Here is a 57,671-nt window from a genome sequence, read left to right on the forward strand (position 1 = left end):
CGGTAGGGCCGGGTGCGCTTGTGGGCGATCCCGGCCGCTGCCAGCGCATCTCGCCAGTCGCGTGAGCGGTAGCAGGAGCCGTTGTCGGTCAGCACCCGCTCGATGGTGATCCCGTACTCGGTGAAGAAGGCGTGGGCCCGTTGCCGGAAGCCGGTGGCGGTCTCCTTCTTCTCGCCGGTGAGGATCTCGCTGTAGGCGAGGCGGGAGTGGTCGTCGACGGCGGTGTGCAGGCAGCTGTAGCCGGCGCCGGATCGGGTCTTGCGGCCTGCGGCCCGGCCGAGGGCCTTGTGGCCGCCGCCGTCGGGGATGTTGCCGAGCTTCTTGATGTCGACATGCACCAGCTCGCCGGGCCTGTCGCGTTCATAGCGGCGTATGACACGGCCGGTGGCCCGGTCCAGGTGGGCGAGGCGGGCCAGGCCGTAACGGGTCAGTACGCGGTGCACGGTCGAGGGCACCAGATGCAGCAGGTGTGCGATGCGGGCCGGTCCCCAGCGGTGCAGGAGCCGGACCTTGATGATCCGGCGTTCGGTGCGGGTCGGGGTCCGGCGCGGGTTTGTGTGCGGGCGGGAGGACCGGTCGCACATCCCGGCCTCGCCGAACTGCCGGTAGCGGTCGGCCCAGCGCTGGGCCGTGGCCGGCGAGACCTGGAAGTGTTCCGCGGCTGCTCTGAGGGGCCAGTTGTCCTCGGCCACGCAGTGGGCCAGACGAAGACGTCCGGTCTCGGTCAGGGGTGCATTACGGTGGGGCACGAGGGCCTTTCTGTTGCTGGTGCAGATGTCGCAATCCACACCAGGCCAGAAGGCCCTCACCCATTTCAAGATCGCTCAGCCGTGAGCCCTGTCACCGTCCACAACCTCCCGAGACAGAACACCTAGCCCGAGATCGCCCCGCCCGCTCGTACTGGCCGGGAGCACGGACCGCCTCCCACTCTCCGCATTGTTTCGAAGACCCCGTTTGGCGCACGTCGGCAACGGGGCCTCCGGCATGCCCGCGCCCCTTCCGGGATACCGCTCATGCCGCGCCTCCACTTCGCCCACCCCGATCTGCAGGCCGCCTACGCCTACCTCTGCCCGGTGGCAGCCGACGGCACGGCCGACACCGCCGAAGCCTTCGCCCCGCGAAGGGCTGAACCTCGCCGCCGTACGGCGGCCCACGGCCCGCTCCTACCCGCCGCGGCACCGCCCGAACACGGAGGCCCGCTGCCGCACGGAGCGATTCGGTGGAGCCCTACGCCATGTCCATGCTCAGCCACCCGTTCGAGGGCGGCCCGATGGACGACCGCGTCCTGCCCGCCAGGCCCCGCACCTGCGGATCGCCCAACCGCGCCCCGGGCTCACGTCGTGTCCTCCGCTTGCGCGGGGGCCCGCCCGGAGTCCAACCTTGACATCAACGTGAAGCCAGATCGCCCCAGGAGGCTGTGGTGAGAATCAAGGAACTGTCCGAGCGCACAGGCGTTTCCACTCGCCTGCTGCGCTACTACGAGGAGCAGGGCCTCCTCAGTCCGAGGAGGGAGGAGAACGGCTACCGCTACTACAACGAGTCCCACGATGCGAGGGTCCGGCAGATTCGCAGCCTGCTGGACGCGGGGCTGACGACCGAGATCATTAGGGCCGTGCTGCCCTGCTTGGCCGAGGCGGCGAGCTCGCAGTACCCGGCCCAGGATTTCGTGGCTCGGATTCGGCAAGAGCGCAACCGCATGGCCGAGCGCCTGGAGTGCCTGACGAGGAACCTTCAGGCCCTGGACGACTACCTGAACGCCATCAGCAAGCAGTGACACCGGGCCGCGGGCCCGTGTCCCGTGAGGGACACCCCATCCACAGCACGTGGCCAGTGAAATCTCGGGTGGGACCACCGGCGGGCGCAGGCAAGGGCCGACTCTCTGCCACGGCACCACTGAACGACAGACGAAGAGCATCGTCGTTGACACTCCGAGCCAGCCCTGCCCATACTGGTCTGACCACCAGATGAGCTGATATGCCTGATCGAGGAGCAACATGTCCGAGCAGACTTCCGCCAAGACCCCCGTGGATTTCTGGTTCGACCCGTTGTGCGCGTGGGCGTGGATGACCTCGCGGTGGGTTCTGGAGGTCGAGAAGGTCAGGGACATCGAGATCCGCTGGCATGTCATGAGCCTGGCTGTGCTGAACGAGTCGAAGATGGACCAGGCACCGGCTACGCTTCGCGAAACGGGCGCCTCGATGTGGTACCCGGTGCGTGTGGTCACTGCGGCCTGGCAGAAGCACGGCTCCGGCGTCCTCGGACCGCTCTACACCGCGCTCGGCACTCGCATCCACAACGAGGGGATGGGGCTGACGAAGAAGGCGATCTCCGGAGCGCTCGATGAAGTCGGCTTGCCTGCCGACCTCATCGACTACGCCGATCAGGAGGACTTCGAGTTCGAGGCCGAGCTGCGCGCCTCGCACAAGGAAGGCATCGACAAGGTCGGCGAGGAGGTGGGCACCCCCGTGATCGCTGTTCCCGGGGCGGACGGTGAGCAGATCGCCTTCTTCGGTCCGGTCGTCACCCCGGCGCCCCTGGGCGAGGAGGCCGCGAAGCTGTGGGACGGCACGCTCCTCGTCGCCTCCCTGCCGGGCTTCTACGAGTTGAAGCGCACTCGCACCAAGGGACCTGACTTCAGCAACTTGTAGGGAGACGAGGGCCGCCGCCTGCAGACCGCCAGCCCGTCGCCACTCCCCGCGTCGGGCTGTTCCCAAGCCGGACTTCGGCACTTTCCCCCCGGAGTGCCGAAGTCCGGCTCTGCCCTGTCTTTGGACCGCTGGCCGAAGGGGCACCCGCAGCTTCACCCAAGGGTGGTCCGCCGAAAGAGGGCGAACGTCACTTGACGTCGCGCGATTTGACCTCTGCCGACCCGGAAGAGGCCCGTCCACACAGCCCCTCCCGGCTGGACCGGCGCCGACTATCGCACGCCGCCGCAGATGAGTCACGCGCTCGGAAGGCCTCGTCGTGCATCCGGTGACTCTTGAGGAACTCGATGAACGGAACCACACGTCGTGGCCCGCATCGACGGCCTGCCGCCAGGTGCCGCGAACCTCGGTTGTCCTGCCATGTCTGTCCAGGAAGTACGACAGGCTCAGGAGAGGCCTTGCCCGCCTCACAGCACAGAAACCAGGTCTGCGACGGTACGGATCCGCATGCCGGCCGTCGTAGGGCAGTCCGCAGGCGCCTATCGCAGCCAGCCTGGTAGAACAAATACGCAATAATCGTGCATATGATGCCTTTCATCCAGGCTTGACCCCTGATGTCGCGCGACCGGAGAGCGTTAGAGATCTTCGGAGAGCGAGATGATCAACCATGAAGCAGCCAACCACAAAGCAGCGCATGAGCGCCGACCAGGTGCCGGGGTCGCCCGCATCCATCTTCGACGAGACGCTCAGTGCACACGTGACCATCGACGAGCACGGCATCGTGACGGGGTGGAATGCGGGGGCCGAGGCATTGCTGGGGTACTCGCCCACACAGATCATGGGACGGCCTGCGGCTGATCTAATGGCTGAGAGGATCGGCAAGGGGGAACTGCGGCACCTCGCCCGGCTGCCCAGGTGGAACGGCCGGATCGCCCTACGGCACCGCAGCGGCCACCGCCTGGAGGTCCGTGTCCTGGCGCACAGGAGGGCGGCGGGCGGCGGGCGGCCCGGCAGTTGGTTCCTGGTCTCCGCCCCGAGGGAACCGCTTCCCCGACCCGATGGTCAGGCTCTTGTGGGACTGCACCATGAGCAGGTCGCGGGTTGCTTCATGGCCTTGTTCGATACCGGGCTGCGCCTGTGCCGGGCCAACGAGGCTTACGGCCGTGCATATGGCCTCCATGAGGACGACATGCGCGGACTGCGGCTTCCGGAGTTCATGGACCATCCGACGGCGGCCGAGGTGGAGCGGTCCATGCTGCGGGTGCTGGAGACCGGCGAGCCGAAGGTCATGGAGGTCTACGGGAGGAGCCTCGGTGAGACCCGCGAGCACGCCTGGTCGATCGTCGTCACTCCGCTGAAGAACGAGGCCGGTACTGTTCTGGGCGTAGGCCTGGCCGCTCATGACATGACCGAGCAGTACTGGGCCCGTAAGCGGCTGATGATGCTCGCGGACGCGAGTACTCGTATCGGCAGCACCCTCGACGTGACACAGACGGCCCAGGAACTGGCGGATGTGGTCATCCCGGAATTCGCCGACTTCGTCAGCGTCGACCTGCTGCCTTCCCTCGGGGTGCACGAGCCGAGTCCGGGGACGGTCTCGCCGCACGGTCCCGTCGTGTTGCGGCGCGTCGCCCACAGGTCAGTGAACCCGGGAACCCCCGAGGCGGTCGTCGCCCCGGGGCAGGTGGACTGCTATCCGGAGGGTTCCCCTCCGGTTGAGAGTCTCAGGTCAGGACGTGCTCTGTTGCATCTCGCGACTGACCCAGCGATCACCGAATGGACGGTCGTGGCTCACTCCCGGGCCGCCCGGGTCCACGACTTCGGCATCCACTCGGCGATCACAGTGCCCCTGACCGCCCGCGGTACCACCTTGGGCGTCGTCGTCTTCGTCCGACACCAGCACCCCGAGGTGTTCCGCGAGGACGACCTGCTGCTGGCCGAGGAACTGGCCGCCAGGGCGGCGGTCTGCATCGACAACGCCCGCCGCTTCACGCGTGAACGCGCCACCGCGGTCACCCTGCAGTGCAGCCTGCTGCCACAGGCCCTGCCCGAACAGGCCGCTGTCGAAGTCGCCTCCCGCTACCTTCCGGCCGGTGCCCGGGCAGGGGTGGGCGGGGACTGGTTCGATGTCATCGCTCTGTCCGGCGCCAGGGTCGGCCTGGTCGTCGGCGATGTCGTGGGCCACGGCATCCACGCCTCCGCCACCATGGGCCGGCTGCGCACCGCCGTGCTCACCCTCGCCGACATCGACCTGCCCCCCGACGAGCTGCTCACTCATCTCGACGACATCGTCGCCCGCCTGACCACTGAAGCGAAAGATACCCAGCCGCCGCGTCTCGAGGCGCAGGTCGGGGCGGAAGCCACCGGAGATATCGGCGCGACCTGCCTGTATGCCGTGTACGACCCGGTGTCCCGTCACTGCACGATCGCCCTCGCCGGACACCCGGCACCAGCCCTGGTCACCCCCGACGGCACCGTGAAACTCCTCGACCTGCCCGTCGGGCCCCCACTGGGTCTGGGTGGACTCCCCTTCGAGGCGACCGACATCGAACTGCCTGCGGGCAGCCTCCTCGCCTTTTACACCGACGGGCTGATCGAATCCCGCGAGCGGGACGTCGACCTCAGCCTGTCCCTGTTCCGCCAGGCCCTTACCCATCCCCCCGCCTCCCTGAACGACCTGTGCGACGCCGTACTGGCCGTCATGCTGCCCGGCCGTCCGGCCGACGACGTCGCTCTGCTCATCGCCCGTACAAAAGCGCTGGACGCCGACAGGGTCGCGACCTGGGATATACCCGCGGACCCGGTCGCCGTCGCCCAAGCCCGAATGGGTGCTGCAGCCCAACTGGACGCCTGGGAACTGAACGACGCCGGCTTCGTCACCGAACTGGTCGTGAGTGAACTCGTCACCAACGCGATCCGATACGGACAGCCCCCCATACAGCTGCGGCTGATCTACGACGGCGACCTCATCTGCGAGGTCTCCGACGCCAGTGGCACCGCCCCTCACATGCGCCGCGCCCACACCTTCGACGAAGGCGGTCGCGGCCTGCTCCTGGTCGCGCAGCTCACAGCAGCCTGGGGCACCCGCCAGACCGATCAGGGCAAAACCATCTGGGCGAAGCAGACCCTTCCCTCTCCGTGAGCCCAGCGGAAACCGGGGACTCGCTCGTGTTCACACCACGCGGACAACGGACGAAACCCGAGCTTTACCTGGGTGCCCGCGCCCCGGCCTTCCAGGGTGTGCCGCAAACGTCTGTCCGGCCCGCGGCGTTCCCCGGGCCCGGCGAGGCGCCGTGCCGGGTAGGCGCCTGCAGGCACAGCGCCTCACCGCGTTGCCTGAATCCCCCGCCCCCCGGGTATGCGGACGGCACTTCACCGTGCGACGTGTCGCGCCGGACGCCGCGGGCCCCGTCTATCGGGAGGCCATCCGCAGGGCGCCGTCCATGCGGATGGTCTCGCCGTTGAGGTAGTCGTGGTCGACGATCGACAGAGCCAGCTGGGCGTACTCCTCGGGACGGGCCAGGCGGCGCGGAAAGGGCACGCCCGCCGCGAGGCGGCCCCTGTACTCGTCCGACACCGTGGCCAGCATCGGCGTCTCCACGATGCCCGGGGCGATCGTGCACACGCGGATGCCGTACTGCGCCAGGTCCCGGGCGGCGGGCAGGGTCAGGCCGACCACGCCGCCCTTGGAGGACGCGTAGGCGGCCTGGCCGACCTGGCCGTCGTACGCCGCGATGGACGCGGTGTTGACGATGACGCCCCGCTGGCCGTGCTCGTCAGCCTCCGTCGCGGCGATGGTCTCGGCAGCGAGCGCGAGTACGTTGAACGTGCCGATCAGGTTGATCTGGACGACCTTGGCGTACAGAGCGAGGTCGTGCACGCCCTTCTTGCCGAAGATCCGCGCGGACGGGCCGATGCCGGCGCAGCTGACGACCGTGCGCAGCGCGGCACCGGAGCCCGCCGCGACGGCGACGGCGGCGCCCACCTGCCCGGGGTCGGTGACGTCGGCGGACACGTAGGTCACGCCGGGCACCTCGGGCGCCTTGTCGATGCCGTCCTCGAGGTCGAGGGCGAAGACCCGGGCGCCGCGCTGCGCGAGCGCCTTCGCGGTGGCCGCGCCGAGGCCGGACGCACCGCCGGTGACGAGGGCTGCGGTGTTGTCGAGCTGCATCATCACTCCTTGCCGAGGACGGTGAACACACCGCCCCCGTCGCGGTCCAGCGCACGGGAGATGATCATGCGTTGGATCTGGTTGGTTCCTTCGAAGATCTGCATGACCTTGGCCTCGCGCACGTAACGCTCCATGGGAAAGTCAGGGGTGTACTCGTACCCCCGAGGACCCGCACGGCGTCCGTGGTCACCTTCATGGCGTTGTCCGTCGCCGTGAGCTTGGCTGTCGGCGCTCAGAACGCGCCGTTCGATCACGAACGACTCCTTGTCCGCAAAGACAATCGCTTCCGATCCGCTCCACTTGTCTGGAGCGGCGAGTCCGGAACGGAAGACGGTACCTCCGGAGCTGACCGGCTGAAGCAATGACGGCAAGGCCGTTCGCAGCGGCCCGGGTCGACCGCATTCGGGCGAAATATCAGATGGTTTCTACCGTAATGTTCATTTCGGCGAGCCCGCGGACGGTGTTGTTCAGATGGCGTGTTGGCTCACCAGCCGGAATGAATCGGGTAACCCGTTCGGCGAGTGACGCCAGGACGGCGTGTGCCTCAAGGCGGGCCAGGCCCTGGCCCGCGCAGCCGTGCAGGCCGTAACCGAACGCAAGGTGATCGGCGGCGTCCCGAGTGATATCGAAGGTGCCGGCAGTATCGCCGTAGTGCCGTTCGTCGCGGTTCGCCGACCCGTACATGACGACGACGCGAGCACCAGCGGGTACCTGTACCCCGTCGAATTCCACCGGCTGCCGGGTGACCCGGGTGAACGACTGGACAGGGCTTTCGAGACGGAGTACCTCGTTGAACGCAGCCGGGATGAGGCTGGCGTCCGCACGAAGCAAGTCCCATTGCTCGGGAAAGCGGGTGAACAACCAGACCGCTGAACCGATGGCGTTGACGGTGGTGTCCATGGCCGCACTGGTGTAAGCCGCCAGCAGGATGGGAGCCGATGCCCGTTCTATCAGTCCGGCGTCAGCTGCCTCGAAGATCGCCCGGCCCATGCTTCCTTCCAGCAGGTCGGTGCCCTGGACGCTGTGCAGCCAACCGAACTGCTCATTGACCAACGGGAACGCGTCGGCCATACGAGCGTTACGCGGGCCCATCGCGTTGAACCACCCGTCCCCCCAGGGCAGCAGGCGGGGCCGCACATCGTGCGGGATGCCGATGAGGTCGGCGACGATCGAAGGTGGGAACACCTGCGCCAGATCACCGACTGCATCGAACGATCCTCTGCGAACGAGGCGATCGACAAGCGCGTCCGCCTGGCTGCGGATGTCGACACTGAGCTTGCGCAGGGCACGGGGGCTCAGCCGCTCGGCGAGAACACCGCGAAGCGTGTCGTGCAACGGCGGGTCGGACGCGAGAACCGTGCCGGCCATTGCCGCGTTCACGTCGTCGTTGAAACCGACGCCCTCTGCAGAGGTGAAGCGTTCCCAATCGCCCAGGATCTCGCGGACCTCGCGATACCGAGGGATGGCCCACACTCCCGTTGTCGGCAGCCACACGGCCGACGCTTCGTCCCGAAGCGATGCGTAGGCGGGGTAGGGGTCGTCCAAGAGGGCGTCGGAGAACAGGTCGATGTCATCGAAGGATCGGGGTGAGACGGACGTCTTCATTGACTGCCTTCTTCCTGGACGGCGGCGCTCTGCGCCGCGAGCTGGTGAAGTCTCGAGACGGGGATGCGATAGTTGACCGCGGCGGCCGCACACGGTCGGCCTTCCTGCCGCCATTGCAGCAGGGCCTTGCCGTCGGCCACCGAGCCCTTGACAGCCTCCGGTTCCCCGATCACCGGCAGCTGCCCGCAGACCTTGACGGCCAAGCCGAACTGTTCGGTCCAGAAGTAGGGCATCGGTCGATGGATGTCACAGTCGTCACCCCTGAGCAGGGCCGACGCGGCTACTCGGGCCTGTTCGACCGCATTGGACCAAAGCGGCGTGCGGCGGACACGATCCCCGAAGGGAAACGCGACCACGTCACCCGCCGCGACGATCTCCGGGGTGACCCGGCAGCGGGAGTCCACCCGCAGCCCTCCTCTGTCGGCGAGCCCCGTCCCGGCGAGCCACTCGGTGTTCGGCAGGCAGCCGACAGCGGTAACCACGAGGTCACCCGCTATCGAACGGCCATCGGAAAGCCGTACCGCCGTCATGCCGTCCCGGTGGACCAGACTGGCGCCGCCCGAGTCAAGAACGATCTTGACTCCGGCGCCTTCGGCCGCAGCCGTGAACATCTGCGACAGGTAGGGGCCGCATTGGGCGAGCATCGGCGGCGCTTGATCGACGACGGTGACGTCCAGACTCATCCGGGCCGCGGCCGAGGCGATCTCCATCCCCATGACCCCGGCGCCCACGATGACCACGGACGGGCGCGAGGCGAACTCGTCCCGGAGCCTGGCGCAATCATCCGCGGTGCGCAGCACTCGTTCGCGAATACGGGAATCATGTACGCCGCCCAGGTCGGCCAGCGTCCGCGCTCGGGCGCCGGTGGTGATCACGAGGCCGTCGTATGGAAGGGTCTCGCCGTCATCCAGACAGATCCGTCGTAGCTCGGTACTCACTGAACGGACCCTTGCGCCCGGCACGAATTCCGCGGCCCCGGCCGCCAGGGCCGGAAGGTCCGCATCGGACAGCGCCGCCTCTCCGCGGAGGATCGCCTTCGACAGTGGCGGGCGGGCGTAGGGTGCCGCCTTCTCGTCTCCCAGCAGAGTGATCTGACCTTCATGACCGAGCCGACGCAGTTCCTCGACCGCCGTCAGACCAGCGATGGAGGCGCCCACGACCACGATCCTCCCCCGTCGGGAGTCCATGTTGGCCGCCACCTTCAGCCGTCGAGCGACAGCGCGGCGACCGGGCAACTACGGACGGCGGCCGTCACCGACTCCGCCAAGTCCGCGGGCACCGTCGGCTGATCGATGACGAGCTCACCGTCATCGTCAAGGTGAAGCAGGGAAGGAGCCTTCGACTCGCAGAACCCGTATCCCTCGCACCGACTGCGGTCCACACTGATTTTCACGGCGACTCCTTCACTGATGACGTTCCGGATACTCAAGATCCGGGCTTGCTACGGGCGTTTCAGACCCCCCAGGGACCGGAAGCCGGAGCGCGCGCTCGGTGTGTCCAGGGAGCCCTGTTGGCGGCCCGTTCGTGCCCCGGACCCGATGGAACTGCTGAGCAGCTCATCGGCGGGCGCCGACTCCACGTCGCCCAGGGCGATCAGGTCCAGCCGTACGCTGGCCGCGTGAACGGATGTGCGGGACGTGAGGTTCCGGACACCTCGCGGCGGTGAGGAAGGTGACGCCACCGTTGTCCACGACAGGCGTCGCGCCCTGTTGCCCTCGTATGAATCGATCACCCGGTCGGAGGGGCCAGCTTCACCCGGGATGCGGTTCATGCCGAGGACGGTAAGGCCGTATACGCTGCGACAAAAGGCGATTATCGTCGATGGCTGTCATCAACGACGTCGATGTTTCCCTGTCAGCGCGTTCATAGGCTCTTGGCAGACGGTCCGCCGCGTCGTGAGACCGGACAGGTGGGGACCCTGCAGCCCCGGGACCTGTCCCCGAGCGGCGGACATCTCTGAGCCCGGCCCCGCGGGGGGGCAGGAGGAAGGATGGCGTGATGGACCGTGAAGAGCTGCATAGGCTCGACCTGAATCTGCTGCTGTCGTTCGACGCGCTGATGGCCGCGCAGAGCGTCACGAAGGCCGCCGAGCGCATGTCCGTCGGACAGCCGGCCATGAGTGCCTCACTCGCTCGGCTACGCAAGTTCTTCAACGACCCACTGCTGGTACGCGAGGGCAGACTCCTCGTCCCGACGGTCCGGGCACTCCAGCTGATCGAGCCGATCCGGGACGCGCTGGACACGATCGAATCCACGGTACGCGCCAGCCGCACGTTCGACCCGCAGACCGATCGCCGGACGTTCACCGTCATGGCCAGCGACTACGTTCTGCTGCTCCTGCTCCGTCGGCTCCTGTCCGAGCTGGAGGGGGAAGCGCCGAACATCCGCTTCGTCGTCCGGCCCATTTCTGCGGATTTCCGCGAGCAGATGAGCCGGTCGCAGCTCGACCTTCTCATCTACCCCGAGGAGCTGGTGCCGGAGGGTTTTCAGGCCAACTCGGCAGGACTGTTCACCGACCGTCTGGTGTGTGCGGTCGACCGCAACCATCCAGAGGTGGGAGAGCGTATGACCGAGGAACAATTCCGCACGCTGCCATACGTGTCCTACGGCGGAGCATCGCTCCGCACGGTCAGCGAACTTCGCTTCCTCGAACTGGGCCTCGACCGCCCGATCGAGATCGGCACCCAGAGTTTCGTCATTCAGCCGCTGATGCTTCCCGGTTCTCGGCTCATGGCGTTGCTCCACGAGCGGCTCGGCCGGTACTTCGCCGACCAGGTGGGCATCCGGCTGCTTGATCCTCCTTTCCCCCTCAGGCCGATGCGCGAGGCAATGTTCTGGTCTCCGGGCGCCGATGCCGACCCGGGGCACCAATGGCTGCGCGCGCGGGTCCTGCGTGCTGCTGAAGTGTTGGAGAACCAGGCTGGCGGTCATCACATCGACGACGCTGATGTATCGCATCGATAGTCATCGCTAACCACTTACGTGTCGGCGCGGTTAACGTCCCATGTCATCGACAGGACCCGCGCCGGGTTCGGAGACGCCAGCGCACCCGCTTGTCCGGCGTGCCCATCGCGGCGGCACGCTCGTGGTCCCTGTCGATGCCACGGATGGCCCATCGAAGTGGGGACCCATGAAACAGGCAGCGAAGTCACCGATCACCCGCGTGCGGCATGTAGCACTCGCCGTTCCCGACTTCAAGAAGACCGCCGAATTCTACCGCACGGCCTGGGGCCTTGAGGTGGCGCACAAGGAGTCGGACGTCGTCTTCTTCGCCACGCCCGGGCACCCTGAGCAGTACATCCTCCGGGTGCGCGAGGACGCCGCCAAGAGGGTGGACCTGATCGCGTTCGCCGCAGAGAACTCCTCGGAAGTCGACGCGCTCGCCCAGCGACTCGGATCGGCAGGAGTGCGGCTGGCGACCGAGCCCGGCAGCATGGCCACACCGGGTGGCGGCTACGGGTTCCGGTTCTTCGACCCGGACGGCCGGCTCATCGAGGTCTCCAGCGATGTCGAACAGCGGGCTTCCCGCGCCCTGGAGCCGCGGGAGTCGATCCCGCAGAAGCTGAGCCACGTCGTGATCAACTCTCCCGACGTCCAGGCCACCAAGCGGTTCTACGAGCAGCACCTCGGCTTCCGGCTCTCCGACTGGCTCGAGGATCGCATGTGCTTCATGCGCGTTCGGGAGGATCACCACATCCTCGCTATCGGTCAGGGGCCGCACACGTCGCTCAACCACGTGTCTTTCGAGATGCGAGGCATCGACGAGTTCATGCGCGGGACCGGACGACTGATCCGCCAGGGCAAGGAACCGGTGTGGGGGCCCGGCCGGCACAGCGCGGGCGACAACACGTTCACCTACTTCACCGACCCGGTGGGCAACGTCGTCGAGTACACCACCGAACTCGAGCGGATCGAGGACGACGAGACCTGGCAGCCGCGCACCTTCTCCACCGAACCGGACGTCGCGGACCAGTGGGGTACCGCTGGGCCGTTCGAACCGATGGTCCCGGCGATGTTCAACTCCCCCGACCAAGGGCTGTGGACCCCCTCCCCTCTCTAGCCGGCCCCGGAAAGGAATCACCGAGATGACAAGAGTTCTGATAGTCGGCGGTGGCATCAGCGGGCTGGCCACCGCCCTGCTCCTGTCGCGGCAGGGAGACGAGGTCGACCTCGTCGAGAGGCAGGAGCGCGTCGAGACCCTCGGTAGCGGCATCACCCTCATCGGCGCCGCACTGCGCGCCCTGGACAAGCTCGGTGTGTACGACGAATGCCTCGCCAACGGCTTCGGGATCTCCGACTTCGACACCTACAAGGCCGACGGCACCCTGGACTCCAGCTTCCCGCTTCCCTCGCCCGTCGGCTCCGACGAGCCCGGCATGATCGGCATGATGCGCCCCACACTGCACCGCATCCTCCTCGACCGTGCGGCGGTGGAAGGCACCACCGTTCGTACCGGGACCTCGCCGGTCCGTGTCGAGCAGGACGCGGACGGCGTGACCGTCGAGTTCAACACCGGCGCGACCGAGGTCTACGACGTGTTGATCGGAGCAGACGGCTTCCGATCCACCGTTCGTGATCTGGTCTTCGGCCACATGACGCCTGAGTTCCAGGGCCAGGGCATCCTGCGGGTGGTACTGCCGCGTCCGGCCGAGGTGGTCTCCGAGATCCAGTTTCACACCGTCGGTGACGTCTTCATCGGGTTTACACCGACTGCGCCCGACCGCATGTACATGTACATCACGTTCCCGGTCGAGGAGGGCTACCGCCCGGATCGCGCCGAGCTGGTGGAGCTGGCCCGCAAGCGGATCGAGCCTTTCGGTGGCATCGCAGCGCTAGTCCGCGAGGACATCCGCGAACCGGAGCAGATCAACTACACCTCCTTCGAGACCATGGTGGTTCCCGCTCCCTGGTACCGCGGTCGGGTCGCCCTCACGGGCGACGCCGCACACTGCCCGACTCCACACCTGGCCGCCGGTGCGGCCATGTGTCTGGAGGACGCGGTCGCGCTCGCCGAGGCGCTGGCCACCGCCCCCACGCTGGACGAGGCCCTGAACGGCTACAGCGACCGCCGGCACCCACGCTGCAAGTTCGTCGTCGAGACCGGCAACCAGCTCAGCTACTGGCAGACCCACCCCGGCACACCCGGCGCCGACCACCAAGGTGTGATCGCTGCGGCCTTCGAGAAGCTCGCCGGACCCTTCTGATGGAAGACACCACCGCCATGGACGTACCCGAGGACGACGACTTCCGGCTGCTGCAGCACTACATCGACATCTGCTCCAACTGGGGTCGCTGGGGCGAGGATGACCAGATCGGCACCCTGAACCTGGTCGGCCACGAACAGGTCCGCGCCGCAGCCCAGTTGGTGCGGCGGGGCAGAACCATCTCGCTCAGCCTGCCCTACGACCAGCGCGGCCCCCAGCCCGGGGGCTTCCGCAACAACCCGCAGCTGTACCTGACCGCAACCGGAACGGACCACGTCACGGGTGCACAGGAAGTGCTGCCTGCCGGCTGGGGCCCCGCCAAGGGGATCGGCTTCTCCGACGATGTGCTGGTAATGCCCACGCAGTGCGGTACTCAGTGGGACTCGCTGTCCCACATCTTCTGGAAAGGGAAGATGTGGAACGGTCGCCCTGCCGACCAGGTCACCAGCAAGGGTGCGCAGACGAACGGGATCGAGAACTACACCGGCCGCATCGTGATGCGGGGCGTGCTGGTGGACCTGCCGGCCCACCGCGGCGTCGAGTCGCTGCAGCCCGGCGAGGCGATCACGGCCACGGACATCACGGAATTCCTCGCGGCTCACGACCTCGACGTGGCGCCCGGCGACGCCCTTCTCGTACGGACCGGCTTCATGGCTGCTCGCCGAGGCAACTGGGGCGATTACGCCGGCGGCCATGCTCCCGGGCTGTCGCTGCACACGGCACCATGGCTGCGCGAGCACGACATCGCCGCAGTGGCCACCGACACCTGGGGACTGGAAGTCCGCCCGAACGAGATCTCCTACTTCCAGCCACTGCACATCGTCTCGCTGGTGCACGGCGGAATCGCCTTCGGTGAGATGTTCGATCTGGACGCACTGGCGGCTGACTGCGCAGAGGACGGCGTCTACGAGTTCATGTTCGTCGCGTCCCCTCTCCCGCTCACGGGCGCCTCGGGCGCACCGGTCAGCGCCCTGGCAATCAAGTAGCGCCACCCGCTCGACGAACACCACAGAGCCACAAGCTTCGCAGAGCAACGAAAGGCTGGGCCCAGCATGTTCGAACCGTTTCCGGACAAATACGTCTGGAACCTCTCCGTCGGAATCGCCCTGGCCGTAGGTGGGCAGATCGGTGAGGTCGATGTGGCCTGCCAGCCCCTCCGTGACCTCCCCGAGGGCCGTGAGGACGAGGCAACCCAGGCATTCTTCCGTTCCTGGTGCTCCGTGGCGGACACCCTGGTCGGGCTTGCTCAGGAGGACGAGAAGCACCAGCGTCGGCGCAGTGCCGGCCAGAAGTACCACCGGGCCGCCGTCTACTACCAGACGGCGGAGCGTATGCAAGCCCACAGCTACGAACCCCGTAAGGCCGTCTACCGCAAAACGCTGGACTGCTTCGCCCGGTACCTGGAACTCACCGACCAGCCCGCCGAGCGGGTCGAGATTCCCTACGAGGACTCGAGTCTGCCCGGCATCCTCACTCTTCCGGAAGGTGCCGGGGAGAAGAGCGGCTCGGTCCCCTGCGTCCTCTTCTTCAACGGACTGGACAGCACCAAAGAGCAGATCTACGGCACCGGGACGCCCGACGAGCTACGTCGTCGCGGCATCGCCACCCTCGTGGTGGACACCCCCGGAGCTGGCGAGGCGCTGCGGCTGCGCCGGCTCACCGCCACCCCCGACACCGAGCGCTGGGCAGCGGCCTGCATCGACTACCTCACCACCAGGTCCGAGGTCGACGAGGACATGGTCGGCATGCTGGCCTGGTCCCTCGGCGGCTACTACGGCCCCAGGGCCACCGCGTTCGAACCGCGCATCCGCTTCGGAGTCGCCTGGGGCTCGAACTACGACTGGGGCCACGTGCAGTTGCAGCGCCTCAAAAACCAGGGCGCCCGGCCTGTGCCGCACTACTGGGAGCACGTCCAGTGGGTGTGGGGCTGCCAGGACCTAGACGAGTTCCTCGACCTCGCGCCGAAGATCACTCTGCGCGGCATCGTCGACAGGATTTCCGTGCCGTTCCTCGTGGTCCACGGATCCAACGATCGACAGATCCCGGTCCACTACGCCCAGGACCTCTACAACGACCTGGTCAACAGCCCCAAGCGCGACCTGAAGATCTTCACCGAGCGCGAGGGTGGCGTCGAGCACTGCAGTATCGACAACGTCCCTGTCGTACGCGACTACATCTGTGACTGGATCGGTGAGACCGTGGCGGAACTGACCGCTGCCCGGTCCTGACCCTTCCGGATCAGGACGGCAGGGAGGGCAGTCCCCCGTACGAAGAACGAGCACGACCAACCATGCCCGGCTGCTGACCTTGTGGAAACCCCGAAGCATCCGCAGGCGTTCGAGCGTCGGTACCGGCACGTGCACCAGTACCGGGCGAGGAAGCCGCGTGGCCTGCGCAGTCCCCTTCCTGAGACGCGACATGACCCTGGTCCGTAGCGGCTCCCGTTCCCCTTCGGCGTGGCCTGGACTTGATCGACCTGAGACTCCGTGAGGCCGGCGGTTTCGGTCGCCCGAGGCACAGGCGGCCATGGTCGACGCCGAGATCCAGGCGAAGCCCGCCGAGTTCACAAACCTGATCAGGGCGCTCAAAGACCATCCCCGAAACCCCAACTGCCCCGCGGCGGCCGTGCAGAGCGAGCAAGAACCGAGTTACTACGAGTGAGGAGTCGCCATGCGCGACGCGGTTGTCGTCGACGCCATCCGCACCCCGATCGGCAAACGCAACGGGGCACTGTCCGGTCTACATCCAGTGGACTTGTCCGCGCACGTCCTGCGCGCCTTGACCGAGCGGACGAGGCTTGAGCCAAGTTCGGTCGACGACGTCGTATGGGGCTGCGTCTCGCAGGTCGGCGAGCAGACCGCGAACGTCGGCCGCTACGCGGTCCTGGCGGCCGGCTGGCCGGAGTCGGTTCCGGGGGTCACCGTGGACCGCCAGTGCGGCTCCTCCCAACAGGCCGTTCACTTCGCGGCGGCAGGTGTCATCTCCGGCCAGTACGACGTGGCCGTTGCCGGCGGCGTCGAGTCCATGAGCCGCGTCCCGATCGGCTCCCCCTTCTCCGCTGGGGAGTTCGGCCGCCCCTACGGCCCGGCCGCTCTCGCCCGCTACCGCGTCGACGACTTCCACCAGGGGACGGGCGCGCAGATGATTGCCGACGAGTACGGCATCACGCGCCAGGACATGGACCGCCACGCGCTCGAGTCGCACGCCAAGGCCGCCCGTGCCACCGACACGTCCCGGTTCACCGGTCAGATCGTTCCGGTGCCCTTGCCGGACGGCAACCTCTTCACCGAGGACGAGGGCATCCGCCGCGGGGGCACCCTGGACACCATGGGCGGGCTCAAACCCGCGTTCTCTCCCGGTGGGTCCATCACCGCGGGCAACGCCTCCCCGATCTCCGACGGCGCTGCAGCCGTGCTCGTCACCACCAGCGCCTTCGCCCGCGCCCAGGGCTGGCAGCCGATCGCACGGGTACACACGGCGGTCGCGACGGGATGCGACCCGGTGACCATGTTGAAGGGACCCATTCCCGCTACCGCCAAGGCGTTGGCCCGCTCCGGGCTCCGTATCGACGACATCGGAGCCTTCGAAGTCAACGAGGCATTTGCTTCCGTGACCCTGGCCTGGCTCAAGGAGACCGGTGCCGACGAGTCACGGCTCAACCCTAACGGCGGCGCCATGGCACTCGGCCACCCGCTGGGCGCGTCCGGCGCACGCCTCATGACCACGCTCGTCCACCATATGCGGGACCAGGGCATCCGCTACGGCCTCCAGACCATGTGCGAGGGCGGCGGTATGGCCAACGCCACCGTCCTCGAACTGCTCTGACACACCGACACTCCAGACCCCTCGGCGCCTTCGCCGCGTAGTCGCCGCATCCACGAGACCGCCCCGCCCACCGACGTGCGAGCACGCCCGAACCGGAGCCAGTACCCATGAGCACCGAACTCCCACCTCTCCTGTGGACGCCCGATCCGGCCCGCGCCGCCTCCTCCCGCCTGAGCGCCTTCCAGCAGTTCGCGGCGGCGCACCACGGTGCACCCCAAACGGCCGGGCTGTCGCCGCAAGCCGCGTACGCCACCCTTCACCGCTGGTCCGTCGAGCGTCTGGAGGATTTCTGGCGGGCCGTGACCGAGTGGTTCGACGTCCGCTTCACCAGGCCGCCGACCACGGTGCTCAGCAGTACTGCCATGCCCGGCGCCCGGTGGTTTCCCGAGGCCACGCTCAACTATGCCGAGCATGCGCTGCGTCACGGCGAGGACTCGAACATCGCCGACACCCCCGCGATCATCCACGTCGACGAGCGCACGCCCGAACCCGTCGCCACCACTTGGTCCGAGCTGCGCCGCCAAGTCGGTTCGGTCTCAGCCGAGTTGCGTGCTCTGGGAGTCCGGCCTGGCGACCGTGTGGCCGCCTACGTGCCCAACATCCCGCAGGCCGTCGTGGCGCTGCTGGCGACCGCAGCGGTGGGCGCTGTCTGGACGAGTTGCGCACCCGATTTCGGTGCGCGCAGTGTCCTCGACCGCTTCCAGCAGATCGAGCCGGTAGTCCTGTTCGCGGTCGACGGATACCGCTACGGCGGTAAGGAACACGACCGGCGTGCCGTCGTCAAGGAACTGCGCGACGAACTTCCGTCGGTGCGTCAGGTGGTGCACATTCCCGTACTCGGTTTCGCCGCCCCCGCGGGAGCCCGGGAGTGGGAGGGTCTCACGGCGGCGCCCGCCGAGCCGGTCTTCGAGCAGCTGCCGTTCGACCACCCGCTGTGGGTGCTCTACTCTTCGGGCACCACCGGCCTGCCCAAAGCCATCGTGCACAGCCACGGCGGCATCACCGTCGACCACCTCAAGCAGGCGGGCCTCCACCTCGATCTCGGACCCGGCGACCGGTTCTTCTGGTACACCTCGACGGGGTGGATGATGTGGAACTATCTGCTGGCCGGCCTGCTCGTGGGCGCAAGTATCGTCACGTACGACGGCAGCCCCGGATACCCGGCTGCCGACGCGCAGTGGCGCGTTGCAGCCGACACCGGCACCAACGTGTTCGGGACCTCCGCCGCCTACGTCATGGCCTGCGGCAAGGCCGGAGTCCACCCCGGCCAGGACCTGGACCTGGCCGACCTGCGCGCGATCGGCATCACCGGCTCGCCGCTGCCGCCGGACGGCTTCCGGTGGATCTACGACGAGATCAGCGCGGACATCTGGCTCGTCTCGGTCAGCGGCGGCACCGATGTCTGCGGTTCTTTCGTCGGTGGCGTGCCCACGCTTCCGGTCCACCTCGGTGAGATCCAGGCACCGAACCTGGGTGTCGCCGTCGAGTCCTGGAGCCAGGATGGCAAGCGGGTCGTCGACGAGGTCGGCGAACTGGTCGTGACCAGACCGACGCCGTCCATGCCGCTGTACTTTTGGAGCGATCCGGACGATCAGCGCTACCGCGACAGCTACTTTGCCATGTTCCCCGGCGTCTGGCGCCACGGGGACTGGATCACCCACACCTCCCGTGGAACGGTCGTCATCCACGGCCGCTCGGATTCCACCCTCAACCGGCAGGGCGTCCGAATGGGCTCCTCCGACATCTACGAAGTCGTGGAGCGGATGCCGCAGATCAAGGAATCTCTCGTCATCGGCCTGGAACAGCCGGACGGCGGCTACTGGATGCCGCTGTTCGTGGTCCTCGCGCAGGGCACGACCCTGGACGACGACCTGCGCGCCGCCATCTCGAACGCGTTGCGCACCAAGTTGTCACCGCGTCACGTACCGGACGAGATCATCGCCGTGCCGGCCGTCCCCCACACCCTCACCGGCAAGCGCATCGAGGTACCGGTCAAGCGGATCCTGGCCGGAACTCCAGTGGATCAGGCGGTAAACCCAGGCTCCCTCGAAAACCCCGAGGCGTTGCGCGTCTTCGAACAGTATCGCCGCACCTGAAGACTGATGAAGTTCTTGGGTTCTGGCCCTGCTGGAGTGACCCCTTGAGGTCCGACACTTTCGTTTTATGCGGCGAGGTGGAGCCGTTGTCTGTAGCGGGTCCTGGCCTGGTGTGGGGTGAGGTAGCCGATGGTCGGATGACGAAACATCCAGCGTCCAGGTGTCGGAATCTCGGGGGGCACTCCATTCATCGTCGACACCAGCGGCTACTACAACTAGCCAACCCATCAAGTCATAACCGTTAGGGGGCGGGCACAGCAGAAGCTGGGCCCGCCCCTAACCCGCGCTCGGTGTAGAGCGAGTCTTCGCCATAGGAAGCATGCGGCTATAGACGCAGGCGATAACACGGCAGCTCAGAGTCACCGCATTTGGCCTCCACCACCGATGCCCAGGACGCACGACGGCACTCACCTCGACGGGCCCGCTGTCCAGCATCACCGGCCTGATCACCCACATCTCATCGGCGTAGTGCTGGTCGGGCCCTTCTTCTGATCCTCCCCGCGCCGCAACAAGCACTCACGTGTCGGCGACGGCTGAAAAGTGGACCAGAGGCGGCGCTTGAAAGTTGACCCCCTCCAGGGGTCTGGCTCGTTGAGTCAGGCCGGGAGGAGTGGTGATCAGCGTGGAGGACTGGGCGGAGATCCGCCGGCTTCATCGGGCCGAGCAGATGCCGGTGCGGGCGATCGCGAGGAAGCTGGGGATCGCGAGGAACACGGTCCGCCGGGCGATCGCGGACGACGCGCCGCCGAAGTACCAGCGGGCGCCGAAAGGCTCGATCGTGGACGCGGTCGAGCCGCAGATTCGTGAACCGCTCGAGCAGTGGCCTGAGATGCCGGCGACGGTGATCGCGGAACGGGTCGGCTGGGACCGCGGTCTGACCGTGCTGAAGGACCGGGTCCGGGACCTGCGGCCGGCTTATCGGCCTGCGGATCCGGCGTCGCGGACGGTCTATGAACCGGGCGAGATCGGCCAGTGCGACCTGTGGTTCCCGCCGGCCGACATCCCGCTCGGCTTCGGCCAGGTCGGGCGGCCTCCGGTGCTGGTCATGGTCGCGGGCTACTCGCGGTGGATCACCGCCCGGATGCTGCCCTCGAGGTCCGCGGCCGACCTGATCGCCGGGCACTGGCGGCTGCTGACAGAGCTCGGTGCCGTCCCTCGGGTGCTGGTCTGGGACAACGAGGGAGCGGTCGGCTCCTGGCGGTCCGGCGGTCCTCAATTGACCGACGGATTCGCTGCGTTCGCAGGACTGCTCGGCATCAAGTTCCTGCTCTGCAAGCCGCGGGATCCAGAGGCCAAGGGCCTCGTCGAGCGGGCCAACGGCTATCTCGAGACGTCGTTCCTGCCCGGGCGGGTGTTCACCTCGCCGGCCGACTTCAACATCCAGCTCGCCGACTGGCTGACCAGAGCCAACCGGCGCATCCACAGAACTTTGCAGGCCCGTCCGGCGGACCGGCTGGAAGCGGACCGCTCCCGGATGCTGGCCCTGCCGCCGATCGCCCCGCCCGGCTGGTGGAAGGCATCCGTGCGACTGCCCAGGGACCACTACGTCCGCCTGGACACGTGCGACTTACTCGGTGCATCCGCTGGCCGTCGGCCGCCGCATCGAGGTCGCCGCCGACCTGGACCAGGTACTGGTGACCTGCGACGGCGTCGAGGTCGCCCGCCATGCCCGCAGCTGGGCTCGCCACCAGACCATCACCGACCCGGACCACGCGGCCGCTGCCGCTGCCGCCCGCAAGAAGGCCGCCGGAACGAAGCCCGGGCCGGTGGACGTGACGGAGGTCGAGGAGCGGTCGCTGGCGGGCTGAGCAAAGGTGAAGGGGCAGCGTGATGAGCACGAAGAACGGCACGAATCAGGCAGGGAACAGCCGTGACGTCGGCTCCGAACTCATCTATCTGACCAAGGCATTGAAGGCCCCGGCTCTGCGGGACGCTGCCGCCCGGCTCGCCGAGCGGGCCCGCGACGAGGGCTGGAGCCACGAGGAGTATCTGGCCGCCTGCCTGCAGCGAGAGGTCGCCGCCCGCGATTCGCACGGCGCCGAGGGACGGATCCGGGCGGCCCGTTTTCCCTCTCGCAAGTCGCTGGAGGACTTCGACTTCGATCACCAGCGGTCGGTGAAACGGGAGGTCATTGCTCATCTGGGGACGCTGGATTTCGTCGCCGGAAAGGAGAACGTGATCTTCCTGGGGCCACCCGGCACCGGCAAAACCCACCTCGCCACCGGCCTCGGCATCCGGGCCTGCCAGGCCGGCCACCGGGTCGCCTTCGGCACCGCCGCCCAGTGGGTCACCCGTCTTGCCGAGGCCCATCAAGCTGGGCGTCTGAGCGACGAGTTGACCCGGCTGGGCCGGATCCCGCTGATCGTGGTCGACGAAGTGGGCTACATCCCGTTCGAGCCCGAGGCAGCGAACCTGTTCTTCCAGTTCATCTCAGGCCGCTACGAACGCGCCTCGGTGATCGTGACCAGCAACAAACCCTTCGGGCGCTGGGGCGAGGTCTTCGGCGACGACACCGTCGCCGCGGCGATGATCGACCGCCTCGTCCATCACGCCGAGGTCATCTCGCTGAAGGGCGACAGCTACCGCATGCGTGGCCGCGACCTCGGACGGGTTCCCGCCGCCAACACCGGGGAATGACCAACATCAACTGACAGAGCGGGGGTCACTTTTCACCCGCCGGAACCGGCTCACATTTCAAGCGTCGCCGACACTCACGGATGCGGAAGAATCCGACACGACTGAGAAGACGGCCGTAAAGTCCGCGGGCTGATCACGTCTTGGCCGACAGCGCTCAATGACGACCCATCAGAACGAGCGTCAATTGAGCGTCGAGACGACCGGCCTCTCTTCGTACCCAGAGGCGGAGCAACCGGACCACGGTCCCAGTACGCAATCTAAAACGCCAGGTCAGACGACGGTCGCAAGCAGCCTACGCACTTCACCTCGTGGACTTCGGAAAACAGGTCGAGCACACCCGGCCAGACCTGAGCACTACAGGAAACCTGCAGGTCAAAGCCCCTTTGCGGCGGGCTCAAGAATCGCCACGCACTCCACGTGCGAGGTCATCGGAAAGACGTCAGAATTGGGATCGTGGGCGTAACCGCAGGCCAGACGGCATTTTCGACTCCACCGACGGGCCCCTCGAATACTCGGAGCGTCAAACGAGCGTCAAGGCCGAGATATGCGCTGGCGTCCGTTTCTAAGACCCCTCCAGTGCAGTGCCGTACGGGTGACGGCCGTCCATCTCAACCGTGGCCTAGTCTCCGGCAGGGCTCCGGCTGGCGTTGGTGTGCATTCGGCCCATGACCGCATGACCCTCGCGTGCCAGAGGACAGCTCTGATCATCAGGGTTTGTCACCGGGTGGGTCCAGAAGGGGTCTAAAGGGCGACGTAGGTTCACGTGCCCGTACATGCAACGGGAAGTTCCCAGCCGCCGGCACGGCGATCGCCGCACCGGGACCATCCGCAGGCTCGTAGAGATGACCGCCTTACGATGCTGCTGCCAACGCTCGCCCGGACAGCGACCGGCCAGTTTCGGGCCTGAAAGTTCAGTAGCTGGCCACCCTCGACGGTGTTGCCCCCAGGGCTCCCCGGGCGAAGGCAGCACCAGGAGCGGAACGCCCAGCTGTCGACATGGAGTGGGACAATGAACCTGCACATTACCCACCCGCCCCCTTCCTCGCCTCTCGAACTACCGGTCCGCTAGGGCGAGGAAGGAGGTGATCGGCGCGGCAGTGAAGGAGCAGGGCGTCGAGTTCCCACCCGCCTTCATCTCCGCCGTGGGGGCGTACGGCGATGTGCTGATCTGCGAGTACAACGGTTCAGCTCAGCGGTTCGAAGAACGGGCGGTCAGGCGCGAAGTTGCGCGAACACACCGTCACGTCCTCACCTCTGAGGTAAGCCAGCAACCATTCGCCGAACGTCATCTCGTGCAGAGTCCAGGCCGGACTGTCGAGCTCGGCCACCACGACGCGCCAGGGTGACGAGGGGCCGTCGGGAACGCGGAGGAAAACCGATTCCCCCGTCATGGCCGTCACCACCGGCATCAACTCCCCGGGGTTCGCCCCTGCCGGACTGGGCAGGTACTCCACCATGTCTTCCTCGCGCCAGAGCTCGAGATCCCCCCGGATCGATTCTCCCAGGTTGTGCATAAGATGGCCGGCGGGGTGCTCCAGATACAGTTGATTGTTGATCTGAACCGAACCGTAGGCATTCACGATCTCACGGAAGTCCGCCGGGAATTCGATGCCGAACTCCCGCTCCAATTCAATCCATGGCGCCGAATCCGTCCAGTTAAATCTGGGTTCGCCCAGCAAGGCTCGAATCTCTGCGAATGTTGCTACCACTAGACCTCCTTAGCATTTCGAGCCGATGCCTGTCTTCGAGTTGATCGCAGTGCATGAATAACTGTCCACGATTCCTCCCCCGGGTCCGTACACGGTCATTCCCACTTGGATAGTCGTAGGAACGGCCGAGTGAGTGTCTCCGTATAGGGGAACGACGGACATGAACAGGCTGTTGTTCTTATTCAGGGACTTCCACCCGAAGGCTTCCACCTTGCTCGCCATCCGACGGTTCGCCCTGGCGTTCAAGGCCACCAGGTTTCGGACATCCTGACCGGTACCCTTGCCCCAATAACCTATCAGGTGGCCGGCCTCCGGCTTTCCGCCTCCGGCCCTGATCTCTGCCATTCCGTCCGGCTGAGAGGAGGGCTCGCATTCGGGGCACTTCGGCAGGCCACCCGCTCCCGTGCGCGACCTGCGATCGCTCTTGGTGAGGAATGCGCTGGCGCCGGTCGCCCTGCATCCCTTGTTTCCCTGGTGGTCCGTGTATTCCTCAAGACCACCGTAGATCCGCCCGCCGTCGATCAGGGGCGTCGCATCGCACGAGCTCCTGCGCCCCTCGTCACCGTCGTCTCCGGTGCAGCCGCCGGTGGACACGCAGACGGCGTTGTTCACCGGTGCGGGCAGGGCCTCCAGTTCATTGTCGGGCGTGTACGTGCCGTCGCCGAGCAGCCTGAGCATGTCCACGGTGTCGACGACCGTGTCCACGCCGTCGCCGGTGTCCCATCCCGCGTCCTCGTATTCCGCCTTGGGCTTCGCTCGGGTGGGTGCGGGTTCCGGGTTGGGCCCGTTGTTGGGGTTCTGGTCGATGGGTGGCTTCGGAGGTGTGACGATGATGCTGCAGCCGTATTGGCAGTTCCCCGATCCAGACCCGGCACCGGTACCCGCACTAGTGCCGGGGCCGTGACTGTATCCGTACCCGGTGTCGACAAGCGCGGAGTACCCCGCTGCCTGCGAGACGTGGTTTGCCTGCTTGCGCAGCAAGTCTGCGAGGCTCTGGTAGCCGGCCCCGGACAGTCCCCCTGACAGATAGCCGGAGCCACCGGCTCGACCAGGGCGACTCATCGATCTCTGAGGATACCGACGTGCTTCTCCCACAGGCTTGCTGCGCGGGATAGGGCGTCTGATGTCGATTCCTGTAAACCGGACTGCAGAACCACCAACTCCGCCTCCGGGTTCATGAACGTTGAAATGACCGGTGGCATCGGTGTCGCCCAGCGGGTTGCCTGCGGTGTAGCTGTAACGGTTGGCCTGCTGGCTGACGGGGTCGAGTTGCCAGGTGTCGCGCGAGCTGAAGCCTCCGGTGCCCGGCTGGTACCAGCGGGCTGCCATGTTGACGTCGCCGCTGGTGGGGTCGGTGTAGCCGGACTGGTAGCCGACGGCAGGGGTGGTGCCGCTGGTGGCGGTCTTCTTGCCGAAGGGGTCGTAGTCGGTGGAGCCGGTGACCTGGAGGCCGTCGGAAGCGAGGCCGGTGGTCAGGTCGGTGTGCTGGTCGGTGACGGCCCATTGCTTGGTGGTGCCGTCGGTGAGGGACAGCAGGGTGCCGTCAGGTGTGCGGTTGTAGATGGTGGTGCCGTCGCCCGCGAGGTTGTTGGAGCCGCCGTCGTAGGCGAAGGCGACAGAGCCGCGGGTCTGGATGCGGTCGAGGGAGTCGTAGCTGTAGGCCGTGGCGCCATCGGTGATCTTGCGTTCGAAGGCGTCCGAGGTCTGTGTGCGGGTGGTGGTGCCGGTGACCGTCGCGGCGAGGGTTCCGCGTGCGGTGTAGGTGTAGGTGGTTGATCCGTCGGTGAGCTGGCGGTTACGAGCGTCGTACGTGGAAATGGTGGTGCCGGCCTTGGTGCGGTTGTCTGCACCGTCCCAGCCGTAGGAGACGCTGCTGCCGTCCTTGGTCCAGGTGGTCAGGCGGCCCGCGTAGTCGTATTCGTAGGTGTTGGTGCCTGCCCCGGCTGTGCCGGTCGTCGTCTTCGATGCCAGGTTGTCGTCGAGGTCGTAGCCGTATCCGGTGGAGGCGATTGTCGTGGTGCCGCCGGGTGTGGTGACGGTGTCGCTCTTGAGGCGGCCGAAGTCGTCGTAGGCGTAGGTGCGCTTGGCCGTGGCGGTGTAGGAGGTGGCGCCGTCGGGTTTGGTGGCGTACTGCTCCAGGCTCGGGCGGCCGACGGCGTCGAAGTCGTACCAGATGTCGTTGTTGGTGATGGAGTCCCAGACCCAGTCGAGGCGTCCGGCATTGTCGTAGCCGTAGTTGGCTGTGCCTGCCTTGGTTTTACGGACGGTCATGTTGCCGTCGGCGTCGTAGGTGTAGCCGGCGGTGCCGCCGGGGCCGGCCGCGGTGAGGAGCTGGCCGCGGTCGTTGTAGGTGTAGGTGTTCTCGGTGACACCGTCGGCCGTGCCTGAGGCGATGAGACGTCCGGCAAGGTCGTAGGAGAGGGAGCGGGCGGTGGTGCTGACTTCTGCGCCGGTGCCGGTCTCATTGGTCAGGCGGCCCAGGCCGTCGTAGGTCTGCTCGCGCTTGACGCCGCCCGGAAGGTTTTCGGAGACAGCCTGGCCGGCTTTGTCGTAGGTGGTGGTCCAGGTGCGGTCGGCGGCGCCCGGGTGGGCCGTGGTGGAGGGTTCGATGGTGGACTCGGGCAGGTTCCAGGCGTTGAAGGTGTAGATGCTCTGGTTGCCACGGCCGTCGGTGAGACGGGTCTGGTTACCCGCCGCGTCGTACCCGAACGATGTGGTGATCGAGGCGCCGGCAGAGACAGGCTTGACCTGAGAGGTCATCCGGCCCAGGGCATCGTAGGTAAAGGTGGTACGTGCCTTGGTCTGCGTGGAGATCGCGGCGATCTGGTCGCCTTCTTCGTCATATTCGGCTGCCGTGGTACGCAGGGCGGTGGTTCCGGTGCCGTACTCGGTCGTCGCTGTCACATTGCCAAGCGCGTTGAACGTCGTGGTGGTGCGGCGGTTGGTGGCGTCGGTGGTCTCGGTCTGACGGCCCAGGCCGTCGTAGTCGTACTTCGTGGTGCCTGCCGGGTCGGTGGTCGTCATGGGTTCGCCGGCCGGGTTGTAGGTGGCGCTGGTGGCGATCCCGGCTGGGGAGGTTGAAGCGGTCTGATTGCTGGCGTCGTCCCAGGTGTACCTGCTGATGAGGTTGACCGTGCTGGGGTAGCGCTCGACGGTGGTCGCGGTCAGCTGGCGGCCCAGTTCGTCATAGGTCGCCTCGGTGCGCGCGCCCGTCGGATCGGTGAGCGAGAGCTGGAGGCCGGTCGGGGTCCAGGTGGAACGGGTGACCCCGCCGCCATCAGTTGCGGTGGTGTTGAGCAGGTCCGAGTCGGTCTGCGCGGCCACGGCCGCGGCGGCGTCGGCCACTGGGTCGGTCTTGCTGGTGATCCGGCCGAACTGGTCGTAGCCGTAGCGTGTGACCCTGCCCAGCGGATCGGTGACGGTCAGCGGCTGGCTGAGAGCGGTGTACGTCGTGCGGGTGGTCGCCGTCAGCGCGGTGGTGGAACCAGGCGGGGTGTAGTCCGGCAGGGTCACGGCTGTGGTGCGGCCGAGGCGGTCGACCTCGGTGCGGGAGACCTTGCCGCGGGGGTCCTTGGCGTCAGTTGTCTCACCGAAGGTGTTGTAGCCGGTCAGCGTGATCGGCTTGGCGGTGGTTGCGGTTCCGCCGTTCTCTTCTATCGAAACGGACGGGGAGCTCTCCTGTACCAGCCGACCCAGCGCGTCGTAACGGTAGATGGTGGTGTACGCGCTGGCGTTGGTGCCGGTGGCGTTGCCGCGCGGGCTGACCGCCGTGAGCGGCAGACCGCGGTCGTCGTACGTGCCTGAGGTGATGTGCGTGGAAGTACCGTCGGTCGTCGTCTGCTTGGTGACGTTGCCCGCACTGTCGTACTCCGCGGACACGGTCAGCGTCTTGCCTGAGCTGATCGACTGCGTCTGCTGCTTGACCCGGTCGTCTCCGTCGTAGTCGAGGATCGTGGTGCGGGCGAGTCCGCCCGGGTCGAAGACGCTCGTCTTCGTACGCCCCAGGGCGTCGACTGTGAAGGTCTGGGTGCTCTTGCCTCCGCCAGTGATCTGCTTGGTCAGATTGCCGGCCGGATCGTAGGTGTTGGCCTCCTGCACGATGTCGTGTTTGCTGCCGTCCGCCTGTGTGACCTGCTGGGAGGTGGTCGTGGCAGCCAATCCGTCGTCGAAATAGGTGTACGCCGTCGTCGCGCCCATCGCGTCTGTCGTGGACGCCAGGCGGCCGGCGGGGTCGTAGGCGTTCGACTCGACCGTCAGGTCGCGGACCGTTCCCGACGGATCGCCCGTCCAGTCGTCAAGGACGGTCGTCGCCCGCTGGCCCTGCGCGGTGTAGGTGTAGGTGAGGTGCATGCCCGCAGGGTCGGTCATGCCGCTGACCCGGCCGAACGCATCGTGCTCGTAGGCGGTGACGTTGTTCTCCGCGTCAGTCACGGAGTCGTTCAGGCCCAAGGAGTTGTAGTGGTAGGCGGTCGTCCGGCCGGTGTCCCCGCCGGTGGTGTCGGCAGCCGACTCGGACAGCAGGTTTCCGTCTTCGTCGTACGCACGCGTGATCTTCGCGGTGTGTGTGGTACCGGTGATCTCGTTCTTCACCCCGGCACCCGTCTCGGACACCACATGCGAAGCCTGGTCATAGCCGAAGCCGGTGCTTACCCCGTCCGGGAAAGTGTCCGAGACCTGCTTCTCGGTGAGTTTCCTCCCCAGCCCGTCGTAGGTGTATGACGTCACCAGGCCGGATGGTGAAGTCACCTGGGCCAGATCTCCGTTGGCGAAGTACCTGTACGAGGTCTGTGCTCCGCCCGTCGTGGTCTCGGTCAGCACCAGTCCTGCCGGCACAGTGCCCCCGCCGGCCGCGTTCTCCGTTCCCGTCGTGTAGGCCGTGGCGGAGTTGGAGCCGTCGGGCCGTTCAGTGGTTTTGATCAGGCCGAGCGTGCTGTAGGTGCGGGCGGTGCGGTAGCGGTTGTCGAAGCGGTCGGTCGAGCGCTGGTCGCGATATGTCAGCGGCTTGTCGTTGCGCGGATCCAGTGCGTCAGCTGAGTTCAGGTAGTAACTGCTGAAACCGGTCCAGCAGGAGTCGGCATCCCGGCAGGTCGTCGTGGAAACGACGTTGCCGCGGGCGTCCCGTCCGGTCACGATAGCGTGTCCGTTCGGGTCCGTCATGGTGTGCAGGTTGCCCAGGCTGTCGTAGTCGTACGACGTCACAGCCCCGGAGGCGTCCTTGCGGGAAAGAACCCGCTGTCCGTTGAGGGCGTCGTAGCTGGCCGTACTCGTGCGCTCGGCGGGGTCGGTGACCGTCACCGTAGAGCTGAGACCGGAGTCGACCGCCTCGGCCTGTGCCCGGTAATGCGAGGAAACCTGGTCCGCGGTCAAGGCGGACCTGTACAGGGCGACCTCATCGACCTGTCCGTCGAGGTAGTAGGTGCCCTCACTCAGGCCCGTCCAACCGGAGCTGGCATAACCACCGCCGACGTAGGCGTAGGTCCGGGACTGGTCGACTATCGTGCCCGCCAGCTCGCCGACGCTGACGCCGTCGAGATACAGGGTCTGGGTGGTTGCGCTCGCCGAGAGGACCACGTGGTGCCACTCACCGTCGGTCACCGCCGTCGATGACACGATCGGAGTCGCGCCGGAGACGCCGGAGAGGTAGAACTCACCGCGCAGCTTGCCGCTGCCGTCGATGTTCAGGACCGGTCGCCAGGAGGTGGGGGTGGAGCCGACGGCCGCGTTCTGGAAGCCGAGCAGGACGGCCTTGGACGTCGACGTTTTGAACCACATCTCGGCGGACAGCTCGATCGCCGAGGCGGGTATCGAGCCGGGTATCTGAATGGTGCCGCCGCCGCTGAGGTTCACGGCCCGGTTGTCACCGGGGCCGAAGACACCGGTCTGGTCGACGGCCGACACACCGCCCGCGTCGGGCTTGAAGGTCGCCGCCATCGAGGTGTCGCCGACCGCGCTGGTGAGCGTGGTGCCCTCGGACTCGCCGAGCCGCCAGTACGCGGCGGGTGCATCCGCGACGGCCACCCCGTCGTACTGGTCACCCCGGCCGGCTACCAGAGCACGGCGGGCCTGGATGTGCTGGTTCGGCGCATCGGTCTGACCGGCAGCCCACTTGATGTACTTCCAGAGGGAACCGACCTTCACGAACGTCACCAGCGCCTTGTCGTAGAAGGCGACTTCGTCGATCTGACCGGTGAAGTTCCGGTAGCCGGCTGCCTGCCCGTCCCAGCTGCTGGAGGAGTAGCCGCCGCCGACGAACACCTGGCTGAACCGGTCGGCCACCACACCTGTGGGGGTGCTGCCCTGGTAGTCACCGTCGACGAACAGGGCCTGGATGCCCTCGTTTCCGGTCAGCAGGACGTGATGCCATTTGTCATCGGTGACCGCCGACGCGGAGAGGATACTGGTCGCTGCGCCGCCGAACCGGCCGCGCAGCTTCCCGTCGGAATCGATCAGCAGCATGGGCCGCCAACTGGTCGGCGTGTCGCCGATGTCCGCGTTCTGGTTGGTGACCAGGACGCCTTGGGTCTTGGTCTTGAACCACAGCTCCACGGACATGGCGGTGTTGGTGCCCAGCGTCTCGGCGGGCACCTCGACCGCGCTGTCCCCGGCGAAGGTCACCGAGGTGTCATCGCCGTCGGAGAAGATGCCGGCGCTGCCCAGACGTACCCCGTCGAGGTAGTCACCCGCGTAGTCGTCGCCCAGGGGGCTCGCCGCTGTGGCGCCTGTGCGCTCGCCGAGCCGCCAGTATCCGGTCGGGCCCGTGCGCTGGATGGTATCCGCGTATGACGACGAGGTGGTGGAGTAGGTGGGTGCGGACACCTTCCAGGTGCCGCCGTTCTCGTCCGTGTGCTGGGAGAGCCGACCGGTGACGCTGTTGTAGCCGGCCGTCGCGTGCACCCTGCCTGACGGCAGGGTGACCTTGGTGAGCTGGCCGATGGCGTTGCGGGCGGCGTAGTGTTCGGAGACGGTCGCCGGGTCCAGCGTGTGGTCGTAGAAGGCGACTTCGTCCATCTGTCCCTTGAAGTGGTATTCCCCTTCCGCGAGCCCCATCCAGCCTGAGCTGCCGTAGCCGGCCCCGAGATAGGCGTAGTCGCGGGACTGTTCGGTCAGGACGCCGTCCAGCGTGCCGACCTCGGCGCTGTCCAGGTACAGGGTCTGAGTGTTGACTGCGGCGGAGAGCACGACGTGGTGCCACTTGCCGTCGGTCACTGCCTTCGACGAGACGATCGGCGTCGCGCCCGGGCTGCCGGTGAGGTAGAGCTCGCCGCGCAGCTTGCCGGAGCCGTCAATGTTCAGGACCGGTCGCCAGGAGCTGGGCTTCTCACCCAGCTCGGCGTTCTGGAAGCCGACCAGGACCCCGGAGGCCGTGTTCGTCTTGAACCACAGCTCGATCGTCGGGAAGGCCGCGGTCTTGAGCGTGTCGGTGGGCAGTTCGACGACCGAGTCGGTGCCGTCGAAGGTCGCTGAAGTGTCCGTCGTTCCCGCGATCGCCGATTCGGCGCCCAGCACGGTGTCCCGGTGCACGGCGTCGTTCAACCCGGTCCGTGAAATGGCCTCACTGGCCGCCACCGAACCCTCGCTCTCCCCCAGGCGCCAGTAGGACGTCGGGGCCGAGTCCAGGACGCCGCTGCGGTAGACCGAGCCGGAGCCGTACTCGTACACCGTGCACTTCGTTGACGAGGAGGGCGGGCACACGGTGGTCAGTTGGTCACCCGTGTAGGTGTACGACCATGCCAGCCCTGACGTGTTCGCGTCGATGGCACTGGTGGTGACCGTGGTGACGTGACTGCCGGTCCAGCCGAACGACAGCGAACGGCCCGACAGGTCGTCGGTGACCCTCTTCACCGGCCCGCTGGTCGGGGTCTCGTGCGTGATGGTCTGTCCTCGCCCGGCAGCGTCTGTGATCTTGCTGAGCATGCCGCCGGCCAGGAACCGGTAGGTGGCGCCGGAACGCTCCCGAAGCACCCACTCCGTCGACTGCTTGGCCAGGGTCAGCGATCCGCTGGACGGACCGGTGTACGTGCCGTCGGCGTTCTTCCCGAACCGCACCTGTGAGCCGTCGGCCAGCGTCACGAGGGCCGACGAGGTGGCGGGCTCCTCCCGAAGCTGCATGTCCCAGCGCGTGGACCAGCCGGTACCGAAGGCACCGCCGGTGCGCGGGTCGAGGGAGTTGTAGGTCCGGGTCAGGGACAGCTCCGGGCCAACGGCGGTCAGCGCCGCGTCCGTCGCCGCGGTGACGTAGTTGCCTTCACGGGTGCCGATCTCGCTGCCCTCGTCCGCGCCGCCGAGGTGGCTCGTCACACTGGGCTGCGGCACCTGCGTGGTGACCAGGGCCGCACCCGGCCGGGTCGAGGAGGTAGAACCGTCGTAGGCGTAGCCGTACCAGGCGTACGTCTTGTTCCACGACAGCCAGCTAGAGGGCACCGCCCACTGCTGCTCACTCGTCTTCGGCCCGGTCTTGCAGTTCAGGCGCAGGTTGCTGCCCTTGACCTCGCAGACCTCGAACCAGTACTGGAGAGTGGCCTTGGGGTAGCGGTCGGCGTCCGTGCCCTTCGCCCACAGCGTCGGCGTGAGAGTGCTCACGGTGACACCGCTGCCCGGGGACTCGGCCGTCAGCTGCGGCGGGATGTTCACCGCGGACAGCTTGACGGACGGCCCGGGAACACCGGCCGAGGTGAAGCGGCTGGTGCCGACGTCGTCCATCGTCCACTGCAGCGTATACGTCCCCGGTGTCAGAGGAGCGATCTTGGCGCTCAGAGTCACCGACTCGCCCGGCGAGATCGCCTGCGGCATCTTCGTCCAGCGGATCTTGGAACTGTCGGTGATCTCATTGCCGCTTGCGTCGTACAGGTTGTACCGCAGCTGGTAGCCGCCGCCGGAGGGCCAGGTCTCCTGACCCTGATTGGTGACGGTCACGGTCTCCGCGCCCTCGGTCGTCGCCGTGACGGCTGCGGTGAAGTCGCCGAGCTTGTAGGCGGCGCCGTACTTGGTCCAGGTGACATCCAGGCTCGGCTTACCGTTCGGGTAGTCGTCGGAACCGAACTGCTTCCAGCCCTTGGAGTCCGTCGAAGACGCCTTCACCGCCAGGCCGTAGTTCTTCTTACGGCCGTGCGTCCAGTCGTCGACCAGCTTCCGTCCCGCCGAACCGAGCTTGATGGTCGACCAGGCCGGACCGCACGACCATGTCTCGGTACCGGTGGGCCGCCAGCCGTGCGCGAAGCTCTTCGAGGCCAGCGACGACCCGGTCGACGGACCAGGCCACTTGGAGGTGGTGGACTCTGACCAGTTGGACGTGATCGGGTGGACGGTCACCGGACGGGCGGTGCAGGACTGGGACCAGGTGTTGTACAGCGCGAGATTCGCACTGAGCACCCAGGCGTTTTTCAGGGTGGTCTCAAGACCGCTGAAGCGCAGGAAAGCCGCTGCCTTGTGGTCCCCGCCGTCATACGTGCCGACCTTCAGGACGGTGTCGGTGGCGAAATTCTGGTTGTAGGGGTACTCGACATAGGTGCCGGAGGTCGCGTCGACCGACTTCACGGACGGGTCGACCCGGACCGGGTAGACCCGCTTGGGATCGGTCAGCCAGTCCTTGTCCAGCGTGACGACCAGGACCTGGCGGCCGGCTTCCTCAGTGAGGCTGTAGTGGACACCCGAAGAGAACACGCCTTCGTTGGAGTCGGGCGCGAGGTTGGAGTCCTCCATCCAGCCGGCCGGGGTCCATGCGCGCAGGGTCCCGTCAGCGTCGGTGAAGACGACGTTGCCGTGGTCGTCGATCGCAGCGGTCAGGCCGTCGAGCGCGAGCGGGAAGCGCCACTCGGTGGGAGCAGCCGCATCCTTGAGGACCAGGGTCTCCTTGACGGAGGCGTCGCCGGCGACGAACTCGACATCGGAGTGCGGGCGTACGTCCTCGTACGTGAGCGTGCTGCCCTCGGCCTGCCCTGCGGCAGCGCTGGCGTCGTCGACGCCGTACCCGACGGACACCCCGTCCTCGACGGCCATGCTGACGACCGGGTCGGCATCGGCAGTCCCGCCGAATTCGATCTGCGCCTCAGTTGAGGCGGTGGCGAAACCGTCCCCAGCGGCGCTCATGGTGCTGGGGCCGGGGTTGTCCTTGGGTCTCAGCGAAGTGTCGATGGCCTTCCAGGAGCCGTCCCCAGAGCGGAAGTTGACCTGCTCGTTGTAATAGCGAGTGGTGTACGTGCCATCCGGATTGACGTACGTCCGCTCTCGGGCGCCACGCTTGTCCTTGAGCTCACTACTGAGCTTGGAGTTGAAGCCCTTGGGGGTCGAAGCAAGTGGTGTGTCGACCTTGTGGACTGCGCCCGGCTTGGGAGAGACGCCTGTACTGGGGATGCTGGTCAGGCTGTCCGTCTGCCCTGGCGGGACCTCCCCCCGCCCGGCAAGCGCGCCCCTGCGGCCTCCCTTGGCCGCGGCGTCGGTGGCCTGCGTAGACGCCCCGTGACCACGCCCAGCGGCGGAACCCCAACTCTGCTCGGGTGACGCCGTCGAACCACTCCCGGCCGCGGACAGCGCCAACGAGGCCGCGCCTTGCTCGGTCCCGGCCAGTACGGCCAGGACGAAGGCGACAACGACACCAAGCGGACGTGCAGAACGCACGGGGATCCCCCCACCCTTACGGATCAAGAACGAAGAGATTCTTAAAAGATCCTTACGTACATACACAAGGTGCACACACCATTTCCTTAACATGAAGTGATAATGCTCACGGAATATTTAGGAGCAAATAGTGACGGCCCTAGGTGTCCTTGGGGGTGACAGCACCCCCAGACTGGTCGACGCGCTGGGCGGCCGAAATGCGACCCCGATCCGTCGAGCTCCGCGCCTCTCATGACCGTGGTGGAGGAGGTCCAGTGGGAACGTCCGGCCTGGTTCGGTTCTGCGCGGACGGGGTCGCGACTGTCTGACAGCGTCTGACGTGCTGACGCTCGCGGCCGGGGATCTGAAGCTCCGAGACGCTCCGGGGACGACGCACTACTCCGTTAGCGACTCGGTCGCGACCAGCCAACAGTTGATCGAAGATCGGGCCGCGGCAGGCATCCAGGACGAACCCGTGAAGAGGTCTGGGGCGTCTTCACCCCCAAGTTCCGCGTAGGAGCGGTCTTTGTTTGAGCCGGGGGCCGTTGGCCGATGGCATCACCCGCCACGAAGGTGTGGGCAGCGGGTGCAGCCTGGCGTTTGTGGTGGGCACAACAGTGGACGGGACGATCCTGCAGTCGTGGTCGGTGAGGACCCGGCAGATCGGCTCGACACTGCCGAAGCGGCCCTTGTGCTCGTCGATGAACGCTACGAGCGTGTGTGCGGCCGGTCGAGCGCGGCCGCGGAGAACGACGCCTTGGATTCAACCGGTCAGAGCAACAGTGCCGGTTGAGGGCGGTATGCGTAGCAAGACCGGGTCGGTCGGGGCCGCAACCAGCGGTTCGCGCATACCGAGGACTCTGACACGACCGAGAAGACAGCTACGACGTCCGCGAGTTGATCATGTTCTGGCCGACGGCACCCACTGACGACCCATCAGAACGAGCGTCAACTGAGCGTCGCGACGGCCAGCCTCCCTCCGTACTGTGAGAGAGGGCGACCGCACCACCGTCCCGGTTACGCCATCCGAAATGCCAGGTCAAACGGCGTCCCCCAGCGGCCTACGCACTTCACCTCGTAGACTTCGGGAAACAGATCGAGCGTGCCCGGCCTCGCCTGAGAAACCTACGAAAACCGCAGGTCAGAGCTACTTAGCAGCAGGCTCCAGAATCGCCACGCACTCCACGTGCGACGTCATCGGAAACAGGTCGAAGGCCCGCAGCGTCCGCACCCGGTACCCGCCGTCCCGGAAGTACGCCAGGTCGCGGGCCAGGGCGGCCGGGTCGCAGGCGACGTAGGCCACGCGGCGGGCGCCCAGGGACGTCAGGTGCTCGACCGTGGTGCGGCCCGCGCCCGCGCGGGGCGGGTCGAGGACGATGAGGTCGACCTCGGTGATGCCGGTGCGCGGGAGGACCGACTCGACCTTGCCCTGCTCGACGCGGACCCGGGGGAAACCGGCGAGGTTGTGGCGGGCGTCCTCCACCGCGCGCTTGCCGGACTCGATGCCGAGCACCGCGCCCTTCTCGCCGAGGCGGTCGGCGAGGGCGCCGGCGAACAGGCCGACACCGCAGTACAGGTCCAGGGCCATCTCGCCCTTGCGCGGGAGGAGGCCCTGCATCACCGCGGTGACCAGGGTGTCCGCCGCCTTCGGGTGGACCTGCCAGAAGCCGCCGTTGCCCACGCGGTGGGTGCGGCCGTCGGCCCGTTCACGGACGAAGGCACGGCCGTGGACGCGGTGGATGCCGCCGTCGTTCTCGTCCACCCGCAGGACCGAGACCGGCTTGTCTAGTTCGACCAGGGGCAGGCGGGCGCCGGGGCGGGGCTCCAGGATCACCATCCGGTCCTGGGAACCGGTCGCGGCGATCGCGTCCACCGACACCATGCCCGACCAGTCGCGCTCCTCGATGCCGAGTTCGCTGACGCCCGGCGCCGCGATCATGCAGTGCTCGATCGGCTCCACCTCGTGCGAGCGGTGCCGGCGCAGTCCCGCGTTGCCGTCGGCGTCGACGGCGTACTGCACGCGCGTGCGCCACTGCGGCACCTCGCCCGCCGGCAGCTTGTCGCCCTCGGCGGGCATCACCGTGCCGTCCCAGCCCGCCTCCTCCGGCGTCAGGCCGGCCAGCCGCCGCAGCTGCTCGGCGATCACCTCGCCCTTGAGCCGGCGCTGGGCGCCCGGCTTGGCGTGCTGCCAGTCGCAGCCGCCGCAGCGGCCGGGGCCCGCGTAGGGGCAGGGGGCTTCGACGCGGTCCTTGGACGCGTCCACGATGTCCACCGCGTCGGCGCGCAGGAAGCGGGCCCCCTCCTCGCCCTCGGTCACCCGGGCCACCACCCGCTCACCGGGCAGCGCGTGCCGGACGAACAGCACCTGCCCCTCGGCGGTCCTGGCGATGCAGTGCCCGCCGTGGGCGACCGGGCCCACCTCGACCTCGTACTCCGTCCCCACCAGAGATTTCTTCGGTTCTGCCTGCATGGCGGGGTGACTCCAGATCAACGAGAGGGGGTACGGCCGCGCGCGGGCCGACGACAGCCCACCAGTCTACGTGCTCGGCGAAGGCGCCCGCCCCGCTCGGGACGGGCCGCCGGCTCACCCCCCGCTGTGCTCCTTCGGCCGGTGCTCCGCCGGACCGCGCCGGACGGCGCCCGGGGCGTTCCAGTCCTGCCGCTTGCGGGCCCGGTTCCTGGCGGCCTCCGAGGACGCCAGCTGGTAGGGCACCGAGGTCACCATGACACCCGGCGTGAACAGCAGCCGGCCCTTGAGGCGCAGGGCGCTCTGGTTGTGCAGCAGGTGCTCGTACCAGTGGCCGACCACGTACTCGGGGATGATCACGGAGACCGCGTCCCGCGGGGACTGGGCGCGCAGTCCCTTGACGTACTCGATGATCGGCCGGGTGATCTCCCGGTAGGGCGAGTCGAGGACCTTCAGGGGTACGTCTATGCCGCGCCGTTCCCACTCCTCGCGCAGCGCCTTCGTCTCGGCCGGGTCGACGTTGACGGTGAGCGCCTCCAGGGTGTCCGAGCGCATCAGCTTGGCGTAGGCGAGGGCGCGCAGGGTGGGGCGGTGGATCTTGGAGATCAGGACGACCGAGTGCACGCGCGAGGGGCGGACCAGGTCGTCGTCCGGTTCCTGGGGCGCCGAGATCTCCTCGGAGACCCGGTCGTAGTGCTTACGGATCGTGGTCATCGTCGCGTAGAAGATGCACATGCCGAGCAGCGCCACCCAGGCGCCGTGCGTGAACTTCGTGACCAGCACGACGACCAGCACCAGGCCGGTGAAGAAGGCGCCGAACGCGTTGATCGCGCGGGAGCGTGTCATGTGGCTGCGCTTGGCCGGGTCCTTCTCGGTCGCCAGGTGGCGGTTCCAGTGCCGGACCATGCCGGTCTGGCTGAGCGTGAAGGACACGAACACGCCGACGATGTAGAGCTGGATGAGGCGGGTCGAGTCGGCGCCGTAGATGACCACCAGCAGGGCGGCGGCGCCGGCGAGCAGCACGATGCCGTTGGAGAAGGCGAGACGGTCGCCGCGGGTGTGCAGCTGGCGCGGCAGGTAGCGGTCCTGGGCGAGGATCGAGCCGAGGAGCGGGAAGCCGTTGTACGCCGTGTTCGCGGCCAGGAACAGGACCAGTGCGGTGGCGGCGGCGAGCACGATGAACAGCAGGCTGCCCTTGCCGAAGACGGCCTCGGCGACCTGGGAGATCACCGGGTTCTGGACGTAGCCCGAGCCGATCGGGACACCGTTGTGGATCAGGTCGGTCGCCGGGTTCTCGGCCATGCGGACCTTGGTGACCGCGGCGAGCGCGATGATCCCGCAGAACATGGTGACGGCCAGCAGGCCCATCATGGCCAGGGTGGTCGCCGCGTTCTTCGACTTCGGCTTGCGGAAGGCCGGGACGCCGTTGGAGATCGCCTCGACACCGGTGAGCGCGGCACAGCCGGAGGAGAAGGCGCGCAGGAGCAGGAAGACGAGTGCGAAGCCCGCCAGACCCTGGTGCTCGGCCTTGATGTGGAAGCCGGCGGTCGGGGCCCGCATCGTGTCCCCGAGGACCAGGCCCCGGAAGGCCCCCCACGCGATCATGATGAAGACGCCGCCGACGAACACGTACGTCGGGATCGCGAAGAGCTTGCCGGACTCCTTCACCCCGCGCAGGTTCATCAGGGTCAGCAGCACGATCACGGTGACGGCGCAGAAGACCTTGTGCTCGACCACGAAGGGGATCGCCGAGCCGAGGTTCTCGATGCCGGAGGCGATGGAGACAGCGACGGTCAGGACGTAGTCGACGAGCAGGGCGCTGGCCACGGTGAGGCCGGCCTTGTTGCCGAGGTTGGTGGTGGCGACCTCGTAGTCGCCGCCGCCGCTCGGGTAGGCGTGCACGTTCTGCCGGTAGGAGGCGACCACGGTGAACATCAGCACGATGACCGCGAGCGCGATCCAGGGGCTGAAGTGGTAGGCCGACACACCCGCGATGGACAGGACCAGCAGGACCTCCCCCGGCGCGTAGGCGACGGAGGACAGCGGGTCGGAGGCGAAGACGGGGAGGGCGATGCGCTTCGGCAGGAGCGTCTCGCCCAGCCGGTCACTGCGCAGAGCCCGCCCGATCAGGATCCGTTTGGGCACGTCGGTCAGTTTGGACACGAGAGAGGATCGTAGGCCTTCCACCTGGCATGGCTCCAGCCGCAGGGCACGATCTGCCTCCCGAGTGAAAAAGGTGACGGCTGGAACTGCGCATTCCGTACCCTGCGCGTCATTCGTGCCTAGATGGCAGATCCCGCCTGTCATCGCACTTCGGAGGTCTCATGCCCGCGACCGCAGAACTGATCGGCGCCGCGGTGACCCTCCTCGGCCTCGGGATCCTCACCGCCTGGAGCGTGCGCAGCATCACTCGGCGATGAGCTTGGCCGAGGGGTGCCCGGCCGGGACGGTACGTGTGTAGCTTGGGCGTCGGTCTGAGACCCTGATGGGGCTGAGCAGTAACTTTGGGACACCGGAAGGACGGTCGTGCACATCGTCATCATGGGCTGCGGCAGAGTGGGTTCCGCTCTCGCCCAGACCCTGGAGCAGCAGGGGCACACGGTCGCCGTGATCGACCAGGACCCCACCGCCTTCCGCAGGCTGGGCCCGGGATTCGGCGGCCGCCGGGTCACCGGGGTCGGCTTCGACCAGGACACCCTGCGTGAAGCGGGCATCGAGGAGGCCGGCGCCTTCGCCGCCGTCTCCAGCGGAGACAACTCGAACATCATCTCGGCCCGGGTCGCCCGCGAGATGTTCGGCGTGGAGAACGTCGCGGCCCGTATCTACGACCCACGCCGCGCCGAGGTCTACCAGCGCCTCGGCATCCCGACCGTCGCCACGGTCCGCTGGACCGCCGACCAGATGCTGCGCCGGCTGCTGCCCTCGGGCGCGGAGCCGCTGTGGCGCGACCCCACCGGCGGGGTCCAGCTCGCCGAGGTGCACGCCTCCCCGAAGTGGGTCGGGCACAAGATCAGCACGCTCCAGGAGGAGACCGGCGTCCGGGTCGCGTTCCTGACCCGGCTCGGCGAGGCGATGCTGCCGACCTCGCAGACGGTGCTCCAGGAGGGCGACCTCGTGCACGTGATGATGCGCACGGACGACGTCGACAAGGTCGAGGCCGCCTTCGCCGGGGGTCCGGAAGAGGAGAGCGGTCACTGATGAGGGTCGCCATTGCCGGAGCCGGCGCCGTCGGCCGCTCGATCGCGGGCGAGCTGCTGGAGAACGGCCACGAGGTCCTGCTGATCGACAAGGCCCCGACCGCCATCTCGGTGGAGCGGGTCCCGCAGGCGGAGTGGCTGCTCGCCGACGCCTGTGAGATCACCTCCCTGGACGAGGCGGCGCTGCAGCGCTGCAACGTCGTGATCGCCGCGACGGGCGACGACAAGGTGAACCTGGTCGTCTCCCTCCTGGCGAAGACCGAGTACGGCGTTCCGCGCGTCGTCGCCCGGGTCAACAACCCGAAGAACGAGTGGCTGTTCAACGAGTCCTGGGGTGTGGACGTGGCCGTCTCGACGCCTCGCCTGATGTCCGCCCTGGTCGAGGAGGCGGTGAGCGTCGGCGACCTGGTCCGGCTGCTCCGCTTCAGCCACGGCGACGCCAACCTGGTGGAGCTGACGCTGCCCGAGGAGTCGGCGCTGGCCGGCACCCAGGTCGGCGACGTGGAGTGGCCCGAGGACACCTCGCTGGTCACGATCATCCGCGGCACCCGGGTCCTCACCCCCTCCCGCGACGACTCCCTGGAGGCGGGCGACGAACTCCTCTTCGTCGCGGCCCAGGCGCGCGAGGAACAGCTGGAGGATCTGCTGTCGGTACGGCGGGAAGACTGACGCAGCACGACAGAGGGGCGCCCTCCCCCGTAGCGGAGGGCGCCCCTCTGTCGTGTCCGGATACCGGCCTACCTGCGGTGGCGTCCGCCGGAGGGCTCGCCGCTCTCGGCGGCCAGCGCGGCCTTGCGCTCCTCCTCGGCCTTCTCCTCCGCCTCCATCTCGGCGAAGACGTCGATCGGCGGCGGCGCCTTCGCCAGGAAGACCCAGGTGAGCCAGACGGCGAGCAGGAACGGCGGGATCTTCAGCGCGACCAGCACCCAGCCGAGCTGGGCCGTGTCGGCCCACCAGTACAGCGGGAAGAGGATCGCGCACTTGGCGAGCAGGATCAGGCCCCAGGCCCAGCTGGCCTTCGCGTACGCCTTCTTGCGGCCGGGGTTGCGGGTGCGCCAGGAGAGGTTCTCCTTGAAGACCGGGCCGAGGATCAGGCCGATCAGCGGCACCCCGCACAGCGTGGTGACGATGTAGGCCACCGCCAGACCCAGCGTGTAGAGCATGCCGGGCAGGTAGAAGTCCTTGGCGTTGCCGGTCATCATCGCGAAGACGACACCGAAGACGACGCCGAAGACCCCGCTGAAGGCGTGCTTGACGGTGTCCCGCATGGCCAGGCGGACCACGACCAGCACCACGGAGACCGCGAGGGCGGCGATCGCCGACCAGTGCAGGTCCTTGTTGAGGGTGAAGATCGTGACGAACAGCAGGCCGGGCAGGACCGTCTCGACCATGCCGCGCACGCCGCCGAAGGCCTCGAACAGCGCGGCCTCGGTCACCGCCCGCGCGTCGTCCTTTGCCTGCGTGTCTTCGGTCGGCTTGTCGAGCGACGTCACCGGCTACTCCCTACCGAGGGGTCTCAGTTCGTACTTGGGGTTGAACAGCACCCGGCGGCCCCGGCTCAGCGAGATCCGGCCCGATGCGATCAGTCTGCGCCCCGGTTCTATGCCCACGATGGAGCGTCTGCCGAGCCACACCACGTCCAGCGCCGCGGAGCCGTCGAACAGCTCGGCCTCCAGGGCCGGGACTCCGGCGCGCGGCCGCAGGGTGACCGTGCGCAAGGTACCAGTAACGGTGACGATCTGCCGGTCATGGCAGTCGCCGATCCGGATGCAGCCCGCCGTGTCGGCGTCCTCGCGCAGCTCCTCGGACTCCAGGTCCTCCTGCGACGAGGACAGCCGGCCCAGCATGCGCCGGAACCGGCCGGCCGGCTTTTCGGGACGAGGAACAGCACTCATGTCTGAAAGCGTACCGGGGCCCACCGGCACTGCCGTAGTCCAGCTCACGTCCCGGCCCACTTCTCGAACCGGCACCCCGTCCCCGGCTCCGTGATGCCGCATCCCCCGGGGGGCCACCCCGGACCCCCGGTCGAACCGCGGCTCACTTCTCGAACCGGTACCCCATCCCCGGCTCCGTGATGAAGTGCTCGGGGTGCGAGGGGTCCGTCTCCAGTTTGCGGCGCAGCTGCGCCATGTACACGCGCAGGTAGTTGGTCTCGGTCCCGTACGACGGGCCCCACACCTCCTGCAGCAGTTGCTTCTGGCTGACCAGCCGGCCGGTGTTGCGGACCAGCACCTCCAGCAGATGCCACTCGGTGGGGGTCAGCCGGACGTCCCTGCCGGCCCGGTTGACCTTCTTCGCGGCCAGGTCGACGGTGAACCCCTCGGTCTCCACCAGCACGTCGTCCTCGCCGCCGCCGGCGACCGGCTCGGCACGCCGGACGGCGGCCCGCAGCCGGGCCAGCAGCTCGTCCATGCCGAAGGGCTTGGTGACGTAGTCGTCGGCGCCCGCGTCGAGCGCCTCGACCTTCTCGTCGGAGGTGTGCCGGGCGGACAGCACCAGGATCGGCACCCGGGTCCAGCCGCGCAGCCCCTTGATCACCTCGACGCCGTCCATGTCGGGCAGGCCGAGGTCGAGGACGACCACGTCGGGGTGGCGCGAGGCGGCCAGTTCGAGGGCGGTACGGCCGTCGGGGGCCGCGTCGACCTCGTACTTGCGCGCCTTGAGGTTGATCACGAGGGCGCGCACGATCTGCGGCTCGTCGTCGACCACGAGCACACGGGTCATGAGGCCTGCCTTTCCGGTTCTGCCGCGGCTCGTGCTGCTGCCTGCGCCACGGGTTCTGCTGCTGCGGTGACCGATCCTGCCGCGCGAAGGGTGAGGACCATGGTGAGGCCGCCACCGGGCGTGTCCTCGGCGTTGAGGGTGCCGCCCATCGCCTCGGCGAAGCCCCGGGCGACCGCGAGCCCCAAGCCGACCCCGGCGCCGCGCGGAGCGTCACCGTAGCGCTGGAAGGGTTCGAATATGCGTTCTTTGGCGTCGTCGGGCACGCCGGGCCCGCGGTCCACGATCCGCAGCTCCACGCGGTCGGCGATGGCGCTGGCGGACACGACGACCACCCGGTCGGGCCGGTCGGCCGGGCTGTACTTGACGGCGTTCTCGACCAGGTTGGCCACCGACCGCTCCAGGAGCCCGGCGTCGGCCTCCACCATGGGCAGGCTCTCGGGGACGTCCAGCTCCACGCTGCCCTCGGGGACCCCGGCCAGGGCCATCGGAACCACCTCGTCGAGATCGGTCTCCCGGACGATCGGGGTGACGGTGCCGGTCTGCAGGCGGGACATGTCGAGCAGGTTGCCGACCAGGTGGTCGAGCCGGTCGGCGCCCTCCTCGATGCCTTCCAGCAGCTCCGCCTGGTCCTCCTCGGACCAGGCCACGTCGTCCGAGCGCAGCGACGACACCGCCGCCTTGATCCCGGCGAGCGGGGTGCGCAGATCATGGCTGACGGCGGCCAGCAGGGCCGTACGGATCCGGTTGCCCTCGGCGAGCGCGCGGGCCCCCTCGGCCTCCTCCTGGAGCCGCCTGCGGTCCAGCACGACGGCTGCCTGGGCGGCGAAGGCGGCGAGCACCCGGCGGTTCTCGGCGGGCAGCACCCGGCCGGTCAGCGCGAGGGCCATGTGGTCGCCTATGGGTACGTCGACGTCGGCGTCCTCGGGCCGGGCCAGGGCGGGGCCGATGCCGGCCCGGCCCGCGCAGCTCCACGGCTCGACGTCGCCCGACCGCTCCAGGAGGGCCGCGGACTCCATGCCGAAGGTCTCCCGGACCCGTTCCAGGAGCTCTTCCAGGCTGGTCTCCCCTCTCAGCACGTTGCCGGCGAGGAAGGAGAGGATCTCGGACTCGGCGCGCAGCCGGGCGGCCTGGTGGGTACGCCGGGCGGCGAGGTCCACGACCGAGGCGACGGACAGCGCGACCCCGAAGAAGACCACGATCGCCACGATGTTCTTCGGATCGGCGATGGTCAGCCGGTGCAGGGGCGGGGTGTAGAAGTAGTTGAGCAGCAGGGACCCGAAGGCCGCCGAGGCGAGCGCCGGGAAGAGCCCGCCGAGCAGCGCCGCCGCGACCGTGAGGGTCAGGAAGAGCAGCATGTCGTTGGCGAGGCCGAGATCCACGGTGTTCAGCAGCACCGCCATCACGGCCGGCCCGGCGAGGCCGGCCAGCCAGCCCGCGACGATCCGGCCGCGCCCGAGCCGGGCCCCCCGGGCCCCCGGCAGTCCGCGCCCCTTGGCGACCTCTTCGTGGGTGACGATGTGGACGTCCAGGTCGGGCCCGGACTCGCGGGCGACCGTGGCGCCGACGCCGGGCCCCAGCACGTACTGCCAGGCCTTGCGGCGCGAGGAGCCGAGCACGATCTGGGTGGCGTTGACCCCGCGCGCGAAGTCGAGCAGGGCCGCGGGGACGTCCTCGCCGACGACCTGGTGGAAGGTGCCGCCCAGGTCCTCGACCAGGGTGCGCTGGACGGCGAGTTCCTTCGGGGAGGCGGAGGTCAGGCCGTCGCTGCGGGATATGTAGACGGCCAGCACCTCGCCGCCCGCGCCCTTCTCGGCCAGCCGCGCGGCCCGCCGGATCAGCGTGCGCCCCTCGGGTCCGCCGGTCAGCCCGACCACGATCCGCTCCCGCGAACCCCAGATCTTCGAGACCCGGTGCTCGCTGCGGTACTGCTTCAGGTACTCGTCGGCCCGGTCGGCCACCCACAGCAGCGCCAGTTCGCGCAGTGCGGTCAGGTTGCCCGGCCGGAAGTAGTTGGACAGGGCCGCGTCGACCTTGTCGGACTGGTAGATGTTGCCGTGCGCCATGCGCCGGCGCAGCGCCTGGGGCGACATGTCGACCAGCTCGATCTGGTCGGCGCGCCGTACCACCTCGTCGGGCACGGTCTCGCGCTGGCGCACGCCCGTGATGGACTCGACGACGTCGCCGAGGGACTCCAGGTGCTGGATGTTGACGGTGGAGACGACGTCGATCCCGGCGGCCAGCAGCTCCTCGACGTCCTGCCAGCGCTTGGCGTTGCGGGAGCCGGGGACGTTGGTGTGGGCGAGTTCGTCCACCAGGGCGACGGCGGGGGCGCGGCGCAGCACGGCGTCCACGTCCATCTCGGTGAAGGCGGTGTCCCGGTACTGCAGTTCCCTGCGCTGGAGCTGCTCCAGGCCGTGCAGCATCACCTCGGTGCGCGGCCGGTCGTGGTGCTCCACGAAGGCGACCACGCAGTCGGTGCCGCGCTCCACACGCCGGTGGGCCTCGGAGAGCATGGCGTAGGTCTTGCCCACGCCCGGTGCCGCACCGAGATAGATCCGAAGCTTGCCGCGTGCCATGGTCCCATTGTCTTCCGCTTACCGCCGCCTACGCAGCGTCGACCTTACGGCCAACAGTCCAGGCGAACGGGCCGGGCGGTCCGGCAGCGGGCATCTTTGACAGAACCCTGATGTGCCCCGCGGGCCCTGCCGAGGGGCCGCGGGGCACGTCAGGAGCTCGGCGCGGCTCAGTTGGGGTTGTCGCCGTGGGTGAGGGTCTCCCAGGCCGTGAAGAGGTTGTTGGTGCCCGCGGGACGGTTGTTCTGGGTGAGCGTCTGGGTGTTGGTCATGGCGATGCCCAGCCGGTTGTGGAGGGCGTTGTAGCCGACCTCGGTGACGGGCCCGAGGCCGAGGGTCAGGGAGCCGCCGCAGAGCCAGCTGGGGACGGCGGTGCCCAGCTGGTACTTGGCCTGGAAGCCGAGCGCCTGGCGCAGCCGTTCGCCGACGTCCGTGCCGTAGAGGTCCTGGCCCTGGATCCGGCTGGTCTCGGCGACGTGCGAGATCGAGGAGATGCCGTAGCCGGTGTGCGTGAAGTCCCGGCAGGTCTCCTGGGTGAGGCCGGTGACGAAGGTGGACTGGCCCTGCCAGTAGGAGACGATCTTGGCGGTGGTGTCGAGGTTCTGGCTGGGCACGGTCTTCGGCACCGAGCCGTCGGAGGCCAGGTAGACGTAGGCGGCCGTGCGGGTGCGGAACTTGGCCATGGCCGTGTCGTACGACGCCTTGTCCTCCAGGAAGACGGAGATGCCGACGGCGGCCTCCATCATCGTCAGCTCCCAGTTGCCGTTGGAGTTGGAGCCCTTGATGACGGTGGGGAGGTAGACGTTGCGCAGCATGGTGGCGAAGCGGGCCTCGTTCGCCCAGGTGCCGGTGTACGTGTACCTGATGATCTCGGCGGCCTTGGGCCAGGAGGAGCCGGCCCAGCCGGTCTGCAGGGGCGCGTTGCTGTTGGTGTGGCTGGTGATGGTGGCCGACCAGGCGTCCATGATCTGGATCGCCTTCTGGGCGTAGCGCGCGTCCCTGGTGACGTACCAGGCAAGGGCGTCGGTGTAGGCGGCGATCGCGTCCTCGCGCTCGTCGGTGCAGCCGTAGTTGGGGTTCGAGTACGACCCGCACTCGACCGTTGCCCTGGGGGCGGGCGTCCGGTTCAGGTCGGCGTACTTGCTCGCCATCATCTGGTCGTAGGCCGACTTCCAGGGCTGGGCGCCGGCCAGCACCTCGGCGCGGGCGAAGTCCAGCTGGGACTTGGAGACGGTGACTCCCGGGTGCACGAAGGTGCTGGGGGCCGAATGGGCGGCGGGGGCCGTGAAGACGCCCAGGAGCAGGGCTCCCGCGGCCGCGAGCAGGGGGATGCGACGCACAGCGACTCCGTTCTAGTTCTCGTATGTGAACTTGGAGCGCCTCTGTGAACATAGGCGTGCCGAGACCGTAGGTACGGACCAGACTTCCGTCAAGGTGTGAAGTAAGGCGGGGTCATTCACACCGGATCACCCGCGCATGTGAAAGGGCCGCACCCCGGACTCGGGGTACGGCCCTGCCGCTTCTCGGCTCCGCTACCGGACCTCGGTGATCTCCGGTCCGCGCTGGAGCTGGCCCATGCCGCCGGAGAAGCGCGAGGACTCCTCCTGCTGGACGCCCTCGGGAACCATCTGGGCGTCGTTCGGCAGCTTCAGGACGATCGGGTCACGGGGTGCCATCGGGCCCTCGCCGCGGACCACGACGGTGTCCCGGAAGATCTGCTCCAGGAGCCCGGCGGCCTGCGGCTGCACCGCGCCCTGCCCGGAGATCACACCGCGCAGGAACCAGCGCGGTCCGTCCACACCCACGAACCGCACGACCTGGTAGCCGCCCGTGCCGTCCGGCAGCTGGACCGGCACCTGAGCACGCAGCTCCCAGCCCAGCGGGCCCTCGACCTCGTCGACGATGCCACCCTGCTGGGTGATGCCGGAGCCGATCTCCTCGCGCACCTCGCCCCAGATGCCCTCACGCTTGGGCGCGGCGAAGGCCTGCAGCTGCACGGCACTGTCCTTGAGCACCACGGTCGCCGCGACGATCGCGTCACCCGCGACCTCGACCCGCAGCTCCATGCCGTCGACGCCGGGCACGAACAGTCCGCCGAGGTCCACCCGGCCCTCGCCCGGCTCCCGCACCTCGGTGGCGTCCCACGGCCCGTCGGGCCGGGGCTCCGGCTCCAGGCGCACGCGCTCGCGCTCGCCCTCTTCCTCGTCCGCCTCGGTGTCGATGCTGTCGACGACCTGCTCGGCCTCGCCGGCCGCATCCTCGGCGGCACCCTTCTTGTTGCGACGTCCGAACACGTCACTGTCCTTCCCGGTCGGATACGACCGAAGCGTATCGATTCCCACCCGGCCGACCGCCCTCGGCGGCCTGACCGCTTGTGCCGCTCACGTCGTCCACCGCGGCATGCCCGCCGGTGGACCCGAAGCCCCCCTCGGCCCGTGCCGAATCGGGAAGTTCCGCCACCTCCTGGAAGCGGACCCTCTCGACCTGCTGGACGACCAGTTGGGCAATCCGGTCGAAGCGCTCGAACCGCACGGCCTCGCGCGGGTCGAGATTCACCACGATCACCTTGATCTCCCCACGGTACCCGGCATCAATCGTCCCCGGGGCATTCACGAGGGCCACACCGCACCGGGCGGCGAGCCCCGAACGAGGGTGTACGAAGGCCGCGTACCCCTCCGGGAGGGCGATCGACACCCCTGTGGGCAGGACGGCCCGTTCGCCGGGCTTCAGCTCGCACGGCTCGGTGGTGCGCAGATCGGCTCCCGCGTCGCCCGGGTGCTCGTACGCCGGAAGCGGTACGTCCTGGTCGACACGGCGGATCAGGACGTCGAGCGGGCTCGCGGAGGATGCGGGGTTCACGGGTTCACCTCGAAGGCGCGGGTGCGCCGGATCTGGTCCGGGTCGTTCATGGCGGCCTTGATCTCTTCCTCGCGGCCGTGGTCGGTGAAGTGCTCGACCGGTACCTCCACGAAGAGCGCCTCGGCACGGACGGCGACGGGGCCGTCCGGGCCGTCCAGGCGCCCGGTGGCGGTCGAGTAGATCTTCCGGCCGGCCACCGCGGCGACCTCGGCCGCCAGGTGCAGCGTGGTGCCCACGGGCACCGGTCGTACGAAGTCGGTCTCCAGCCGTCCGGTGACGGCGATCTTTCGCAGCAGCCAGTTCAGCGAGCCCAGCGTCTCGTCGAGAGCCGTGGCGAGGACACCGCCGTGCGCGAGGCCCGGGGCGCCCTGGTGCGCGGCCCGCACGGTGAACTCGGCGGTGAGGGAGACTCCCTCGCCGGCCCGCACCTCCAGGTGCAGCCCGTGCGACTGCCCGTGGCCGCACCCGAAACACTGTTCGTAGTGGGCGCCGATGAGCTCGCCGGGCGCGGGAGCGTCGGGGTGCCGCACCGGTTTCCTGGCACTGGCGGGAGGCTGAAGAGCTGCGGAACTACCACTCACAGGCGCAGACCTTACCCGCGCGTCCGGCGAATCCGGACACCGTGCCAAGCTTGGCTCCATGCAGCTCTCCGCCACCCCGTACGAAGAACGCCTCACGGCCCCCCGGTCGTGGTGGTTCCTCAGCTTCCTGCTCGGCGTCTCGTGCGCCCTGGTCCTGCTGCCGTTCGGCACCCTGCCCACGCTCGGCGGCCTGGTGGGCGGCACGGCGGCGGCGGCCGTGGTGGCCAGTTCGTACGGCTCACCGCGGATCCGGGTCGTCGGCGACTCGCTGATCGCGGGCGAGGCCAAGATCCCGGTGTCCGCGCTCGGCGCCTCGGAGGTGCTGGACCCGGAGGAGGCGCGCGCCTGGCGCACGTACAAGGCCGACGTCCGCGCCTTCCTTCTGCTGCGCGCCTACATCCCGGGGGCCCTGCGCGTGGAGGTCACGGACCCGGCGGACCCGACGCCGTACCTGTACCTGTCGACCCGGGAGCCGGAGGCTCTGGCGGCGGCGATCGAGGCGGCGAAGCAGGCCCGGTAGGTCTCGCCCGGTTCCCGCCGCCGGCCGTCACCCTCCGAAGTCCTCCGGCAGCTCGGCGATCGGCAGCGGCTCCGCCGGTTTCTCCAGCGGCGGCAGCTCCGGCAGTTCCTCCCACGGCACCTGGATCTTTCTCAGGTCCGCGCGGATCCGCGCCGCGAGCTTCCTGGTGTCCCGGCGGTTCATGACCGCGCCCACCGCGGCGCCCACCATGAACGGCATCAGGTTGGGCAGGTCCCGCACCATCCGCTTCATGATCTGCTGGCGCAGTTCGCGCTTCATGTGCCCGCCGAGGGCGTTGTTGATCGTCGACGGCTTCATCACGTCGATTCCGCGCTCCCCCGACCAGGAGGCCAGATACGCGGTGGAGCGGGCTTTCAGACCGCCCGGCGGCCGCACGCCGTAGACCTCGTGGAGTTCGGCGATCAGCTTGAGCTCGATCGCCGCGACCCCGGTGATCTCCGCGGCCAGCTCGGTCGGCATCGCCGGCGGCACCGGCAGCATCGCCGCCGCGCCGACCCCGGCGCCGACCGCCGAGGTCGCGCCCGCCGCACCCGCCACCAGTTTGTCGGCGAGCTGCTCGGGCCCGAGGTCCGGGAACTGCCGGCGCAGGGTCCCGAGGTCGCGTACGGGGACACGAGGGGCGATCTCGATGATCCGGTCCGCGAGGTAGGCCAGCCCCGCTCTCGCCCGGCTGCCGCCCTTACGGGCCCCTTCCCGGGCCAGGTTCACGGCCTTGTCACGGATGGCGCCGGCCCGTCGCCTGCCGACGGGCGCGGGCTCGTCCGCCGGCGCCGGGAGGTCACCCCGGTCGGCCGCCGGTTCGAGCGAGGCTCCCGGATCGGATGAGCCTCGCCCGTCGTCACGCGCGCGTGGGCCGTCGGACGGCCCCGAGTCCGCTCCCGGCAGGGGGAAACGGCGCTTCCGGGGTGGGGTCGAGCCAGTCATGCCCGACCCCTCCTCAGTCGCAGTCGCGGCAGATCGGCTGGCCGTTCTTCTCCCGGGCCAGCTGGCTGCGGTGGTGCACCAGGAAGCAGCTCATGCAGGTGAACTCGTCCTGCTGCTTGGGCAGCACCCGGACGGCCAGCTCCTCGTTCGAGAGGTCCGCGCCGGGCAGCTCCAGGCCTTCGGCGGCCTCGAACTCGTCTACGTCCACCGAGGACGTGGACTTGTCGTTCCTCCGGGCCTTCAGCTCTTCAAGACTGTCCGAGTCGACGTCGTCGTCGGTCTTGCGTGGAGTGTCGTAATCGGTTGCCATGGTCGCTCTCCCCCTCTGGGTGTCTGCGGTGTCTCCAGCGCACGTAACGCGTGAGAGGCCGGACTTGTGCCCGACCTGAGGCGGAGATTTTGCCTCACATCAAGGTCTGTTACTCAATCGACACCCAACCGGATCCCCCGAGAGTGATCGGGTTGAATGGCGATGGGGACCGTACACGGTCCTCACGAGGCACCTCAAAGGCGCCTCACCCTGTACTTCCCGTGATCAAGACCCGTGAAAACAGGGATTTTCCCGGCTTTATTCCCCCCGCCATGATCACGGAGAGTAGATGGCCTGAAATCCGCCCTTGTGATCGATCACACAAGGGGTACCACGACACACCGAGCGAAAATTCCGCGCAAAGCGAACATCCCCCGCGTGTGTCGCGATCTTGCAACGGCATCAGACGGGGAAGGTGACCCTCATCACGAGACCACCGCCCTCGCGTGGCTGTGCCGCGATGTGACCGCCGTGTGCCCGCGCCACGGACCGGACGATGGACAGGCCGAGGCCGACACCCTTGTCGCTGCCCGTCCGCTCGGTACGGAGCCGCCGGAAGGGCTCGAACAGGTTGTCGATCTCGTACGCCGGCACCACCGGACCGGTGTTCGACACGGACAGTACCGCCTGGCCGTGCTGGATCTCGGTGTCGACCTCGACCCAGCCGTCCTCGGGCACGTTGTAGCGCACCGCGTTCTGCACCAGGTTCAGCGCGATCCGCTCCAGCAGGACGCCGTTGCCCTGCACGACCGCCGGCTTGCGCACGCCCCGGACGGCCACGCCCTTGGCCGCGGCCTCCGCGTGCACCTGGTCGACGGCCTGGGTGGCCACCTCGGCCAGGTCGACCGGTTTGCGCTCGACGATCTGGTTGTCGCTGCGGGCGAGCAGCAGCAGGCCCTCCACGAGCTGTTCGCTGCGTTCGTTGGTGGCCAGCAGGGTCTTGCCGAGTTGTTGCAGCTCCACGGGTGCCCCCGGGTCCGACAGATGCACCTCCAGGAGCGTGCGGTTGATCGCCAGCGGCGTGCGCAGCTCGTGGGAGGCGTTGCCGACGAAACGCTGCTGGGCCGTGAAGGCCCGCTGCAGCCGCTCCAGCATGTCGTCGAAGGTGTCCGCGAGCTCCTTGAGCTCGTCGTCCGGGCCGTCGAGTTCGATCCGGCGGGAGAGGTCTGAGCCGGCCACCGCGCGGGCGGTGCGGGTGATCCGGCCGAGCGGGGACAGCACCCGTCCGGCCATCGCGTAACCGAACGCGAAGGCGATCACGGCCAGGCCGAGCAGGGCCAGCAGCGAACGGCTCAGCAGGTCGTCCAGGGCGGCCTGGCGCTGGTGGTCCACGCACCGGGCGATCGCCTGGTTGAAGTCCGGCAGCGGCACGCTCTGCGACGTGGTGCTGGCCATGTTGATCGCGGGGCAGTTGTCGCTGGAGACCTGGAGCGACGAGAACTTGACGATCTTGAACAGCGGCTGATTGCCGGTGCTGATCGCCTGCGCGGCGAGCAGGTAGATGATCGACAGCAGCAGGATGCCGGCGATCAGGAACATGCCGCCGTACAGCAGCGTGAGCCGTATCCGGATGGTCGGGCGCAGCCACGGGAAGACCGGCTGCGGTCTCCGGGGGTCCCAGGTGGGCTTGGGGGGTGCCTGCGGAGGGGCGGGAGTGGCGGCCACGGTCATCAGATCCGGTAGCCCGAGCCGGGGACGGTGACGATCACGGCGGGCTCGCCCAGCTTGCGGCGCAGCGTCATCACGGTCACGCGCACCACGTTGGTGAAGGGGTCCGTGTTCTCGTCCCAGGCCTTCTCGAGGAGCTGCTCGGCGGAGACCACCGCGCCCTCGCTGCGCATCAGCACCTCCAGGACCGCGAACTCCTTCGGCGCGAGCTGGACCTCCTTGCCGTCGCGGAAGACCTCGCGGCGGTTCGGGTCGAGCTTGATGCCGGCGCGCTCCAGGACGGGGGGCAGCGGCATGCTGGTGCGGCGGCCGAGGGCACGCACGCGCGCGATCAGCTCGCTGAACGCGAAGGGCTTGGGAAGGTAGTCGTCGGCGCCGAGCTCCAGGCCCTCCACACGGTCGCTGACGTCACCGGACGCGGTGAGCATCAGCACGCGCGTGGGCATGCCCAGCTCGACGATCCTGCGGCAGACGTCGTCGCCGTGCACGAGGGGGAGGTCACGGTCGAGGACGACCACGTCGTAGTCGTTGACGCCGATGCGCTCGAGGGCGGCCGCGCCGTCGTACACGACGTCGACGGCCATGGCCTCCCGGCGCAGTCCGGTGGCCACCGCATCGGCGAGCAATTGCTCGTCCTCGACGACGAGTACGCGCACGTCGCTTGTCCTTCCTCTGTCCACCCGCGTAGCGCGCAGCGGCGCACGCGGGCAGGGGCCTTCGTGGGGTGTGTGACCTCCATCCTGCCCTTTTCGGCCATAAGTCGGCAGTAAGACGAGGGCTGCGGCAACAGGATCGGCGCCGCCGGGCGGGAATGCCAGATTTTCTCCTCCGGTTGAGGTTTCCAGCGAAGGGAGCGAGGGGAGGACGGCATGTACACCCCGCGATCACGCTCTGCATGTGCCGCAGCACCATGCGGTACGTACGTCGCCGCTACAGCAGAGTGGACGACGGGGGTGTCCGGCACCGTCGCCGCCCGGCCGGGCAGCGCTGGGCACCCGCGAGAGACGTGATCGCCCCTTCAACGGCACACCCCCGTGCCACCGACCCACGACCCAGGACGAGGGGGCGCAGCATGGACGCATTCACCACAGGACTTCTGCAGCGCATAAAGGCGACCGAGTCCGACATCACCCGGGCTCGTGACGAGGGCGACGACTTCCTTGTCGAAGTGGAGCAGGCCGAGCTCGACGACCTGCGCCGCCTCGCCGCCGAACACGGCGTGGAAGTCGGCGTGACCAGCGTCTGACAGTCCCGCAGCAGCAGCTCACCGGCACAGGAGCAGGGCCCCGGCGAATCCAGCGCCGGGGCCCCGCTCATGCCGTGGCCCCTACCCACCGCAACGACGTTCGACTCATCCGCACCAGAAGAAAACCGGTCCCCCACGCCCGGCGTCCGGGGCTCAGTCGTGCCAGGCGCCGAAGTCCTCCAGCAACCGCTGGAGCGGCTCGAAGACACCCGGGGTGCCGGCGATCGTCAGATCCCGGGACGGGCGCTCTCCGGGGCGGCCACCGGTCGACGCGCCCGCCTCCCGCGCGATCAGGTCGCCCGCGCCCCAGTCCCACGCGTTCAGTCCGCGCTCGAAGTACCCGTCCAGCCGGCCGCAGGCCACATCGCACAGGTCGACCGCCGCCGACCCGCTCCGGCGTACGTCGCGGAGCAGCGGGATCAGCCGGGCGGCGACCTCGGCCTGGTGGGTGCGGACCTCGGTCACGTAGTTGAAGCCGGTCGACACCAGTGCCTGGTCCAGCGGCGGCGCCGGGCGGCAGCGCAGCTTCCGCTCGCCCTCCCACGCCCCGGTCGCCCAGGCCCCGCCGCCCCGTACCGCGTGGTACGTCTCGCCGCGCATCGGTGCCGCGACGACCCCCGCCACGGTCTCGCCGTCCTGCTCGGCCGCGATGGAGACCCCCCAGGTCGGCAGCCCGTACAGGTAGTTGACGGTGCCGTCGAGCGGGTCGATCACCCAGCGGATCCCGCTCGTGCCCTCGGCCGACGCGCCTTCCTCGCCGAGGAAGCCGTCGTCGGGGCGGTGGCCGGAGATCAGGTCGGTGATCAGTTTCTCCGCCGCGATGTCCATCTCGGTCACGACGTCGATCGGGCTGGACTTGGTCCGGGCCACGGCGAGGTCGGCCGGGCGGCCGTCCCGGAGCAGCTCGCCCGCGCGGGCGGCCGCCTCCCGGGCGAGCCTGAGCAGTTCGGAGTGCAGGGCGTCGGTCACGGGGCTCCTCACGCGTACGGGCTGTCGGCGCCAGCCGCGGCCGGGCGGGGGGTGCGGGACGGGCAGCAGCCGACCGGGCACAGGTGGTGGCTCGCGCCCAGCGCGCCCAGCGCGCACGGCGTGACCTCCTGCCCGTTCTCCACGCCCGCGCGCTCCAGGACCATGTCCCGGACCGCGGCGGCGAACCGCGGGTCGTCCCCGACGGTCGCGGACCGCCGTACCGGCAGACCCAGCTCCTCGGCCTTGGCCGTGGCCTCCGTGTCGAGGTCGTAGAGGACCTCCATGTGGTCGGAGACGAAGCCGATCGGGGCCATCACGACGGCGGGGGCCCCGGCGCCGTGCAGCGTCTCCAGGTGGTCGCAGATGTCGGGCTCCAGCCACGGGATGTGCGGGGCGCCCGAGCGGGACTGGTAGACGAGCCGCCAGGGGTGGTCGACACCGGTGCGCTCGCGGACCGCGTCGGCGATCAGCTGCGCCACGTCCAGGTGCTCCTCGACGTAGGCGCCGCCCTCCCCGTGGGACTCGGCCGGTCCCGAGGTGTCGGCGCTCGCGGTCGGGATGGAGTGCGTGGTGAAGGCGATGTGGGCACCCGCGCGGACGTCCTCGGGGAGATCGGCGAGGCACTGGAGCACCCCGTCGATCATCGGGTCGAGGAAGCCGGGATGGTTGAAGTAGTGCCGCAGCTTGTCGACCCTCGGCGGTTCGAGGCCCTCGGCCGCCAGCTCGGCCAGGGAGTCCGCGAGGTTCTCGCGGTACTGCCGGCAGCCCGAGTAGGAGGCGTAGGCGCTGGTGGCGAGGACCAGGACGCGGCGGCGCCCGTCGGCGACCATCTCGCGCAGGGTGTCCGTCAGATACGGCGCCCAGTTCCGGTTGCCCCAGTAGATCGGCAGGTCCAGGCCGTGCTCGGCGAAGTCCTTGCGCAGAGCCTCCAGCAGGGCGCGGTTCTGGTCGTTGATCGGGCTGACCCCGCCGAAGAGGAAGTAGTGCTGCCCGACCTCCTTGAGACGTTCCTTCGGGATACCGCGCCCGCGCGTCACGTTCTCCAGGAACGGGACCACGTCGTCCGGGCCTTCCGGGCCGCCGAAGGAGAGCAGGAGCAGGGCGTCGTAGGGGGTGGCATCGAGCGCGTCTGACATGTGTCCGATCCTGTCACCCGTCACTGACCGGCCGGAAACAGGAGCATTAAGAGTCGGATTCGGGAGGTTTATCCCCAGCGCAGGCCAGGTGCATCCGGGTCCCCTCGCTCGTAAGCTGTACACACCGCAGTCACGCCTTACTCAGCCCCGTCGGAGACCCTCGTGCCCAGCCCCTACCGCGCCCTCTTCGCCGTTCCCGGCACCAAGGGCTTCTCCGCCGCGGGCTTCGTCGGCCGGATGCCGCTGTCCATGATGGGCATCGGCGTGGTCACGATGATCTCCCAGATCAACGGGCGGTACGGGCTCGCCGGCGCGCTCTCGGCCACCATCGCGCTGTCCGCCGCCGCGGTCGGCCCGCAGGTCTCCCGGCTGGTCGACCAGCACGGCCAGCGCCGGGTGCTGCGTCCCGCGACCCTCCTCGCGCTCACGGCGGCGGCCGGGCTGCTCCTCGCCGCGCGCTTCGGGTGGCCCGACTGGGTGCTGTTCGTCTGCGCCGCCGGGATCGGCGCGGTGCCGAGCCTGGGCGCGATGATCCGGGCCCGCTGGGCCGCCCTCTACCGGGGCACCCCGCAGCTGCACACCGCCTACTCGTTCGAGTCGGTCGTCGACGAGGTCTGCTTCATCATCGGGCCGATCGTCTCCATCGGCCTGTCCACGGTCTGGTTCCCCGAGGCGGGGCCGCTGCTGGCCGCCTGCTTCCTGGCCGCCGGCGTCTTCTGGCTGACCGCCCAGCGCGCCACCGAGCCCGCGCCGCACCCGCGCGAGCACCACACCCGCGGTTCGGCGCTGCGCGCGCCCGGTCTCCAGGTGCTGGTGGCGACCTTCGTGGCCACCGGAGCGATCTTCGGCGCGGTGGACGTGGTGACCGTCGCCTTCGCCGACGAACGCGGCCACAAGGGCGCCGCGAGCGTGGTCCTCGCGCTGTACGCGGCCGGCTCCTGTCTCGCCGGCGCGGTCTTCGGTCTGATGCGGTTCGCGGGGAAGCCGGAACGCAGGTGGCTGCTGGGCATATGTGCGATGGCCGTGAGTATGATCCCCCTCCTACTGGTCGGAAACCTGCCGCTTCTGGCCGTGGCGCTGTTCGTTGCGGGCCTGTCCATCGCACCGACGATGATCACGACGATGTCCCTCATCGAAAAGCACGTACCTCGCGCGAAGCTCACCGAGGGGATGACCTGGGTGAGTACCGGCCTCGCGGTCGGGGTGGCGCTCGGCTCCTCGGTCGCCGGCTGGGTGATCGACGCTGCCGGAGCCCGCACCGGGTACGGGGTTCCGGCCGTGTCCGGGGCCGTCGCGGTCGCGGTCGGTTTCCTCGGTTACCGCCGGCTCAACAGGCCGGTCACGGGTCGGGGAGGCACCGTTGAGCAGTACAGCGAGCGGGAAGAGCGGCACGTGGCGTAACTGGGGAGGGACCGTCACGGTCAGCCCCGCGCGGGAGATCACTCCCGCCTCCGTGGACGAACTGGCGGCGGCGGTACGGCAGGCCGCCGAGGACGGCCTGAAGGTGAAGGCGGTCGGCAGCGGCCACTCCTTCACCTCGATCGCCGCGACCGACGGCCTCTCGGTCCGCCCTCAGCTGCTGGCCGGGATCCGCGGCATCGACCGCAAGGCCATGACCGTCACGGTCGAGGCCGGCACCCCGCTCAGGAGACTCAACATGGCCCTGGCCCGCGAGGGCCTGTCGCTGACCAACATGGGCGACATCATGGAGCAGACGGTCTCCGGGGCCACCAGTACCGGCACCCATGGCACGGGCCGCGAGTCCGCCTCGCTCGCCGCCCAGATCAGGGCACTCGAACTGGTCACCGCCGACGGCTCGGTGCTCACCTGCTCCGCGGACGGCACCGAGGAGGAGCGCGCGGTCTTCGCGGCCGCGCGGATCGGCCTCGGCGCGCTCGGGATCGTCACCGCGATCACCCTCGCCGTGGAGCCGCTCTTCCTGCTCAGCGCGCGCGAGGAACCGATGCCCCTGGACCGCGTCCTCGCCGAGT

General features: G+C 68.5%; 41 protein-coding genes and 2 pseudogenes (1 of these 43 running past the window's edge). 19 read left to right on the top strand and 24 right to left on the bottom strand.

The annotated features are described in order from the left end of the window. On the bottom strand, positions 1 to 749 hold a 749-nt coding region (locus ACFXI4_RS20750), incomplete at its 3' end, for an IS481 family transposase (protein WP_384992895.1). A 671-nt stretch (positions 750 to 1,420) separates the two neighbouring features. Here ACFXI4_RS20750 and ACFXI4_RS20755 point away from each other — a divergent pair. The 3 genes from ACFXI4_RS20755 (at position 1,421) to ACFXI4_RS20765 (ending at position 5,787) form a co-directional block, all read left to right on the top strand. Continuing rightward, the gene (locus tag ACFXI4_RS20755) at positions 1,421 to 1,774 is read left to right on the top strand and encodes a MerR family transcriptional regulator (RefSeq protein WP_384992897.1); all 354 of its coding nucleotides are present in this window, start codon (positions 1,421 to 1,423) and stop codon (positions 1,772 to 1,774) included. A gap of 220 nt (positions 1,775 to 1,994) precedes the next feature. Next, positions 1,995 to 2,648, top strand: coding sequence for a disulfide bond formation protein DsbA (locus ACFXI4_RS20760; RefSeq protein WP_384992899.1), 654 nt, complete (start codon positions 1,995 to 1,997; stop codon positions 2,646 to 2,648). Positions 2,649 to 3,339: 691 nt separating this feature from the next. Continuing rightward, entirely contained in the window at positions 3,340 to 5,787 is a 2,448-nt protein-coding gene (locus ACFXI4_RS20765; RefSeq protein WP_384992901.1) for a SpoIIE family protein phosphatase, read from the top strand. 270 nt (positions 5,788 to 6,057) lie between these two features. On the opposite strand, the gene ACFXI4_RS20770 is transcribed toward ACFXI4_RS20765, so the two are convergent. From ACFXI4_RS20770 to ACFXI4_RS20790, 5 genes and pseudogenes are all read right to left on the bottom strand, one after another. Next, positions 6,058 to 6,816, bottom strand: coding sequence for an SDR family NAD(P)-dependent oxidoreductase (locus ACFXI4_RS20770; protein ID WP_384993246.1), 759 nt, complete (start codon positions 6,814 to 6,816; stop codon positions 6,058 to 6,060). 2 nt (positions 6,817 to 6,818) lie between these two features. Next, positions 6,819 to 7,048, bottom strand: a pseudogene (locus tag ACFXI4_RS20775) (acyl-CoA dehydrogenase family protein); the annotation flags it as partial. A gap of 182 nt (positions 7,049 to 7,230) precedes the next feature. Then, positions 7,231 to 8,421 carry a cytochrome P450 gene (locus ACFXI4_RS20780; protein ID WP_384992903.1) on the bottom strand — a complete coding sequence of 397 codons (1,191 nt, stop codon included), beginning with the start codon at positions 8,419 to 8,421 and terminating at the stop codon, positions 7,231 to 7,233. Then, on the bottom strand, positions 8,418 to 9,578 hold the full coding sequence (locus ACFXI4_RS20785; RefSeq protein WP_384992905.1) for an NAD(P)/FAD-dependent oxidoreductase: 1,161 nt from the start codon (positions 9,576 to 9,578) through the stop codon (positions 8,418 to 8,420). Before ACFXI4_RS20785 ends, ACFXI4_RS20780 begins: the two co-directional genes overlap by 4 nt. Before the next feature lie 44 nt (positions 9,579 to 9,622). After that, entirely contained in the window at positions 9,623 to 9,814 is a 192-nt protein-coding gene (locus tag ACFXI4_RS20790; protein WP_384992908.1) for a ferredoxin, read from the bottom strand. 605 nt (positions 9,815 to 10,419) lie between these two features. Between ACFXI4_RS20790 and ACFXI4_RS20795 the strand changes: the two genes are divergently transcribed. The 10 genes and pseudogenes from ACFXI4_RS20795 (at position 10,420) to istB (ending at position 22,183) form a co-directional block, all read left to right on the top strand. Then, entirely contained in the window at positions 10,420 to 11,385 is a 966-nt protein-coding gene (locus ACFXI4_RS20795; protein ID WP_384992911.1) for a LysR family transcriptional regulator, read from the top strand. A 166-nt stretch (positions 11,386 to 11,551) separates the two neighbouring features. Beyond that, entirely contained in the window at positions 11,552 to 12,481 is a 930-nt protein-coding gene (locus ACFXI4_RS20800) for a VOC family protein (RefSeq protein WP_384992913.1), read from the top strand. 25 nt (positions 12,482 to 12,506) lie between these two features. Further along, positions 12,507 to 13,625: an FAD-dependent oxidoreductase gene (locus ACFXI4_RS20805; protein WP_384992916.1), complete on the top strand. Its 1,119-nt coding sequence runs from the start codon at positions 12,507 to 12,509 to the stop codon at positions 13,623 to 13,625. Between the two features lie 17 nt (positions 13,626 to 13,642). Beyond that, positions 13,643 to 14,611, top strand: coding sequence for a cyclase family protein (locus ACFXI4_RS20810; RefSeq protein ID WP_384993248.1), 969 nt, complete (start codon positions 13,643 to 13,645; stop codon positions 14,609 to 14,611). Between the two features lie 66 nt (positions 14,612 to 14,677). Continuing rightward, positions 14,678 to 15,853 carry an alpha/beta hydrolase family protein gene (locus ACFXI4_RS20815; protein ID WP_384992920.1) on the top strand — a complete coding sequence of 392 codons (1,176 nt, stop codon included), beginning with the start codon at positions 14,678 to 14,680 and terminating at the stop codon, positions 15,851 to 15,853. Between the two features lie 298 nt (positions 15,854 to 16,151). Continuing rightward, positions 16,152 to 16,286 carry a hypothetical protein gene (locus ACFXI4_RS20820; protein ID WP_384992923.1) on the top strand — a complete coding sequence of 45 codons (135 nt, stop codon included), beginning with the start codon at positions 16,152 to 16,154 and terminating at the stop codon, positions 16,284 to 16,286. 9 nt (positions 16,287 to 16,295) lie between these two features. Continuing rightward, positions 16,296 to 17,450, top strand: coding sequence for a thiolase family protein (locus tag ACFXI4_RS20825; RefSeq protein ID WP_384992926.1), 1,155 nt, complete (start codon positions 16,296 to 16,298; stop codon positions 17,448 to 17,450). A gap of 107 nt (positions 17,451 to 17,557) precedes the next feature. Then, entirely contained in the window at positions 17,558 to 19,546 is a 1,989-nt protein-coding gene (locus ACFXI4_RS20830; protein WP_384992928.1) for an acetoacetate--CoA ligase, read from the top strand. 613 nt (positions 19,547 to 20,159) lie between these two features. Beyond that, positions 20,160 to 21,354, top strand: a pseudogene (gene istA / locus ACFXI4_RS20835) (IS21 family transposase). Positions 21,355 to 21,376: 22 nt separating this feature from the next. Further along, positions 21,377 to 22,183 (top strand): IS21-like element helper ATPase IstB, encoded by an 807-nt coding sequence (istB, locus tag ACFXI4_RS20840; protein ID WP_384992931.1) that lies wholly within the window; start codon positions 21,377 to 21,379, stop codon positions 22,181 to 22,183. Between the two features lie 1,184 nt (positions 22,184 to 23,367). Here istB and ACFXI4_RS20845 read toward each other — a convergent pair. The 4 genes from ACFXI4_RS20845 to ACFXI4_RS20860 all read right to left on the bottom strand — a co-directional run bounded on the left by ACFXI4_RS20845 (position 23,368) and on the right by ACFXI4_RS20860 (position 39,115). Then, the gene (locus tag ACFXI4_RS20845; protein WP_384992934.1) at positions 23,368 to 23,892 is read right to left on the bottom strand and encodes an SMI1/KNR4 family protein; all 525 of its coding nucleotides are present in this window, start codon (positions 23,890 to 23,892) and stop codon (positions 23,368 to 23,370) included. Between the two features lie 9 nt (positions 23,893 to 23,901). Next, a complete protein-coding gene (locus tag ACFXI4_RS20850) occupies positions 23,902 to 34,506 on the bottom strand; it encodes a LamG-like jellyroll fold domain-containing protein (protein ID WP_384992937.1) in 10,605 nt (3,534 codons plus the stop codon). A 1,126-nt stretch (positions 34,507 to 35,632) separates the two neighbouring features. Further along, positions 35,633 to 36,955 carry a class I SAM-dependent RNA methyltransferase gene (locus ACFXI4_RS20855; RefSeq protein WP_384992939.1) on the bottom strand — a complete coding sequence of 441 codons (1,323 nt, stop codon included), beginning with the start codon at positions 36,953 to 36,955 and terminating at the stop codon, positions 35,633 to 35,635. 114 nt (positions 36,956 to 37,069) lie between these two features. Beyond that, positions 37,070 to 39,115: an APC family permease gene (locus ACFXI4_RS20860; protein WP_384992940.1), complete on the bottom strand. Its 2,046-nt coding sequence runs from the start codon at positions 39,113 to 39,115 to the stop codon at positions 37,070 to 37,072. Positions 39,116 to 39,478: 363 nt separating this feature from the next. Here ACFXI4_RS20860 and ACFXI4_RS20865 point away from each other — a divergent pair, with 363 nt between their 5' ends. Further along, positions 39,479 to 40,150: a TrkA family potassium uptake protein gene (locus ACFXI4_RS20865; RefSeq protein ID WP_351325777.1), complete on the top strand. Its 672-nt coding sequence runs from the start codon at positions 39,479 to 39,481 to the stop codon at positions 40,148 to 40,150. Continuing rightward, positions 40,150 to 40,818, top strand: a complete 669-nt coding sequence (locus tag ACFXI4_RS20870) for a TrkA family potassium uptake protein (protein WP_362728232.1) — start codon at positions 40,150 to 40,152, stop codon at positions 40,816 to 40,818. Before ACFXI4_RS20865 ends, ACFXI4_RS20870 begins: the two co-directional genes overlap by 1 nt. A gap of 68 nt (positions 40,819 to 40,886) precedes the next feature. Here the strand turns inward: ACFXI4_RS20870 and ACFXI4_RS20875 are convergent, their stop codons facing one another. The 8 genes from ACFXI4_RS20875 to ACFXI4_RS20910 all read right to left on the bottom strand — a co-directional run bounded on the left by ACFXI4_RS20875 (position 40,887) and on the right by ACFXI4_RS20910 (position 48,886). Further along, positions 40,887 to 41,642 (bottom strand): DUF3159 domain-containing protein, encoded by a 756-nt coding sequence (locus tag ACFXI4_RS20875; RefSeq protein WP_384992944.1) that lies wholly within the window; start codon positions 41,640 to 41,642, stop codon positions 40,887 to 40,889. A 3-nt stretch (positions 41,643 to 41,645) separates the two neighbouring features. Then, positions 41,646 to 42,044, bottom strand: a complete 399-nt coding sequence (locus ACFXI4_RS20880) for an OB-fold nucleic acid binding domain-containing protein (RefSeq protein WP_362729438.1) — start codon at positions 42,042 to 42,044, stop codon at positions 41,646 to 41,648. A gap of 142 nt (positions 42,045 to 42,186) precedes the next feature. Continuing rightward, on the bottom strand, positions 42,187 to 42,873 hold the full coding sequence (locus ACFXI4_RS20885; RefSeq protein ID WP_384992947.1) for a response regulator: 687 nt from the start codon (positions 42,871 to 42,873) through the stop codon (positions 42,187 to 42,189). Further along, a complete protein-coding gene (locus ACFXI4_RS20890) occupies positions 42,870 to 45,449 on the bottom strand; it encodes an ATP-binding protein (protein ID WP_384992950.1) in 2,580 nt (859 codons plus the stop codon). The genes ACFXI4_RS20885 and ACFXI4_RS20890 overlap by 4 nt, the downstream gene beginning before the upstream one ends. 167 nt (positions 45,450 to 45,616) lie before the next feature. Then, positions 45,617 to 46,786, bottom strand: a complete 1,170-nt coding sequence (locus ACFXI4_RS20895; RefSeq protein WP_384992953.1) for an alginate lyase family protein — start codon at positions 46,784 to 46,786, stop codon at positions 45,617 to 45,619. Positions 46,787 to 46,978: 192 nt separating this feature from the next. Then, on the bottom strand, positions 46,979 to 47,740 hold the full coding sequence (locus tag ACFXI4_RS20900) for a DUF3710 domain-containing protein (RefSeq protein WP_384992955.1): 762 nt from the start codon (positions 47,738 to 47,740) through the stop codon (positions 46,979 to 46,981). Between the two features lies 1 nt (position 47,741). After that, entirely contained in the window at positions 47,742 to 48,305 is a 564-nt protein-coding gene (gene dut / locus ACFXI4_RS20905; protein WP_362727560.1) for a dUTP diphosphatase, read from the bottom strand. Beyond that, the gene (locus ACFXI4_RS20910) at positions 48,302 to 48,886 is read right to left on the bottom strand and encodes a PaaI family thioesterase (protein ID WP_362727558.1); all 585 of its coding nucleotides are present in this window, start codon (positions 48,884 to 48,886) and stop codon (positions 48,302 to 48,304) included. The genes dut and ACFXI4_RS20910 overlap by 4 nt, the downstream gene beginning before the upstream one ends. A 58-nt stretch (positions 48,887 to 48,944) precedes the next feature. On the opposite strand from ACFXI4_RS20910, the gene ACFXI4_RS20915 reads away from it, so the two are divergent. After that, complete coding sequence (locus ACFXI4_RS20915; RefSeq protein ID WP_384992958.1) at positions 48,945 to 49,406, top strand: DUF3093 domain-containing protein; 462 nt, start codon at positions 48,945 to 48,947, stop codon at positions 49,404 to 49,406. Between the two features lie 27 nt (positions 49,407 to 49,433). On the opposite strand, the gene ACFXI4_RS20920 is transcribed toward ACFXI4_RS20915, so the two are convergent. From ACFXI4_RS20920 to ACFXI4_RS20935, 4 genes are all read right to left on the bottom strand, one after another. After that, entirely contained in the window at positions 49,434 to 50,351 is a 918-nt protein-coding gene (locus ACFXI4_RS20920; protein WP_384992960.1) for a hypothetical protein, read from the bottom strand. Positions 50,352 to 50,364: 13 nt separating this feature from the next. Next, complete coding sequence (locus ACFXI4_RS20925) at positions 50,365 to 50,661, bottom strand: DUF4193 domain-containing protein (protein WP_003997302.1); 297 nt, start codon at positions 50,659 to 50,661, stop codon at positions 50,365 to 50,367. A gap of 402 nt (positions 50,662 to 51,063) precedes the next feature. Beyond that, positions 51,064 to 52,326, bottom strand: coding sequence for a HAMP domain-containing sensor histidine kinase (locus ACFXI4_RS20930; RefSeq protein ID WP_362728893.1), 1,263 nt, complete (start codon positions 52,324 to 52,326; stop codon positions 51,064 to 51,066). A gap of 5 nt (positions 52,327 to 52,331) precedes the next feature. Beyond that, on the bottom strand, positions 52,332 to 52,985 hold the full coding sequence (locus ACFXI4_RS20935) for a response regulator transcription factor (RefSeq protein WP_384992963.1): 654 nt from the start codon (positions 52,983 to 52,985) through the stop codon (positions 52,332 to 52,334). A gap of 416 nt (positions 52,986 to 53,401) precedes the next feature. Here ACFXI4_RS20935 and ACFXI4_RS20940 point away from each other — a divergent pair, with 416 nt between their 5' ends. Then, entirely contained in the window at positions 53,402 to 53,575 is a 174-nt protein-coding gene (locus ACFXI4_RS20940; protein WP_362728889.1) for a hypothetical protein, read from the top strand. Between the two features lie 153 nt (positions 53,576 to 53,728). Here ACFXI4_RS20940 and ACFXI4_RS20945 read toward each other — a convergent pair whose 3' ends face one another. Beyond that, on the bottom strand, positions 53,729 to 54,544 hold the full coding sequence (locus ACFXI4_RS20945) for an inositol monophosphatase family protein (protein WP_384992967.1): 816 nt from the start codon (positions 54,542 to 54,544) through the stop codon (positions 53,729 to 53,731). A gap of 8 nt (positions 54,545 to 54,552) precedes the next feature. Further along, entirely contained in the window at positions 54,553 to 55,680 is a 1,128-nt protein-coding gene (locus ACFXI4_RS20950) for a ferrochelatase (protein WP_384992969.1), read from the bottom strand. 162 nt (positions 55,681 to 55,842) lie between these two features. Between ACFXI4_RS20950 and ACFXI4_RS20955 the strand changes: the two genes are divergently transcribed. Together ACFXI4_RS20955 and ACFXI4_RS20960 are read left to right on the top strand one after the other, a co-directional pair. Further along, positions 55,843 to 57,081 carry an MFS transporter gene (locus tag ACFXI4_RS20955; RefSeq protein ID WP_384992971.1) on the top strand — a complete coding sequence of 413 codons (1,239 nt, stop codon included), beginning with the start codon at positions 55,843 to 55,845 and terminating at the stop codon, positions 57,079 to 57,081. Then, positions 57,041 to 57,671, top strand: partial view of a D-arabinono-1,4-lactone oxidase gene (locus tag ACFXI4_RS20960; RefSeq protein ID WP_384992973.1) — the start only. 698 nt of this gene lie beyond the right edge of the window; 631 of the gene's 1,329 nt are visible here — the first part of the coding sequence; the start codon lies at positions 57,041 to 57,043; its stop codon lies beyond the right edge, outside the window. The genes ACFXI4_RS20955 and ACFXI4_RS20960 overlap by 41 nt, the downstream gene beginning before the upstream one ends.

The organism is Streptomyces sp. NPDC059224 (assembly GCF_042754285.1).
GTDB lineage: Bacteria > Actinomycetota > Actinomycetes > Streptomycetales > Streptomycetaceae > Streptomyces.

Excerpts from the sequence above, each read along its gene's own strand:
- istB (WP_384992931.1), top strand. The coding sequence starts at position 21,377 with ATGAGCACGAAGAACGGCACGAATCAGGCAGGGAACAGCCGTGACGTC.
- ACFXI4_RS20815 (WP_384992920.1), top strand. The coding sequence starts at position 14,678 with ATGTTCGAACCGTTTCCGGACAAATACGTCTGGAACCTCTCCGTCGGA.
- ACFXI4_RS20800 (WP_384992913.1), top strand. The coding sequence starts at position 11,552 with ATGAAACAGGCAGCGAAGTCACCGATCACCCGCGTGCGGCATGTAGCA.
- ACFXI4_RS20885 (WP_384992947.1), bottom strand. The coding sequence starts at position 42,873 with ATGACCCGTGTGCTCGTGGTCGACGACGAGCCGCAGATCGTGCGCGCC.
- ACFXI4_RS20940 (WP_362728889.1), top strand. The coding sequence starts at position 53,402 with ATGGACGCATTCACCACAGGACTTCTGCAGCGCATAAAGGCGACCGAG.
- ACFXI4_RS20925 (WP_003997302.1), bottom strand. The coding sequence starts at position 50,661 with ATGGCAACCGATTACGACACTCCACGCAAGACCGACGACGACGTCGAC.
- ACFXI4_RS20795 (WP_384992911.1), top strand. The coding sequence starts at position 10,420 with ATGGACCGTGAAGAGCTGCATAGGCTCGACCTGAATCTGCTGCTGTCG.
- ACFXI4_RS20805 (WP_384992916.1), top strand. The coding sequence starts at position 12,507 with ATGACAAGAGTTCTGATAGTCGGCGGTGGCATCAGCGGGCTGGCCACC.
- ACFXI4_RS20780 (WP_384992903.1), bottom strand. The coding sequence starts at position 8,421 with ATGAAGACGTCCGTCTCACCCCGATCCTTCGATGACATCGACCTGTTC.
- ACFXI4_RS20820 (WP_384992923.1), top strand. The coding sequence starts at position 16,152 with ATGGTCGACGCCGAGATCCAGGCGAAGCCCGCCGAGTTCACAAACCTG.
- ACFXI4_RS20880 (WP_362729438.1), bottom strand. The coding sequence starts at position 42,044 with ATGAGTGCTGTTCCTCGTCCCGAAAAGCCGGCCGGCCGGTTCCGGCGC.
- ACFXI4_RS20915 (WP_384992958.1), top strand. The coding sequence starts at position 48,945 with ATGCAGCTCTCCGCCACCCCGTACGAAGAACGCCTCACGGCCCCCCGG.
- ACFXI4_RS20765 (WP_384992901.1), top strand. The coding sequence starts at position 3,340 with ATGAGCGCCGACCAGGTGCCGGGGTCGCCCGCATCCATCTTCGACGAG.
- ACFXI4_RS20770 (WP_384993246.1), bottom strand. The coding sequence starts at position 6,816 with ATGCAGCTCGACAACACCGCAGCCCTCGTCACCGGCGGTGCGTCCGGC.
- ACFXI4_RS20830 (WP_384992928.1), top strand. The coding sequence starts at position 17,558 with ATGAGCACCGAACTCCCACCTCTCCTGTGGACGCCCGATCCGGCCCGC.
- ACFXI4_RS20890 (WP_384992950.1), bottom strand. The coding sequence starts at position 45,449 with ATGGCACGCGGCAAGCTTCGGATCTATCTCGGTGCGGCACCGGGCGTG.
- ACFXI4_RS20825 (WP_384992926.1), top strand. The coding sequence starts at position 16,296 with ATGCGCGACGCGGTTGTCGTCGACGCCATCCGCACCCCGATCGGCAAA.
- ACFXI4_RS20855 (WP_384992939.1), bottom strand. The coding sequence starts at position 36,955 with ATGCAGGCAGAACCGAAGAAATCTCTGGTGGGGACGGAGTACGAGGTC.
- ACFXI4_RS20760 (WP_384992899.1), top strand. The coding sequence starts at position 1,995 with ATGTCCGAGCAGACTTCCGCCAAGACCCCCGTGGATTTCTGGTTCGAC.
- ACFXI4_RS20950 (WP_384992969.1), bottom strand. The coding sequence starts at position 55,680 with ATGTCAGACGCGCTCGATGCCACCCCCTACGACGCCCTGCTCCTGCTC.
- ACFXI4_RS20920 (WP_384992960.1), bottom strand. The coding sequence starts at position 50,351 with ATGACTGGCTCGACCCCACCCCGGAAGCGCCGTTTCCCCCTGCCGGGA.
- ACFXI4_RS20810 (WP_384993248.1), top strand. The coding sequence starts at position 13,643 with ATGGACGTACCCGAGGACGACGACTTCCGGCTGCTGCAGCACTACATC.
- ACFXI4_RS20870 (WP_362728232.1), top strand. The coding sequence starts at position 40,150 with ATGAGGGTCGCCATTGCCGGAGCCGGCGCCGTCGGCCGCTCGATCGCG.